The 56,781-nt window shown below is 69.1% G+C and carries 53 protein-coding genes (1 of these 53 only partly in view); 27 read left to right on the forward strand and 26 right to left on the reverse strand.

The genetic code is table 11. The features are described 5' to 3' along the window. The 5 genes from AAF430_19180 to AAF430_19200 all read left to right on the forward strand — a co-directional run. On the forward strand, positions 1-3,060 hold a 3,060-nt coding region (locus AAF430_19180), incomplete at its 5' end, for an AAA family ATPase (GenBank protein MEM7412360.1). Positions 3,061-3,202: 142 nt separating this feature from the next. Next, positions 3,203-5,638, forward strand: coding sequence for a hypothetical protein (locus AAF430_19185; GenBank protein ID MEM7412361.1), 2,436 nt, complete (start codon positions 3,203-3,205; stop codon positions 5,636-5,638). A 309-nt stretch (positions 5,639-5,947) separates the two neighbouring features. Beyond that, complete coding sequence (locus tag AAF430_19190) at positions 5,948-6,715, forward strand: class I SAM-dependent methyltransferase (protein ID MEM7412362.1); 768 nt, start codon at positions 5,948-5,950, stop codon at positions 6,713-6,715. A gap of 62 nt (positions 6,716-6,777) precedes the next feature. After that, positions 6,778-8,196, forward strand: a complete 1,419-nt coding sequence (locus AAF430_19195) for a coniferyl aldehyde dehydrogenase (GenBank protein MEM7412363.1) — start codon at positions 6,778-6,780, stop codon at positions 8,194-8,196. Positions 8,197-8,222: 26 nt separating this feature from the next. After that, a complete protein-coding gene (locus tag AAF430_19200; GenBank protein ID MEM7412364.1) occupies positions 8,223-8,924 on the forward strand; it encodes a DUF4336 domain-containing protein in 702 nt (233 codons plus the stop codon). Between the two features lie 27 nt (positions 8,925-8,951). Here the strand turns inward: AAF430_19200 and AAF430_19205 are convergent, their stop codons facing one another. From AAF430_19205 to AAF430_19220, 4 genes are read right to left on the reverse strand one after another with little or no spacing between them, the layout of a single operon-like run. Further along, entirely contained in the window at positions 8,952-9,524 is a 573-nt protein-coding gene (locus AAF430_19205; protein ID MEM7412365.1) for a VOC family protein, read from the reverse strand. 36 nt (positions 9,525-9,560) lie between these two features. Beyond that, a complete protein-coding gene (locus AAF430_19210) occupies positions 9,561-10,421 on the reverse strand; it encodes a fumarylacetoacetate hydrolase family protein (protein ID MEM7412366.1) in 861 nt (286 codons plus the stop codon). 15 nt (positions 10,422-10,436) lie between these two features. Continuing rightward, positions 10,437-12,113: an FAD-dependent monooxygenase gene (locus tag AAF430_19215; protein MEM7412367.1), complete on the reverse strand. Its 1,677-nt coding sequence runs from the start codon at positions 12,111-12,113 to the stop codon at positions 10,437-10,439. Then, on the reverse strand, positions 12,110-12,763 hold the full coding sequence (locus tag AAF430_19220) for a TetR/AcrR family transcriptional regulator (GenBank protein MEM7412368.1): 654 nt from the start codon (positions 12,761-12,763) through the stop codon (positions 12,110-12,112). The genes AAF430_19215 and AAF430_19220 overlap by 4 nt, the downstream gene beginning before the upstream one ends. Positions 12,764-12,864: 101 nt before the next feature. Between AAF430_19220 and AAF430_19225 the strand changes: the two genes are divergently transcribed. From AAF430_19225 to AAF430_19235, 3 genes are all read left to right on the forward strand, one after another. Next, positions 12,865-13,935 (forward strand): glutathione S-transferase family protein, encoded by a 1,071-nt coding sequence (locus tag AAF430_19225; protein ID MEM7412369.1) that lies wholly within the window; start codon positions 12,865-12,867, stop codon positions 13,933-13,935. A gap of 90 nt (positions 13,936-14,025) precedes the next feature. After that, entirely contained in the window at positions 14,026-14,691 is a 666-nt protein-coding gene (locus tag AAF430_19230) for a nitroreductase family protein (protein MEM7412370.1), read from the forward strand. Positions 14,692-14,834: 143 nt separating this feature from the next. After that, positions 14,835-15,731, forward strand: a complete 897-nt coding sequence (locus tag AAF430_19235) for a PEP-CTERM sorting domain-containing protein (GenBank protein MEM7412371.1) — start codon at positions 14,835-14,837, stop codon at positions 15,729-15,731. On the opposite strand, the gene AAF430_19240 is transcribed toward AAF430_19235, so the two are convergent. Next, positions 15,695-16,222 (reverse strand): hypothetical protein, encoded by a 528-nt coding sequence (locus tag AAF430_19240; GenBank protein MEM7412372.1) that lies wholly within the window; start codon positions 16,220-16,222, stop codon positions 15,695-15,697. The genes AAF430_19235 and AAF430_19240 overlap by 37 nt on opposite strands. A 169-nt stretch (positions 16,223-16,391) precedes the next feature. Here AAF430_19240 and fumC point away from each other — a divergent pair, with 169 nt between their 5' ends. Continuing rightward, the gene (fumC, locus tag AAF430_19245) at positions 16,392-17,780 is read left to right on the forward strand and encodes a class II fumarate hydratase (protein MEM7412373.1); all 1,389 of its coding nucleotides are present in this window, start codon (positions 16,392-16,394) and stop codon (positions 17,778-17,780) included. Between the two features lie 36 nt (positions 17,781-17,816). Here the strand turns inward: fumC and AAF430_19250 are convergent, their stop codons facing one another. After that, entirely contained in the window at positions 17,817-18,596 is a 780-nt protein-coding gene (locus tag AAF430_19250) for a glutathione S-transferase family protein (protein ID MEM7412374.1), read from the reverse strand. Positions 18,597-18,775: 179 nt separating this feature from the next. Between AAF430_19250 and AAF430_19255 the strand changes: the two genes are divergently transcribed. Then, a complete protein-coding gene (locus AAF430_19255; protein MEM7412375.1) occupies positions 18,776-19,114 on the forward strand; it encodes a hypothetical protein in 339 nt (112 codons plus the stop codon). On the opposite strand, the gene AAF430_19260 is transcribed toward AAF430_19255, so the two are convergent. Further along, positions 19,111-19,737 carry a TetR/AcrR family transcriptional regulator gene (locus AAF430_19260; GenBank protein ID MEM7412376.1) on the reverse strand — a complete coding sequence of 209 codons (627 nt, stop codon included), beginning with the start codon at positions 19,735-19,737 and terminating at the stop codon, positions 19,111-19,113. The genes AAF430_19255 and AAF430_19260 overlap by 4 nt on opposite strands. 70 nt (positions 19,738-19,807) lie before the next feature. Between AAF430_19260 and AAF430_19265 the strand changes: the two genes are divergently transcribed. The 8 genes from AAF430_19265 to AAF430_19300 all read left to right on the forward strand — a co-directional run bounded on the left by AAF430_19265 (position 19,808) and on the right by AAF430_19300 (position 26,426). Beyond that, positions 19,808-21,025: an amine dehydrogenase large subunit gene (locus AAF430_19265; protein MEM7412377.1), complete on the forward strand. Its 1,218-nt coding sequence runs from the start codon at positions 19,808-19,810 to the stop codon at positions 21,023-21,025. Beyond that, the gene (locus AAF430_19270) at positions 21,025-21,558 is read left to right on the forward strand and encodes a MauE/DoxX family redox-associated membrane protein (protein MEM7412378.1); all 534 of its coding nucleotides are present in this window, start codon (positions 21,025-21,027) and stop codon (positions 21,556-21,558) included. The genes AAF430_19265 and AAF430_19270 overlap by 1 nt, the downstream gene beginning before the upstream one ends. Next, on the forward strand, positions 21,555-22,172 hold the full coding sequence (locus tag AAF430_19275; protein ID MEM7412379.1) for a methylamine dehydrogenase: 618 nt from the start codon (positions 21,555-21,557) through the stop codon (positions 22,170-22,172). The genes AAF430_19270 and AAF430_19275 overlap by 4 nt, the downstream gene beginning before the upstream one ends. After that, the gene (locus AAF430_19280; protein MEM7412380.1) at positions 22,169-22,723 is read left to right on the forward strand and encodes a methylamine dehydrogenase light chain; all 555 of its coding nucleotides are present in this window, start codon (positions 22,169-22,171) and stop codon (positions 22,721-22,723) included. The genes AAF430_19275 and AAF430_19280 overlap by 4 nt, the downstream gene beginning before the upstream one ends. Then, on the forward strand, positions 22,720-23,127 hold the full coding sequence (locus AAF430_19285) for a hypothetical protein (protein ID MEM7412381.1): 408 nt from the start codon (positions 22,720-22,722) through the stop codon (positions 23,125-23,127). Before AAF430_19280 ends, AAF430_19285 begins: the two co-directional genes overlap by 4 nt. Positions 23,128-23,230: 103 nt before the next feature. Continuing rightward, positions 23,231-23,707, forward strand: a complete 477-nt coding sequence (locus tag AAF430_19290; GenBank protein ID MEM7412382.1) for a (2Fe-2S)-binding protein — start codon at positions 23,231-23,233, stop codon at positions 23,705-23,707. Further along, on the forward strand, positions 23,704-25,857 hold the full coding sequence (locus AAF430_19295) for a molybdopterin cofactor-binding domain-containing protein (GenBank protein ID MEM7412383.1): 2,154 nt from the start codon (positions 23,704-23,706) through the stop codon (positions 25,855-25,857). Before AAF430_19290 ends, AAF430_19295 begins: the two co-directional genes overlap by 4 nt. A gap of 53 nt (positions 25,858-25,910) precedes the next feature. Further along, positions 25,911-26,426, forward strand: a complete 516-nt coding sequence (locus AAF430_19300) for a TetR/AcrR family transcriptional regulator (GenBank protein ID MEM7412384.1) — start codon at positions 25,911-25,913, stop codon at positions 26,424-26,426. Positions 26,427-26,446: 20 nt separating this feature from the next. Here AAF430_19300 and AAF430_19305 read toward each other — a convergent pair whose 3' ends face one another. Together AAF430_19305 and AAF430_19310 are read right to left on the reverse strand one after the other, a co-directional pair. Then, the gene (locus tag AAF430_19305) at positions 26,447-27,139 is read right to left on the reverse strand and encodes a class I SAM-dependent methyltransferase (protein MEM7412385.1); all 693 of its coding nucleotides are present in this window, start codon (positions 27,137-27,139) and stop codon (positions 26,447-26,449) included. A 78-nt stretch (positions 27,140-27,217) separates the two neighbouring features. Beyond that, positions 27,218-28,123, reverse strand: a complete 906-nt coding sequence (locus tag AAF430_19310; GenBank protein MEM7412386.1) for a LysR family transcriptional regulator — start codon at positions 28,121-28,123, stop codon at positions 27,218-27,220. Between the two features lie 122 nt (positions 28,124-28,245). Here AAF430_19310 and AAF430_19315 point away from each other — a divergent pair, with 122 nt between their 5' ends. The 4 genes from AAF430_19315 (at position 28,246) to AAF430_19330 (ending at position 33,594) form a co-directional block, all read left to right on the forward strand. Beyond that, positions 28,246-28,653 (forward strand): VOC family protein, encoded by a 408-nt coding sequence (locus AAF430_19315; GenBank protein ID MEM7412387.1) that lies wholly within the window; start codon positions 28,246-28,248, stop codon positions 28,651-28,653. 9 nt (positions 28,654-28,662) lie between these two features. Continuing rightward, entirely contained in the window at positions 28,663-30,282 is a 1,620-nt protein-coding gene (locus tag AAF430_19320; protein ID MEM7412388.1) for a pyridoxamine 5'-phosphate oxidase family protein, read from the forward strand. A 175-nt stretch (positions 30,283-30,457) separates the two neighbouring features. After that, positions 30,458-31,678 (forward strand): acetyl-CoA C-acetyltransferase, encoded by a 1,221-nt coding sequence (locus AAF430_19325; GenBank protein MEM7412389.1) that lies wholly within the window; start codon positions 30,458-30,460, stop codon positions 31,676-31,678. Between the two features lie 203 nt (positions 31,679-31,881). After that, entirely contained in the window at positions 31,882-33,594 is a 1,713-nt protein-coding gene (locus AAF430_19330; protein ID MEM7412390.1) for an ATP-binding protein, read from the forward strand. On the opposite strand, the gene AAF430_19335 is transcribed toward AAF430_19330, so the two are convergent. The 10 genes from AAF430_19335 to AAF430_19380 all read right to left on the reverse strand — a co-directional run bounded on the left by AAF430_19335 (position 33,521) and on the right by AAF430_19380 (position 42,305). Next, a complete protein-coding gene (locus tag AAF430_19335) occupies positions 33,521-33,952 on the reverse strand; it encodes a hypothetical protein (GenBank protein ID MEM7412391.1) in 432 nt (143 codons plus the stop codon). The genes AAF430_19330 and AAF430_19335 overlap by 74 nt on opposite strands. Positions 33,953-34,046: 94 nt before the next feature. Continuing rightward, positions 34,047-34,895, reverse strand: a complete 849-nt coding sequence (locus AAF430_19340; protein ID MEM7412392.1) for a TauD/TfdA family dioxygenase — start codon at positions 34,893-34,895, stop codon at positions 34,047-34,049. After that, positions 34,892-35,530, reverse strand: coding sequence for a TetR/AcrR family transcriptional regulator (locus AAF430_19345; GenBank protein ID MEM7412393.1), 639 nt, complete (start codon positions 35,528-35,530; stop codon positions 34,892-34,894). Before AAF430_19345 ends, AAF430_19340 begins: the two co-directional genes overlap by 4 nt. A gap of 123 nt (positions 35,531-35,653) precedes the next feature. Further along, the gene (locus tag AAF430_19350) at positions 35,654-36,823 is read right to left on the reverse strand and encodes an acyl-CoA dehydrogenase family protein (protein MEM7412394.1); all 1,170 of its coding nucleotides are present in this window, start codon (positions 36,821-36,823) and stop codon (positions 35,654-35,656) included. Between the two features lie 14 nt (positions 36,824-36,837). Next, complete coding sequence (locus AAF430_19355) at positions 36,838-38,043, reverse strand: acyl-CoA dehydrogenase family protein (GenBank protein ID MEM7412395.1); 1,206 nt, start codon at positions 38,041-38,043, stop codon at positions 36,838-36,840. A 70-nt stretch (positions 38,044-38,113) separates the two neighbouring features. After that, positions 38,114-39,166 carry an LLM class flavin-dependent oxidoreductase gene (locus AAF430_19360; GenBank protein MEM7412396.1) on the reverse strand — a complete coding sequence of 351 codons (1,053 nt, stop codon included), beginning with the start codon at positions 39,164-39,166 and terminating at the stop codon, positions 38,114-38,116. A gap of 24 nt (positions 39,167-39,190) precedes the next feature. Beyond that, positions 39,191-40,429 (reverse strand): CoA transferase, encoded by a 1,239-nt coding sequence (locus AAF430_19365; protein MEM7412397.1) that lies wholly within the window; start codon positions 40,427-40,429, stop codon positions 39,191-39,193. Between the two features lie 106 nt (positions 40,430-40,535). Then, on the reverse strand, positions 40,536-41,222 hold the full coding sequence (locus AAF430_19370) for a hypothetical protein (GenBank protein ID MEM7412398.1): 687 nt from the start codon (positions 41,220-41,222) through the stop codon (positions 40,536-40,538). Between the two features lie 25 nt (positions 41,223-41,247). Then, entirely contained in the window at positions 41,248-41,667 is a 420-nt protein-coding gene (locus AAF430_19375; GenBank protein ID MEM7412399.1) for a DUF1330 domain-containing protein, read from the reverse strand. Next, complete coding sequence (locus tag AAF430_19380; GenBank protein MEM7412400.1) at positions 41,664-42,305, reverse strand: TetR/AcrR family transcriptional regulator; 642 nt, start codon at positions 42,303-42,305, stop codon at positions 41,664-41,666. The genes AAF430_19375 and AAF430_19380 overlap by 4 nt, the downstream gene beginning before the upstream one ends. A gap of 229 nt (positions 42,306-42,534) precedes the next feature. Between AAF430_19380 and AAF430_19385 the strand changes: the two genes are divergently transcribed. Further along, positions 42,535-43,944 carry a DsbA family protein gene (locus AAF430_19385; protein MEM7412401.1) on the forward strand — a complete coding sequence of 470 codons (1,410 nt, stop codon included), beginning with the start codon at positions 42,535-42,537 and terminating at the stop codon, positions 43,942-43,944. Between the two features lie 107 nt (positions 43,945-44,051). On the opposite strand, the gene AAF430_19390 is transcribed toward AAF430_19385, so the two are convergent. Beyond that, complete coding sequence (locus tag AAF430_19390; GenBank protein MEM7412402.1) at positions 44,052-45,176, reverse strand: hypothetical protein; 1,125 nt, start codon at positions 45,174-45,176, stop codon at positions 44,052-44,054. Between the two features lie 212 nt (positions 45,177-45,388). Continuing rightward, positions 45,389-47,038: a sulfatase-like hydrolase/transferase gene (locus AAF430_19395; GenBank protein ID MEM7412403.1), complete on the reverse strand. Its 1,650-nt coding sequence runs from the start codon at positions 47,036-47,038 to the stop codon at positions 45,389-45,391. 97 nt (positions 47,039-47,135) lie between these two features. On the opposite strand from AAF430_19395, the gene AAF430_19400 reads away from it, so the two are divergent. Next, positions 47,136-47,741, forward strand: a complete 606-nt coding sequence (locus tag AAF430_19400) for a TetR family transcriptional regulator (GenBank protein ID MEM7412404.1) — start codon at positions 47,136-47,138, stop codon at positions 47,739-47,741. 305 nt (positions 47,742-48,046) lie between these two features. On the opposite strand, the gene AAF430_19405 is transcribed toward AAF430_19400, so the two are convergent. From AAF430_19405 to AAF430_19420, 4 genes are read right to left on the reverse strand one after another with little or no spacing between them, the layout of a single operon-like run. Next, positions 48,047-49,531 carry a GMC family oxidoreductase gene (locus AAF430_19405; GenBank protein MEM7412405.1) on the reverse strand — a complete coding sequence of 495 codons (1,485 nt, stop codon included), beginning with the start codon at positions 49,529-49,531 and terminating at the stop codon, positions 48,047-48,049. 35 nt (positions 49,532-49,566) lie between these two features. Continuing rightward, the gene (locus tag AAF430_19410) at positions 49,567-50,046 is read right to left on the reverse strand and encodes a nitroreductase/quinone reductase family protein (protein MEM7412406.1); all 480 of its coding nucleotides are present in this window, start codon (positions 50,044-50,046) and stop codon (positions 49,567-49,569) included. Between the two features lie 24 nt (positions 50,047-50,070). Then, positions 50,071-50,799 (reverse strand): hypothetical protein, encoded by a 729-nt coding sequence (locus AAF430_19415; GenBank protein ID MEM7412407.1) that lies wholly within the window; start codon positions 50,797-50,799, stop codon positions 50,071-50,073. A gap of 42 nt (positions 50,800-50,841) precedes the next feature. Continuing rightward, positions 50,842-51,249 (reverse strand): hypothetical protein, encoded by a 408-nt coding sequence (locus AAF430_19420; GenBank protein MEM7412408.1) that lies wholly within the window; start codon positions 51,247-51,249, stop codon positions 50,842-50,844. 95 nt (positions 51,250-51,344) lie between these two features. On the opposite strand from AAF430_19420, the gene AAF430_19425 reads away from it, so the two are divergent. Beyond that, positions 51,345-52,019 carry a TetR family transcriptional regulator gene (locus AAF430_19425; protein MEM7412409.1) on the forward strand — a complete coding sequence of 225 codons (675 nt, stop codon included), beginning with the start codon at positions 51,345-51,347 and terminating at the stop codon, positions 52,017-52,019. A 165-nt stretch (positions 52,020-52,184) separates the two neighbouring features. After that, entirely contained in the window at positions 52,185-53,831 is a 1,647-nt protein-coding gene (locus AAF430_19430) for an NAD(P)/FAD-dependent oxidoreductase (GenBank protein ID MEM7412410.1), read from the forward strand. An 18-nt stretch (positions 53,832-53,849) separates the two neighbouring features. Here AAF430_19430 and AAF430_19435 read toward each other — a convergent pair whose 3' ends face one another. Continuing rightward, positions 53,850-54,833 (reverse strand): aldo/keto reductase, encoded by a 984-nt coding sequence (locus tag AAF430_19435; protein ID MEM7412411.1) that lies wholly within the window; start codon positions 54,831-54,833, stop codon positions 53,850-53,852. A 165-nt stretch (positions 54,834-54,998) separates the two neighbouring features. Here AAF430_19435 and AAF430_19440 point away from each other — a divergent pair, with 165 nt between their 5' ends. Further along, a protein-coding gene (locus tag AAF430_19440) for an NAD(P)/FAD-dependent oxidoreductase (GenBank protein MEM7412412.1) crosses the window boundary here: on the forward strand, positions 54,999-56,781 show its 5' portion. The gene runs 29 nt beyond the window's last position; only the first 1,783 of its 1,812 coding nucleotides appear in the window; the start codon lies at positions 54,999-55,001; its stop codon lies off the right edge, out of view.

Consider the following 56,781-nt stretch of genomic DNA (forward strand, 5'->3'; position numbering starts at 1 on the left):
GGGGGCCTCTGCCTGATCGAGGGAGATCCCGGGATCGGGAAGACACGCCTCGCCCGGGAGCTCGCCGAGAGCCCGGAGGCGAGCGCGCTCCGGGTGGCCTGGGGGCGGGGCTGGGAGGCGGGCCGCGCGCCTTCCTACTTCCTGTGGACCCAGGTCCTGCGCCAGCTCCTACGCGGCCGGACTCCCGCGACGCCACTGCCGTCAGTGCTCGAGCCCCTGGTCGGCGAGACGGACGTGTCGGTTCAGGCGTCCGAACTCGACCGCGGCGACGACGATGCCCGGTTTCGCCTGCAGGATGCCCTCGCGTCGTGGCTGCTCCGCGAAGCCGAGGCTCAGCCGATCCTCCTGGTGCTCGACGATCTCCATGCGGTGGGTGTCGCCTCGGTGCAGCTGCTCCAGTTCGTCGCGCGCCAACTTCCCGGGATGCGCGTCCTGGTGGTGGGTACGCGCCGCCCGATCCTGCGTCAGGGCGACGACGCCGTGGCCGAGGCATTGGCGAAGCTGGGGCGCGAGGCGACGCGGCTCCCGCTGGCGGGGCTCCCGCCCGAGCAGTCCCGGGCCCTCGTCGCGGCGCGCCTCGGGGATGCGCCGAGCGACGCGTGGTGCGACGCCCTGCACCGCATCAGCCGGGGCAATCCACTCTTGCTCGAGGAACTGACCGCGCGCCTTCCCGCGACTGCCGACGAGGTGAGCGGCCCGGACGCGTTTCCCTACGCCGCCGGTGAAGCCGGGGTCGCCCTGCGCGAGAGCGTCCGCGAGCGGCTCGCCGGGCTCGCTGAGGAGACGCGCCGGGTCGTGCGCGCGGCCGCCGTGGTCGGCACGGACTTCGATGTGCCGTTGCTGGCCGCCATGGTCGAGATCGACTCCGGGCGCGCCGCGCGTGCGGTCGACGAAGCGTTGAGCAGCCATCTGCTGGTTCCATCGCAAGCGTCGGGAGCCGGGTTCGCGTTCGCGCACGATCTCTTCCGCGAGAACGTCTACGACGCCCTCGAACTCGAGGAGCGGGCGCGTCTCCATGAGCTGGCGGGAATCGCCTTTCAATCGGGCGCTCCCAGCGCGGGACACCGTCACGAGATCGAGGCAGCGCGCCATTGGGTCGCGGCTGTGCGTCCCTGGCTGCCCTCGGCTGCGAACCCGATGGCCCACGCGACGGCCCACGGCGCACCCGATCGTGAGCGAATGGGGCGTGCGCGCGACCAGGCGAACCGCGCCGCAGAGCTCACGTTTGCCCAGAATGCCTACGAGGATGCCTGCGAGCTGTACCGGCACGCGTGCCGCATCGGGGAAGCGCTCGGCGACGACGAAGGGGGCGTCATCGAGAGCCTGATCGGGCTGGCGAGAGCGGAGCGCGACGCGGGAGATCTGAACGGCGCGCGTCGCAGCATGGCGGACGCGCTCACGCGGGCACGCGCCGCGGGGGCGCCGGAACTCTTTGCCCGGGCCGCGATCACCGGGGCGTCCGTGCTCTCCGAGTCGGGGAGCGAGGCGCGAGAGCGGATCGCACTGCTGGAGGAAGCACTGGCCGGGCTGCCGGAGGTCGACAGCGGAATCCGGGCCCTCACGCTGGGACGCCTCGCCGAGGCCTGCTACTTCGCCGGCAACCGCGAACGCGTCGAGGAGCTCGGCAATGCAGCCGTGGAGATGGCCCGGCGTCTCGGCGACCGCGCCGTCCTGGCGAACACCCTGGCGTCGCTGCCCTTCACGCTGTGGGGGCCCGACACCGTGGACGCGCGGCTCTCGGCGTCCCGGGAGGCGATCCAGCTCGCCGGGGAGCTGGACCGGGGCAAGGACCTTCTGAGTGCGCGAATGTGGCGGTCGGCAGCGCTGCTGGAGATTGGAGACCTGGCGGCGGTCGACGAGCAGGTCGAGGTCTTCGCGCGAGAGGCGGAGCGCTTCGGGTTGCCGAAGTTTCTGTGGCACGCGGAGATGACGCGCGGCATGCGGGCGCTCATGTCCGGTCGCCTGTCGGAGGTCGCGGGCCACGGCGAACGCGCGATGCAGTACGCCGGTCGGACGGACCAGGCCGAAGCCGCCATCCAGTTCCTCGGCTCCCAGCAGTTCGCGCTGCGACGCGAGCGCGGCGACCTCGCCGAGCTCGAGCCGTTCATCCGCCGCAACGTCGCCGAACTCGAGGGCAGGCCGATCTGGCAAGGGGCGCTGTCCTTGCTCTACGCAGAGACCGACCGTCCCGACGCGGCGCGCAAGCTGCTCGACACGTTCGCGCCCGACTTCTCGGACCTACCGCGGGACGGCAACTGGCTCGCTTCGTGTGCGGCCGTGGCGACGGCCTGCTTCGAGACCGAGCACGCGACGCGTTCGCGCGTACTCTACGCCCAGCTCGAACCCTATGCGGACCGCAACGCGGTGATCGGAAACGGCGCCGTGTTCCTCGGGCCGGTCGCCCGATTCCTGGGCATGCTGGCCTCGGCCGCGGGAGAACCGGCTGCTGCGGACGCGCATTTCGCGGCTGCGCGGATCCCGCTGGAAGCGGCCGGAGCCACGCAGCTCGTCACGCGGATGCGGTTCGAGTGGGCGCTCTCCCGCGCGCGTCGCGACGGTGGGTCCGTCGACCTGCGCTCCGAGCTCGCGGCGATCGAGGAGGTGGCGCGGGCCTGCGACATGCACCGCGTGGCGGCGCGAACGAACGCCCTCAGCGCGGACCTCTCGGGCCGGTCGGAAGGGGGGGCGCCGCCCGACCTCGACCGCGCCGCGTTCTCCGCCGCGTTGCGCAAGGCGATGCGCGTCGTGGATCGACCGGATCTCCTGAAGGAGAACCCGTTGACGCGTCTGGCCCAGGCCCGAGAGGGGCCGGGCGCCTCCACGGACCAGGCCGCTGCGGCGCTGGGGGATCTCATCCGCGCCGAGTGCGAGACCTTTCGCGGCTCGGCCCATGACGAGATCTATTTCCGCGTCCTCGAGCGGACCTACTTCGGGCGCCCGACGAAGCAGCAGGAAGCGGCCGCCGACCTGGCGCTCTCGTATGCGACGTATCGTCGCCACCACGCCGAGGCCCTGCGCCGGCTCGGCGAGCGACTCTGGGCCCGGCTGGGCGAAGCCTGACCCAGCGCCACTGCCTCGCGGGCTGCTTCCGGGGGGGCCCCGGCAGCGTGAGCAGATTCTGAGCACCGATCGAGCGCTTTCCGTCTCCGCGGCTGCCTAGGTTCGCGTCCTCACCGGACCCGATCCTGGCCAGGAGAACCCCTTGCTGCGCTCCATTCGACTCTCCGTTCGCTCGCGCCCGCGCGTCCTGGCCACCCTGGGCCTCGCCCTCACGCTCGTCTGGGTCGCGGCGTCTCCCGTGCTCGCCCTCGACCTGTTCGTCAACGGCACGGGTGATGCCGGGGACAACAGCCAGGGAGACGGGGAGTGCTGGACGGGCGGGTTCGTCTCGTCCGGCATGTTCCTCGTGCGTGAGTGCACGCTCCGCGCCGCGATCGAGGAAGCGAACGCGCTGGCCGGGGCCGACACGGTCCGGTTCACGGGCCTGCTCCCCGTGGATCCCTCGAATACGACCGTCATCCAGCTGGTCGCGCCGCTGCCCCCCATCACCGAAACCCTCACCATTGACGGGACCTCGGCACCGACCTACGACACGGCGAACCCGGGGGCCGTTCCCGTGATCATGCTGAACGGGAGCCTGCTCGCCGGCGCCAACGACTACGGGCTCCTGTTCTTCGAAAACGCCGACGCGAGCCAGATCCTGGCACTCGGGATCGTGCGCTTTCCGGGCGACGGGATCCGCCTGAGCGGCGCGGACCTCGTGCGGATCGACGCCTGCCACATCGGTCTCTTGCGCGGCGTCTTCTCCGCGGGGAATGGCGGCTTCGGCATCCACGTCCTCGCGAGCTCGCTCCAGGCCACGGTCGGCCAGGCCTTCGACCCGGCGGCGGGCTTCGAGGGGCGGGGCAACGTCATCGCGAGCAACGGCAGCGGCGGCGTCCGGCTGCTCGGCCCCGACGCGCTGCTGGCTGGCAACAAGATCGGCACGGATCGCTTCGGGAACGCCGTGGTGACGGCGGGTGGGGCTCATGGCAACAGCTTCTGGGGAGTCGAAGTCGTCGGCGGCGCGGCACACGGCGTGCGGGTCGGCGGGCTCGACACCCTGACCGGTGGCACCGAGGTGACCGCGGGCAACGTGATCGCCGGAAACGCGTCGGGAGGCGTTCAGGTCGACGGCACCATGACGAACGTCGAAATCATGGCCAATCACATCGGCATCGGAGCCGACGGGTTCACCGCGCTCCCGAACGTCGCGGGACCCGGAGTGCTCGTGTTCGCAGACGGAGTCGACATCGGTGCGGTAGGGGCTGGCTCGAACCTGATTTCGGGTCACGGGATGTCGGGGATCGAGCTCGGCGAACCGTCGTCGCTGGGGCCTTTCGACACGCGCATCGTCGGCAATCGGATCGGCACCAACGCGCCGGCCGACGGCCTGGTGGCGAACGCGATGTCCGGGATCCTGGGCAACGCCGACCAACGCACCGAGATCCGCGACAACATCATCGGCGGCGGCGACCGCGCCATCGATCTCCGGAGCTTCGACAACCAGATCGTCTCGAACTTCATCGGGACCAACGCGCTGGGGGACGACCTGGGCGCGTCGACGGGGATCGCCGTCGACGGAAACGCGAACGAGATCGGCGGCCCGGGGGGGCTGGGCAACGTCATCGGGCACAACGCGTTCGGGATCCGGCTCTTGCCGACGGCCACGTCCGCCATCGTCGCCGGCAACTTCGTGGGAACCGACGCCGCCGGGAGCGATCTCGGGAACTCGGTCGGCGTGCTGCTGCAGGGGGCCGCCCATGTCGTCGGTGGCACGCTCTCGGGCGATGAGAACGTGATCGGTCACAACTCGCTTCATGGGCTCGTTGTGGGCGAGCAGGCCGACAGCGCCGAGGTCGTCGGCAACTACATCGGCACCGACGCCTCCGGGGCCGACCTCGGGAACGACGGGGACGGAATCCTCCTCAGCGCGGCCTTGAGAACGACGCTGGGTTCCGACGTCGGGACGCCCGAGGTGGAGCTGCCGGACCGCGGCAACGTGATCGCGTTCAATGGTCGCGCGGGGATTCGCGCGGAAGAGTCGCAGGTGGGTTCCCCAGACCCCACCCAGAACGCCTGGCGCGGCAACGTCTTGTACTCGAACCGCCGATTGCCTGTCGACATCGGCGTCGAGGGCGCCAACGTGAACGATCCGGGCGACTTCGATCAAGGTGCGAACCGCCTGCAGAACACGCCGGAGCTCGACGCCGCTGCCTCCAGCTACGACGCCGGCACCGACACGATCGAGGTCCGGTACCGGGTCGACACGGATGTGTTCGAGGCGTCCTATCCGCTGACCGTCGACTTCTACCAGCTCGCTCCGGACGGCGAGGAGCCCTTCGCGTGGCTCGGAAGCCACCTCTACCTCTTCGGTTCGGCGGGCACGGACGTGACGACGTCGTTCACGCCCGCAATCGTCGTGCCCGGTAGCTTTCTCGTGAAGGCGATCGCCACCGACAACGCGGGCAACTCGAGCGAAGTAGGAAACCGCATCCTGCTGCCGGAGCCGAGCGCGCTGCCCGCCCTGGCGGCGGCCACCGCGCTCCTCGTGAGCCTCGGACGCAGGGGAGGGCGGGGCGCTCGCTCACTTTCGTGATCGGCGATTCGGGCGTCCCGCTCGACGTCGGTCCGGAAGCGCGCGCTTCTCGTGGCGTGGGTCTCCGCGCCGCGGGCGTGACGGCCTCACCCGCCGAGCCCCCTTGGGGAAGGCCCGGCGCGAGCCGGCGTGGCAGGACCGGATTGCGATCGGGGCGATGGGTCCGGGGTGGGTCGCGCGGGTCGTTGCGGGGCGAGCGCGCGGACCGCCGCTTCTCGCTCCGAGGGCTGATCCGTGCGCGGAGTGGGTTGGCTACATTGGGCCCGCCGCGTCCCATGCCGGGTCGCGCGCGCCGCCCCATAGGTAGGAATGACGAAGAAGACCGACGATCCGAACGCGCCGCTGCCGCCGCACAGCACGCTCACCGCCTACTACGCCGCCGACGAAGAGCGCAGCGCCTACGTGCGCGACGTCTTCGACCGCTCGGCCGAGCACTACGACACGATCGAGCGGATCTTCGGCAACGGCGGCCTCGTCTACCGGCGCTGGGCGATGAAGATCAACGGCATGAAGCCCGGGATGAAGGTGCTCGACGTGGCGATCGGGACGGCCGCGGTGGCCTCCAACGCCGCCAAGATCGTCGGCCCCACGGGCCAGGTGTTCGGCGTCGATCCGAACCGCGCGATGATGCGCGAGGCCGCGAAGAAGTTCGACGGGCCCCTCACCCAGGGTGTGGCCCAGGCACTTCCCTTCGCCGACAACACCTTCGACTTCGTGACGATGGGGCTCGCGCTCCGGCACGTGTCGGATCTGAAGGCTGCGTTCTCCGAGTACTACCGCGTGCTCAAGCCGGGCGGGAAGCTCTGGATCCTCGAGGGCCACATCGCCACCTCGAAGATCGGCTACGCACTCACCTGGCTGATGTGGGCGAAGATCGTGCCGGGCCTCACGCTGCTCTTCACCCGGAGCTCCGATGCCAAAGAGTTCATGGACTACTACTGGGATACAGTCGACCAGTGTGTTCCGCCCGAGGGAATCGTCGCGGCGCTCGACGCGGTCGGGTTCCAGCACGCGCGCACCAACGTCACCATGCCGGGCGCCTTCTGCGAGTACAAGGGGCAGAAGGCCGCCGTCTAGGCCTTTCATTCACAACGCCGGAAGTCGCGCCGCTGCGCGCGGATCCGGAGCGAGGTAGGACGATGTCAGTCGAAGAGACCCTGCGGGCGAAGCTCGAAACCATGCGCGCCGCCCAGCGTGCGAGCGGCATCCCGACCGCCGCCGTCCGGAAGGAGCGCCTGCAGAAGTGCGTGGACCTCCTGGTCGACAACCAGGACGCGATCGTGAAGGCCCTCGACGCGGACTACGCCGGGCGTCCCGAGCCGCTGACGCTGATGTCCGAAGTGATGATGCCGATCAATCACTTGAAGGACGCCCTCAAGAAACTCGACACCTGGATGAAGCCCGAGCGGCGAAAGGTGCAGTTCCCCCTCGGACTCTTCGGTGCGCGCGCTGAGCTGCGCTACCAGCCGAAGGGCGTGGTGGGCATCATGTCCCCCTGGAACTTCCCGATCGCCATGATCGTGAACCCGCTGACCACCGCGCTCGCGGCGGGCAACCGGGTGATGATCAAACCCTCCGAGTTCAACCCGGCAACGGCGGAGCTCCTGGCCGAGATCTTCCCGAAGTACTTCGCCGAGGACGAGATCGCGGTCATCACCGGCGGTCCCGAGGTCGGCGCGGCCTTCTCGGCGCTGCCGCTCAATCACATCCTGTTCACGGGAGCGACCACGATCGGCCGCAAAGTGATGGAGGCGGCGAGCGCCAACCTGACCCCGGTGACGCTCGAGCTCGGCGGCAAGTCGCCGACGATCGTGAGTCGCTCGGCCGACATCGTCGCGACGGCGGAGCGCATCGCGTTCGGGAAGTGCAACAACGCGGGGCAGGTCTGCCTGTCGCCGGACTACGTCTTCGTGCCCCGGGAGTCGGTCGACACCTTCGTCGAGACCTGCCGCGAGAGCTTCCGCGCCCAGTACCCGACGGTCCTCGGGAACCCGGACTACACCGCGGTGATCAACGACCGCCACTACGCCCGGATCCGCATGTATCTCGAAGAGATCCGGGAGTCCGGCGCGCGCCTCGAGAACCTGGGAACCGAGGAGCCGAAGGAAGGCGACCGCCGGATTCCGATCCACATCGTGGTCGACCCGGGCGAAGAGCTCGCAGTGATGAACGACGAGATCTTCGGTCCGGTCATGATCGTGAAGAGCTACGACCGGGTCGAAGACTGCATCGACTACATCAACGACCGGCCGACGCCGCTGGGCCTCTACTATTTCGGGAAGGATCACGCCGAGCAGGAGCAGGTGCTGAACCAGACGCTCTCGGGCGGCGTGACGATCAACGACGTCATCATGCACGTCTCCTGCGTCGACCTGCCCTTCGGCGGGGTGGGCGACAGCGGCCTCGGGAACTACCACGGCCGCGAGGGCTTCAAGACCTTCAGCCACGCCCGCGGCGTGTTCACCGATGGGAAGCTGAACCTTGCGAAGCTCGCCGGCCTGATGCCGCCCTACACCGAGAAGACGAAGCAGCGGCTCGGCAGCCAGATCAAGAAGTAGCTTCGGCGGGGCGGAGGGGAAGTCGCATGCGCACGAGCCCGCTCCAACCCTTCGGCGACGGCCTCTGGATCTGCGACGGTCCGCGCGTTCGGTTGCTGACCATCCCTTTCGCGACGCGCATGACCGTGGTCGAGACGACCCCGGGGTCGCTCTGGGTGCATTCGCCGTTCGATCCGACCCCTGGGGTCGGGGAGGCGGTCGACGCGCTGGGCACCGTGCGCTGGATCGTGGCCCCGAACAAGATCCACAGCCTCGGCGTCGTTCCGTGGAAGGAGCGCTACCCGGAAGCCGAGGTGTGGGTGTCTCCCGGGTTTCGCGACCGGCACCCGAAGCTCCCCGCCGATCACGTGATTGGCACGGGGGAAACGCCGGCCTGGGCCGATGCGATCGAAGCGCACGTCTTCCAGGGGAACGTCATTCTCGACGAGGTCGTGTTCTTTCACGCGCGCTCGAAGGCCCTGATCCTGACGGATCTCATCCAGCGTCACGATCCCGCGCTGGAGTCCTGGTTCTGGCGGCTCGTGAAGGGCTGGGTGGGTGTGCTCGGCGATTCGGGTGGGACCGCCCGGGACCTACGCAGCACCTTCCGCGATCGCGACGCGGCGCGGGTCAGCGCGGAGGCACTCCTCCGCTGGGACTTCGACCGCGTCGTGATTTCCCACGGCAGCTGCATCACCCAAGACACGCGCGCCACCGTCGAGCGGGCGTTCGCGTGGGCGTTGGCCTAGCTACGCCGGCCTCAGCGAGCCCGGGATCTATCCCAGATAGGCCTTCGGCGGCGGACTCGTGCGCGGCTCGACCTGGTCCGGCCAGCGCGTGAGGACGTCGTCGCTCTCGCCGGCTCTGTGTCGCGCCAGGAGCGCGTCCGGGTCGAAATCGATCCCGACTGGATTGATCGCGAAACGGCCGTCGGTCAGGAAGGCGTCGGTCTCTTCGCGAGAGGCGAAGTTGTCGATCTGGAGCTCGACGACGTTCTCGTCGGGATCCTTGTAGTAGAGCGACGTCGTCGCGCCGTGGTTCACCGGCCAGACCGGCTCGATTCCCTCCTGCTTCAGGCGCTCGTAGGTGGCGAGGAGGTCGGAAAGGTTCGCGTAGGTGAAGGCGATGTGGTCCACGCCGGGCATCGCACGCGTGTGCTCGGGGAGGTGGGGCATGTTGAGGAACGCGAGCCGGTGGTGCTCGTCGTCGTAGTAGAGGAACGTCACCATCTCGCTCGAGTGGGTGATCTCCGCTCCGACGACACAGCGGTACCAGTCGATCAGCTCCCGGTAGCGCTTCGTTCGAAACACCACGTGGGCGAGCTTCGCGGGCCGGATGACATCGCTCATGAGAACTCCTGAAGGGTGAGCGCCAAAGCGCGGTGCTCAGTCGGCGGTGACCACGTTGCTGCGGAGGGTCCCGATCTTGTCGGCGGTGAGTTCGACCACGTCGCCCGGCTTCAAGAACACGCCGCGCGCTGCGCCGACCCCCGCCGGCGATCCGGTCAGGATCACATCACCCGGCTCGAGCCGCATGAACCGGGTGATCTCGGCGATGCAGCGCGCCACCGAGTGCACGAACTCGGTCGTGCGCGCGTCTTGTCGGATCTCTCCGTTGACGCGCGTGACGAGGTGAACGTCGAGCGGTTCGGGAAACTCGTCGGCCGTCACCAGGGAGGGCCCGAGCGGTTTGAACCCATCGATCCCCTTCGCCTGGCTCAGCTCGAACGTGGGCGAGGACATCGCGGTTCGCTGGACGTCCCGAGCCGAGACGTCGTTTCCCAAGGTGTAACCCGCGACGTGGGAGAGGGCGTCGGCCTCTTCGATCTGGAACCCGGCGCGACCGACGACGGCGGTGAGCTCGATCTCGTAGTCCACCCTGTCGGGCGCGACCTTCGGCAGAACGATCGGGTCCTCGGGCCCGACGACCGCGGTTCCCGGCGCCAGGAAGAACACTGGATGGTCCGGTACCTGGACGCCGAGACGCGCGAGGTTCTCCCGGGTCTCCTCCACGTGACTCGCGTAGTTGATCCCGATCCCGATCACCTTCCCGGGGGCGGGGACCGGGGCCCGCAACCGAACCTCGGAGCGATCGACCGTCTCGCGCACGGGCGCGGTGCGGGCCTCCTCGAGCATCGGGTCGGTTCCGAGCCGTGCACCGAGATCCGCTTCGGGTACGTCCAGGACCTCGAGGCGGCCGTTCTCGGCCTCGCGAGCAATCCCCCGGTCGGTGGAATAGAACTTCATGACGCCTCCGTTCGTTCAGGCCGTGTCGCCGCCGAGCAGGCTGCGAAGGGCGACCGCAAGCGCCCGCTCGGGATCGTCGGGTGCGGCTCGCGTCCGCCATGCCACGTGACCATCGGGACGCACCAGGACGGCTCCGTCCTCGACGCCATAGAGCGACGGGAACGCGTCGTTCGGATCTTCGATGTCCTCTCCGACGATCTCGACAGCGATCGGCAAGGGGGCGGCCTGCGCCGCGTCGCGCCACGCGTCCGCGCACTCGGGGCTGGCGACCAAGGTCCAACGGCCTTCGAAGAGGTCGAGGCTCGACATCACGCGTCGGTCCTGGATCAGGCCGAAGTGGGGTGCGCGTGCACCCGGCCGCGCGTTCGGGACGTACTCGCGGTCCGGATCGGCGCGCAGTGGGGCGTCCGTGCCGTCGGCGAGGATCGCTCCCGTTTCGTAGTGGAAACCCAGATCGCGGCCGATCGCGCCGAAGTGGCCGGCCTCGCGCTCGGCGAGCGCTTGAATCTCCGCCGACAGGGCTTCGAACGTCACGTCTCCATCCGCGAGTCTCTGGGCCTGGTGGGCGGCCCCGCTCCCGATGACGCTGGCGAGGCCGGCCGCGTTCCGCACACTCCAATCGCAATTGCCCTGGCCCACCGGTTTGCGCTCACTCTCGTAGCTGTCGATGAGTGGCGCGCCGGCCTGGTCGGCGATGACCAGCGCGAGCTTCCAGGCCAGGTTGTGCGCATCCTGCACACCGGTATTCATGCCGAAGCCGCCGGTGGGCGGGAAACGATGCGCAGCGTCTCCCGCGAGCAGGACCCGACCCTCCCGATAGCGTGTCGCGACCTGCGCCGTCATCGTCCACGGCCGGACCGAGCGGATCTCGACGGGGACGTCGCGTCCGATCGCGCGGCGTAGGATCTCGGTGCAACGCGCTTCCGTGTAGCTCTCGAGAGAGACGCGCTGGTCGTCCCAGGCAGCGTGGAAGACCCAGCGTTGGCTGCCGTCCAATGCGATGAAGGTGCCCGGAACTTCCGTGTCGATCGTCCAGTAGAGGATGGCGGGTCGCTCTGCGGCCAGCGCGTCGAGGTCGGCGTGGAAGTAGATGCCGACCACGTGGGCGAGCGCCTCCGGCCCTTCCATCGGGATGCCGATGAGCCGGCGCGTGGTGCTGCCCGCGCCGTCGCAACCCACCACCCAAGCGGCGCGAACCTCCCGCTCGCCCTCGGCCGTGCGCACGCGGGCCGACACGCCGTCGTCGTCGGGTTCCAGCGACACGAGTTCGGAGCCGAACTCGACCCGCCCCGGGCCCTTCCGGGCGAGCGCGGACAGACGCGGTTCGATTCGGTCCTGGGCGCACGACACGGGAGGGGACGGGCTCAGCGCCGCGAGGGAGGGGAGGGCTTCGCGCTTGGGAACCAGCGAGAGGCGCGCGAACTCGTCGCCACTCATCGATCGCACCCAGCGCACATGGCCGCCGCGTTCCAGCGGCAGGGCGGCCGCACGGATCTCTTCGTCGATGCCCAGCGCGCGAAAGATCTCCATCGAGCGCTGGTTCACGACGTGGGCCTGGGGGTGATCGCAGGTCGAAGGGTTGCGCTCGACGAGCAGGGAGTCGACGCCGAATCGGGACAGCAGGATCGAAAGCACGAGGCCGGTCGGCCCGGCGCCGATGATCAGGACCGGGGTGTGGATCGGTTCGCTCATCGTTTCGCCTCGCGCTCGGTCGTGGTCTCGGGCAGGAAGAGCGCGACAACGGCGTCCGCGTGGGCTTCGATCGCGTCTTTGTCGAAGGGATCCTGTCCCGAGAAGCGTTCGTACTCGCCCGCGACCGAATAGGGGACCGACGAAGCTCCGATCACCATGTACTGCAGCAGCGTCGGCGGCGCGGGAAGCCGGAGGCCTTCCGACTCGAGGGCCTGCCACTGGGCGGTGAGTGCCTCGAGCAGGGGCCGGAGATGGCGCTCTTGCAGCCACCGGGAGCGGGCGCTCGGGTGAATGCCCTCCTGCACCATCAAGCGCAAGAGTTCGGGATGGGCGGCCGCAAAGCGGACCAGATCCCGAATCACCAGGCGGAGTCGCGTGCGTTCGTCGACGTCGGCGAGGCTGGCCACACGCGCTTCGTACTGGTCGCGAAGCGGGACGAAGACGTGGTCTGCCGCCGCGCGCCAGAGTGCTTCCTTCGTCGCGAAGTGATGACGGACCGCCGACTGGGCGACCCCGGCGCGCCCCGCCATGGAGCGCGTCGACGCACCTTCGAAGCCCTTCTCGGAGAACTCGTGCAACGCGGCCTCGACGAGCCGCGTGCGCGTCTCGATCCCGCGCTGATAGGGCCTGCGCTGCGCTCGCTTCGGCATGTTTGCCAATATGACTCAATCGAGCAGATTTGGATACCTAAAATAGTTCGAACGAGTTACTTTGTTGATCCCAGAGAGCCCACCAGGGCAGGGGAGGCGAGATGGACCCGACCGAGTTCGAAGCCCTGGTCGTCGGAGCGAACGCCGAGATCGAACGGCCCTATCAGGACATCGCGGCGCCCGGCGGGCCGACGCCATCCGCGCGCCCGCGCTTCGAGCTCTACCACGCGGCCCCTTCCCTCTGTTCCCACAAGGTGCGCTTCGCCCTTGCCGAGAAGGGGCTGCCGTTTCGATCCCACGCACTCCGCATCGTGCCCGCCGGGCGGGCGATCCCGCACAACTATCGGCCGGGCTACGTCCGCTTGCGTTTGGCGGGCGCACCCGGGTCCAACTACGTCTCGGGCTTCACGGGGCGTTCCTCCGTCGACACCGAGGGCTTCGATCCGGCGGTGGTGCCCACGCTCGTCGATCACGAAGCGACCCGCGTGATCGTCGATTCAGCGCTCATCTGCGACTACCTGGATCGCGAGGCGGGGACGGGCCCTGCGCTGCGGCCAGCGTCCGCCTCCGACGCCATCGACGAACAGATCGCCATCGTCGACCGCGCGCCCCACGTGGCTTTGCTCTACGGCGCGAATCCAGCGGGAGACCATCGTCCTGGCCTGATCGCGAGAGCGATTCGCGGCGTGCACGCCCGCAAAGAGGTCGCCTTGCGCAGGGCGATGGAGAAGCTCTCCGACGACGACACCGATCTGCGGGCCGCGTACGAGAGCAAGATTGCCAAGGAGCGGGCCGCCGCCCGCTTCGTTGCGTCTCCGACGTCGATGGGCACGATCGTCGGACAGATGCAGGAAGGGGTGGAGGCGCTCGAGAGGTCGCTCGAGAAGCACGGCGGGGACTGGGCCTGCGGCGGCGAGCTCACGCTCGCCGATATCGCCTGGGGACCGAGCCTGTTCCGGATGCGCTGGATCGGCATCGGCCATCTCTTCGCGCCGGACGGCGCCTGTCCGCGTGTTGCCGCCTATGCTGAACGCCTCTTCGCGCGGCCGGCGTTCCGTGCGATGGTCGTCGAGTGGCCCGGGGCCCACACCCCATCGCGCCACGTCCCCGAGATGAACACGCTCGGCTTCAAGGCGCGCGCGATCTGGCACGTGCTCCGTCACGGCCCCTAGGCCGCACGCCGATCCACCGTGCGGCCCCGCCCCGGGATGCACCATGATGGGTGTTCGCACCTCCCGCGAGTCTCAACGAGGAGAGCGCCTGTGCATGACGGTTTGCCTGCCAACGACCCCGGTCTGTTCGAGTGCATGTACAACATGCGCGCCATGCGTCGACTGAAGCCCGACCCGGTGCCCCGTGAGATGATCGACCAGCTGGTCGAAGCGGCGACGCGAGCTCCCAGCGGCCAGAACACCCAGCGCTGGGCGTTCCTGGTCATCACCGAGGCGGAGGGGCGCACCTTCTTCGGGGAGCGCTATCGGCACTGGTTCCGCACGCTGCTGGGCGACCGGATCTCGGAGCTCGAGGCCGACACGAAGGCCGCGCGCCAGATGGGTGCGGCCTTGTATCTGGCCGACCACATGACCGAGGTGCCGCTGCTGATCATTGCCTGCGGCAAGCGTGATTGGCCGTTCGCGGTTCCCGAAGCCGAGCGCGTCGGCCTCGCACCGCCGTCCTACGGTTCCATCTATCCAGCGGTGCAGAACCTCCTGCTGGCGTGTCGCGGACTCGGCCTGGGCGCGAGTCTGACCACCGTCCACCAGATGTTCGAAGGGGAGCTGCGCGCCCACTTCGGCATCCCCGACGACTACGGGATCGTGGCGTCGGTTCCGATCGGGTTCCCGCGCGGGAACTTCGGCCCGGTCACCCGTGAACCCGTTGCGACGAAGATGCACCTCGAGCGTTGGGGTGTGCACCCCGAGCGTTGAGCTTCGGGCGGCCCTCCCGCCGACGCCCCGGAATCCGGCCGCAAGCGCCACCGCGCAGAGTATGCTGACCGTCCCTGGGGAGGGGCGCGCGATCGAAGCCGACCGCGGCACGCGGCCTTCTGCCCGAAAACAGAGAGGGCCCCATGCAGCTGCTGCCGATCGTTGCACTCGCGCTGACCATCTTCTCGGTTCCCCAGTTCGCCGTGGCCGCGACCGTGAGTCTCGCCGCCGGCACCGGGGCGATGAGCTGGGACACCACCACGAGTGTCACCTCGCCGCTCCAGAACACGGCAGTCACCCACCCGCTCTTCCCCGGGAATCGCCACACCCACGAAGGCTGGTTCCTGTACGTGCAGGAGTTCGGGATCCTGACCGAGCTCACGAACTTCAGTTCGGTCAGCGACGGCGTGAGCCAGGACGTGATCTCGGCCACCTCGATCGTGCTCGGTGAGACGTTCAACCTCGAGCTGAGCTATGGGCTGAGTGCCGTCGGACCGGACGGCTTGCCCCAGCTCGATTGGAGCGGCTCGATTTCGCGGATGTCGCCGGCCTCGCCCCTTCAGCTGTTGACGGTGCGCCTCTTCAACGTCTTCGACTACGACATCGGGACGGCGCCGGGCTCGGATTCGGCGATCGCAATGCAGACGACGGGTCCCGACACGACGGTAATCGAGATCGATGGCCTCGACGGGATCAGCGGCGGGCGTGGTGTCTACGGACTCACGGGATACACCGCGGATACGCGAGCGAACGTGCTCGACCAGGTGATCCTCAACAACGTGTTGAACAACAGCGCTGCCCCCGGCAACTACGACGTCGCGGGCGCCTTCCAGTGGACCTACGTGCTCTGCAAAGACCCTTCGCTCCCCGAGTGCCAGGGCACCGGAAACGGCAGTGGCCAGATGGGCGGCTTCGGGAACTTCGGTGCCGTTCCGGAACCCTCGACGGCAGCGCTGGTGGTGCTGGGACTGGGCGGCATGGCGCGTCGTCGCCGGCCCACACCTCAGCGTGTGCGCTGGAGCCAGGATCGCGCGGTGTAGCTCCGTTCCGCGCGGCCTTCGCGCGCAGACGCCGACCAGATCGACCACGACAGGGCATCGTCTCGCAGGGCGTACGACAGCTGCACCGTTTCCCGCGTGGTCGCTCGAGCGGCCACCTGTGCGGTCCAGGCGTTTCCCGCGAAGTCGAGCGCGAGACTGTCCAGCGCTCCCTCCGACGCGCTTCCGGTGAGCCCGAGCGGAGGACGCTGCGGCGAGATCGCTCGAAAGCGCAGCTCGTTGCCCGGCGCGCAGAAGACATGCGCGACTTCGAGCCGGAAGTCCCGCGCGGCTTCGTCGCCGTCGAGCCAGCGGAGCCGCGTGCGAATGCAGAGGGCACCGCTCGGTTCTGCCAAGATGGTGCGGTCATCGGCATAGGACCGGGTTCCCTCGTCGGGGACGCTCCAGTCGCCGCTGCCCGTCCAGGATCCGACGAGCGCCTGCAGTCGCTCGTGGAGGTCGCCGGAGGTCGGGTGTCCGTCGGAGGAGGGCATGCGGTCTCGCTCGATCTCGAGGCGTCCGAGTCTTGTTCCCAGGCCTGGCGTCATATACGTTTTTTGAAATTGAATGTCAATTTCAAATCTGGGTCGGCATCGGCCGAACCCCCGACCGCTCGGCGGAACCCCTGCCGTGTCACTCCGAAGGGAAGGATCGAGAATCAGCATGGACGTCCGAATCGAACGCGACAGCATGGGAGAACTTCAGGTTCCCGCCGATCGCTATTGGGGAGCGCAGACCCAGCGTTCGCTCCAGAACTTCAAGATCGGCAGCGAGCGCATGCCGCGCCCCCTGATTCGTGCGCTCGGCCTGGTCAAGCAATCGGCCGCCGAAGTGAACGCCCGGTTGGGTGGCATTCCGGGCGACATCGCGAAGTCGATCCAGGCGGCGGCGCAGGAAGTGATCGACGGAGCGCTCGACGACCATTTCCCGTTGGTCGTCTGGCAGACCGGGAGCGGCACCCAGACCAACATGAACACCAACGAGGTGATCGCGAACCGCGCGATCGAGTCCCTCGGCGGCGAGTTGGGCTCGAAGACCCCGGTCCACCCCAACGACCACGTCAATCACGCGCAGTCGACGAACGACGCGTATCCGACGGCGATCCACGTCGCCGCTGCCGAAGAAGTGCGGAATCGTCTCCTGCCCGCGCTCGCACAACTCCGCGACACGTTCGAGAAGAAGAGTCGGGCCTTCGCCGAGATCGTGAAGATCGGGCGCACTCACCTCCAGGACGCGACACCGCTCACGCTCGGCCAGGAGTTCTCGGGGTACGCGGCCCAACTCGCGATCTGCGAGCGTGCCCTCAGCAGCGCGCTCGAAGAGGTGTACCCGCTCGCGATCGGTGGCACCGCGGTGGGGACCGGGCTCAACACCAAAGCCGGCTACGCGGAGGGCATGGCCGAGGCGCTCGCTCAGCGCACGGGTCTGCCGTTCGTGTCCGCTGAGAACAAGTTCGCCCAGATGGCCGGCAAGGAAGGGCTCGTCCACCTGCACGGCGCGCTCAACGCCGCCGCGACGGCACTCACCAAGATCGCCAACGACGTCCGCTGGCTGGCGAGCGGTCCGCGCTGTGGGATCGGCGAGATCCTGATTCCCGAGAACGAGCCCGGCTCCTCGATCATGCCGGGCAAGGTCAACCCGACCCAGAGCGAGGCGCTCACGATGGTGGCGACCCGCGTGATCGGGAACGGGACGACGGTCTCGATGGCGGGCGCCTCCGGGAACTTCGAGCTGAACGTCTACATGCCCGTCATTGCGTACGCGACGCTGCAGTCGATCGACTTGCTTGCCAGCGCGACCGTGTCCTTCGACGAGAACTGCGCCGTGGGCATCGAGGCCAATCGCGAGAAGATCGACGAGAACCTCCACCGTTCACTCATGCTCGTCACGGCGCTCAACCCCCACATCGGCTACGACAATGCGGCCGATGTCGCCAAGACGGCCTACAAGCAGGGGAAGACTCTGCGCGAAGTCGCGGTCGAGAAGGGCTATCTCTCGGGCGAGGACTTCGATCGCTTCGTCGTGCCGGCCAACATGACGGGGCCGAAGTAGGGGATACGTGGGCGGCGACGGGGTCCGCGCGGTCGGCTATCCGGCACTGCCGGAAGTGTGGCGACCCAGTGTCGCTTCGAACTCCGGACGTTGGGACAGCCGCAACCCGGGATAGAAGGCTTTCGCGTAGGAGGGCCGTGCGCGGGTACGCTCGAGCCACGACGCGAAGCCGGGCCGCTCGCTCCAAAGACCGTTCATGCCGAGGTCGTCCATGCGGTCGGCGAGCGGCAGCAGGCAGCAATCGGCCACGCCGAAGCTCTCGCCGGTGAGCCAGGGGCGCGTCTCGAGCAGGCCCTCCAGGCGGTCGATCGTCTGCTGGAGCTGGCGCGTCGACTCCTCGACGTCGGCCGCTTCGAAGCCCGCGCCCGAGTTCATCTTCCGATAGAAGCCGGAGCGCAGGGGCCGCTTGCGGGCTCCAGCGTCGAACTGCTCCTGGCTGGCGAACGCCGAGATCACGGGCAGGAACACGTGATGGAAGGAAGGGAAGCGAATCGCGACCGTCGGGACCTCTTCGAAGTAGCGCAGCAGCGCTCGCACCTTGGCGCGGGGCGCGGGCGTCTCGGGCAGCAGGCGCGGTTCGGGAAAGACCTCGTCGAGGTACTCCATGATGCACGAGGAATCGGTGATCGCTTCGCCCTCGTGGAGGAGGGTCGGGACCACGCCGTTCGGGTTGAGCTCCAGGTAGTCCGGCGACAGGTGGTCCTCGGTGGCGAAGTTCATTTCGTGGGATTCGAAATCGAGGTCCTTCTCGGCGAGGACGAGCCGCACCTTCTGGCTGCACGTCGAGTAGGGGGAGTGGTAGAGCGCGAGCGTCATGCATCCCTCGAGGCCTGGGTGATGGAATCGCGGCAGCATAGTGCCGTCGCTCGGGCCCAGCGACGGGCGCATCTTCGGGGGCAACTCGCTACGGTACGCGCACCGGGCAGGGTGAGGCCCGGTCACGGGTGAGCGAGCGCGCTGCTCCTCCCTGGAACACCGAGAGGCACACGCGCTCCATGGGCGACGACCCGACGATCGATCCGAAACTGCTCCGCGGCCTGGTGGGGGCCACGGAACCCGAGGCCGAGGAGCCGACGGCGTTCGCGAAGCACGTCGCCGAGGTGCTCACGCGCGCCCTCGGGCAGCTGCGCGCCAGCGGGGTGATCGAGGTCGAGGACGCGAACTACGCCGGTCTCACCGAAGAGGTCATTGCGGTCGCCCTCGAGGCCAGCACGCCGAACAAGATGTCGCGGAAGATCGTGCGCACGCTGATCCGCAGCGATCTCGTCGAAGAGGTGTACGGCTCCGACGACGAGATCGCGGGCGCGTTGATGCCGTTCTTCGAGGAGCTCTAGGCCGCGGGTCCGCCGCGGGCTGCGGGAGCCACGATCCCCTCGGCCGCGGAACACACCGCGTCGAGGTAGGGCTTCAAGGGCCCGACGCTCCGTTGCATGGCGGCGCCGTCCATCATCGCGTTGAGCAAGCGCGCCCGCTCGGCGTAGACCGGCAGCGGTTGGCCCGGGTCGGCGCGTTCGAGGGCGCGCTCGAGGTGGGCATAGAAGGCCGCGTAGTACTCGCGGTAGGCCTTGCGCAGGACCGGGTTGTGGTGCGAGAGGAAGCCCAGGGTCATGTGCACGACCCCCGAGCGTCCCCGCCAACGCCGCACGAACAGGGCGACGAGCTCGCGGACCAGGAGCTCCGTCTCGAGACCCCGCTCGACGAGCGCGCCTAGGGTGTCCAGGTCGGACTTCGCCTCGGCGCGCAGGATCTCGAGTAGCAGCGACTCGCGGTTGGGGAAGTAGTACTGGAGGTTGCCGAGCTGGATCCCGGCGACCGCGGCCACGCGGCGGAGGGCGAGGGCGTCGTAGCCGTCTTCGATCAGGATCCGACGCGCCTCCGACACGATCCGGGCCCGGGTCGCGGCTCCCTTCGGGCGTCGGGCGATCGCTTTCTGGCGTCGGAGTGCCGCAGAACCCACTTCCCCAAAATCGGTCATTGACATAAATGGGGCAAAGGCTCTACCGTGCGCCCAACGAGGAGGGCCCGCTATGAGGAAGCGACTCGCCACCCTGTCGGTGTTCGTCCTGATGGGTGCACTCGCTCCGCGCGTCGGCACGTCCCTCGAGCCCGAAGCCGTCGGTCAGGTGGCCACGCTTCCGCCGGTGGGCGACCACTGGGTCTGGGTGCCCGACCGGGTGCTCGAGCACAGCGTGCTCTTCGACGGCGACGACGGATCGGTGCTGGCGGCGCTGGCGAGCCCCGGTGCGCTCACCCCGAAGCTCCCGCTCTTCGCTCGCTCCCGGGGCGAGTTCTATTCGGTCGACGTCGACTACGCGCGCGGCACCCGGGGCAAACGCACCGACTACGTCACGATCTACGACGCCGAGAGCCTGCAGGTGGTCGGCGAGGTGGTGCTCCCGCATCCCACCTCGGCGAGCAACACCAGCCTCCACCACGCGACACTCCTGGATGGGGATCGCTTCCTGGTCGTCTTCAGCCAGTTTCCCGAGACCGTCGCCACCGTCGTCGATCTCGAAGCGCGCAGCGTGAGGGCAGCGGTGCCGATCGCCGGCTGCGCAGGGCTCTATGCCGTCGGGGCGCAGCGCTTCGCCACCCTCTGCGGCGATGGCACCACCCTGTCGGTGACACTCTCGCCCGACGGCACGGCGAGCGGCACGGCCCGAAGCCCGCGCTTCTTCGACGTGATCGAAGATCCCGTGTCCATGGCCGGCGTGCGTCTCGGCGCGAAGTGGTTGTTCGTGAGCTTCGCCGGCCAGGTGCACGCCATCGACTACGCCGACGCGACTCCGGCGCCGGCCGACCCCTGGCCCTTGGCGAGCGCGGGCGAGCGCAGCACGGGCTGGCGACCGGGTGGGCTCCAGCCCTTCGCGCTTCACCGCAGCACCCAGCGGCTCTTCGTGTTGATGCACCAGGGAGAACCGGGCACCCACAAGGATGCGGGAGCCGAGATCTGGACCTTCGACGTCGCCGAGCAGGCGCGAGTGGGACAGATCGAGGTGCCGAACCTCGCGGTCGATTTCCTGGGGCCACTGCTCGAACTCGAGGGCTTCGGCTTGAGCCTGCTCGGCTGGGTGGTCCCGAACCCGGGCGCGCACTCGCTGGCCGTGTCCCAGGATGCCGAGCCGCTCCTCTTCACGCGCAATGGCGAGCTCGGCGCCGTCGCCGTGCTCGACGCCACGACCGGCGAACACCTCCGCTCGGTGGGTGAGCTCGGCATCTCCGGCCCGACGCTGGGGGTGCCGTGATGGACCCGGTCCTCACGACCCTCGCTCGGCTCGGCCTGGCGCTGCTCTTCGTGAGCGCGGCGCGTCACAAGTGGCGCGATCGTGTGCGCTTCCAGGGCATCCTGGCCGACTACCGGTTGCTCCCGGATGCCCTCGTTCCCGCCGCAGCGCTCGCGCTCCCGGCGCTCGAGGTCGCATTGGCGGTCGGGCTCGGTCTCCCGGCGACCGGCGCTGCCGCTGCCGTGGTCGCACTCGGTGTCCTGCTCGTCTACAGCCTGGCCATCGCGGTCAACCTCGCGCGCGGCCGCCGCGACATCGACTGCGGCTGCGGAGGGCCCGGGCAGACCCTGCACCCGTGGCTCCTCGTGCGGAACGGGGCGCTCGGGTTGGTCTGCCTGGCGGCCTGGCTTCCGGCTGCGTCGCGTCCGCTCTCGGCCTTCGACGCCGCGACCGTCGGGCTCGGCCTGGCCGCGCTCGCCTTGCTGTGGCTGACCGCAGCCCAACTCGCCTCCACGTCCGAGCCCGGCTGGAGATCCAGGAGGTTGTCTCGATGATTCCCGCACTCGTCGTCTCCCAGGTGGTGCTGCTGCTCCTCGTGGTCGCGCTCGCGGGCGTCGTCTTCGCGCTGGCACGCCAGCTCGGGGTGCTGCACGAGCGCGTCGCGCCGGCAGGCGCGCTGGCCCTGTCGGGCGGGCCCCGCGTCGGTGAGGCGGCGCCGCAGGTCGCGGCTTCGTCGCTCGCCGGCACGCTGGCCCACATCGGCTCGCCGAGCGGAGAGGGAGTCTCGCAGCTGCTGTTCTTCCTGTCGCCGCGCTGCCCGGTGTGCAAGACGCTGCTGCCGACGGTCCAGCGCCTGGCCCGCTCCCACGGCGTGCGGCTGCTCTGCGCGAGCGACGGGGCCGAGGACGACCACGCAGCCCTGGCACGCGAGTACGGTCTGGCGCTCGAGGACTACTTCGTGTCGACCGACGTCGGTCTCCGCTACGGGATCGCGAAGCTCCCCTACGCGGTGTTGCTCGACGGCGAGGGCATCGTGCGGGCCCAGGGCATCGTGAACACGCGCGAGCACGTCGAGAGTCTCTTCGAGGCCGAAGCGCTGGGCGTCGCCTCGATCCAGGACTATCTGGCCGCCTCGAACGAAGTGCGCGCCGAAGGAGCCCGGGCATGAGTCGCTTCGACGAACGCTTCGAGGGGTTCACCCGGGTGTTGGCGCGGCGCACGAGTCGGCGATCCGTGCTCGGACGTCTCGCGACGCTCCTGGTCGGCGCCTCGGCGGTGCCGCTCCTGCCGGTGAGCCGCGCCTCAGCGCAGACGCCGAACCCGCGCGTTCCCGCGCCGAAGGAGACGCTGACGGGCGACGCGGGCGACCCCACGAAGTGCGACTACTGGCGCCACTGCGCGATCGACGGGTTCCTGTGCGCGTGCTGCGGCGGGAGTGCCACCACGTGTCCGCCGGGAACCGAGATGTCCGCGGTCACCTGGATCGGGACCTGTCGGAACCCGGAGGACGGCAAGGACTACATCATTTCCTACAACGACTGTTGCGGGAAGGGGTTCTGCGGGCGCTGTGGCTGCAACCGCAACGAGGGCGATCGGCCCGAGTACCACTGGTACCGCAGCAACGACATCAACTGGTGCGTCGGCACCGAGAGTCAGGCCTACCACTGCTCCGTGGCGATCGTCGCCGGGCAGGCCACCGAGGCCCAGCCCGAGCAATGAGGCCGGGACGGATCGCGTGGCTCATCGCGTTCGCGAGTCTCGCCGCGGTGGGGGTGGGCGCCGAGGTGCCGGTCCGCGAGAGCTACGTGTTGCACTGCTCGGGCTGTCACCTTCCCGACGGAGGCGGTGTCGCTGGGACGGTGCCGTCCCTGCGCGAGATCGGTCCGCTGTTGAACGCGGAGGGCGGGCGGGAGTATCTGACGCGTGTTCCGGGCGTCGCCCAGGCGCCGCTGGCGAGCGACGAGCTCGCGGCGCTCCTCAACTTCGTCCTGGTCGAGTTCGCCGGTGCCGAGGGGTTCGCTGCGTTCACGGCGCAAGAGGTCGAGGCGGGCCGAGCCGAACCGCTGCGCGACCCGCTGTCGGCGCGGCCCGCCGTGCCTGGGGCGAGGGGCTCCGATGAGTGAGCCGATCTCGACCTTCGCCGAGGATGCGCTCGGGCATGGCGATACCACCGGGTTCGGTTACGTTACGCATCTGTAACGAAACTGCCGCGCCCGGGAGCCCCTGATGCGAGTGAATCAGCGAACCGTCGACGTCCCCGAGGCCTGGACGGGCGCGAGCCTGCTCAGCTTCCTGCGGGATCATCTGGGGCTGACCGGCACGAAGTTCGGTTGCGGCAAGGGGCTGTGCGGTGCCTGCACCGTCCACCTGGACGGCACGGCCGTGCGGTCCTGTCTCACACCGGTCTCCGCCGTGGGTGACGCCGCGGTCACCACGATCGAGGGGTTGGGCGGGGAGCGGGCGACCCACCCGGTGCAGCGCGCCTGGCACGAGCTCGCCGTCCCCCAATGCGGGTACTGCCAAGCGGGACAGATGATGAGCGCGGCTGCGCTGCTCACGCGGGACGGCGCTCCCAGCGAAGAGAGCATCACCCAGGCGATGGAGGGCAACCTGTGTCGCTGCGGAACGTATCCGCGCATCCGCAAGGCGATCCACCGCGCCGCCGCGATCGAACGCGGTGAAGCGCCGCAGGGTGCGGAATGACGGCGCCGCTCTCGCGCCGTGAGTTCCTCAAGGCCGCGGGTTGGACCGCGGGGGGCGTCACGATCTTGTCGGGCTGCAGCCTGATCCCCGTGCTCCCGTCCTTCGACGGACCGTCGGCTGGCTCGGAGCTCAGCTGGGTACAGCTCTGGCGCGATGGGCGGGTGCGCTTCTTCTGCCCGCGTGCCGAGATGGGGCAGGGCATCGCCACCGGCCTCTCCCAGGTCGTGGCCGAGGAACTCGGGCTCGAGCTGGGCGACATCGACTGTCGTTACCCGCGCACCGACGAGATCCAGAAGGTCGCGATGACCGTGGCGAGCCAGAGCATCGAGGAGTACTTCGAGCCGACGGCGCGCGCCGCCGCGACGCTGCGCACCGAGCTGGAGCGACGCGCCGCCCGACGCCTCGGCGTGGCGCCCAGCGCCCTGTTGCTCGAGAGGGGCCGGTTCTCCGCGGCCGGTGCGCGTGTCGCGTTCGCCGAGCTCTTGTCCGCCGACGAGGATGCGCTGCTTCCGGCGGCCGAGCAGGGCCGCGTTCCGCTGCTCAGCCAGCGGGCCGCGAGCCAGCGTCGGGTCGTGGGGCGCGATGCGCCGCTCGTCCACGCCGAGCGACTGCTCAGCGGACGCGAGGTCTACAGCCGCGACGTCCGGCTGCCGGAAATGGCCTTCGGTGCGGTCGCGCGTCCTCCCCAGATCGGCGCCGCGCTCGAGGGATTCGATGCCGACGCCGCGCGCGGCGGGGCCGGGGTGATCGCCGTGGTCGAGGGCCCGGCGAACGCGGTGGGGGTCGTCGCGGAGACGCCGATGGCAGCGACCGAAGGCATCGCAGCGCTGGCGTGTCGCTGGCGCGCGCTCACGCCCGAGGAAGTGGCGGAAGTCGATCGTGCCGTCGATGTCGATGCGCTGTCCGTGTCCGGGGACCTCGACCACACGCCGGAGGACGAGGGCTCCCTCTCCGTCGGTCGCGAGCGCGCCACGGCCGAGATCGACGTGCGCTACGACACGCCGCTCACGGCCCACGCATCGATGGAGCCTCGCTCGGGGGTGGCGCGGGTGACGGAGGAGGGCTGCGAGGTCTGGACGGGGAGCCAGGATCCCTGGTTCGTCCAGGGACACGTGGCCCGCGCCCTCGGACTCGACGTCGAGCGCGTGGTCGTGCACAACCACCGGATCGGCGGCGCCTTCGGCGGTCGCCTGCTGTGCCAGGCGAGTGTCGAGGCCGCCTGGTTGGCACGAGGAGCCGGGCGGCCGGTGAAGGTGCAGTGGACGCGCGAAGAAGAAACGGCGTGGAACTACGCCGGGCCTGGCTTCTCGCATCGCATCCAGGCGGGCGTCGATGCCGACGGTGAGATCGCCTACTGGCATCACCGGATGGCGGGAGGGCCCATCCTCATTTCGTCGGCGCTGATTCCCGACCACCTGCACTGGGCGGGCGACCTGGCGCCCGATCCGGGCACCCGACGCGGGACGGATCTGCCCTATCGCGTCGCGAACCGCCGCGTCGATTTCGCCGACGTCCGCGCTCCGATGCCCACGGGAGCGTGGCGTGGCCTCGGAGCGGCACCGAACACGTTTGCCGTCGAGTGTGCCCTCGACGAGTTGATCTCGGCCGGCGATCTCGACCCGTTCTCCTTCCGACAGCGCCATGCACTCGATCCCCGTTTGGCGAGCGTGCTCGAACGGCTACGCGCGTTCGCGGGCTGGGACGCGGCGCAGGAACGCGGCGCGACGCTGGGCATGGCCGCCGCGGCGTACAAGCACGTGACCTTCGTGGCGGTCGCCGCGCAGGTGTCCGTCGCAGACGGAGCGCCTCGCGTCGAGAAGCTCTGGTGCGTGCACGACTGCGGTACGGTCATCGCGCCCGACCGCGTTCGGGCCCAGATCGAGGGGAACCTCGTGTGGGGCGTAGGCATGGCGTTTCGTGAGGCGCTGGTGCTCGAAGCCGGGCGGGTCGCCACCACGAACTTCGACGGCTATCGGGTCGCGCGCATGTCCGACGTACCGCCGATGGAAATCGAGCTGGTCTCCACGGATGCTGCGCCGAGCGGCGCTGGCGAGGCGGCGTTCGCCCCGGCGGCGGCGGCGATCGTGAACGCGCTGGCACGCGCCGAGCGGCGGCGTTCGCGGAGGTTGCCCTGGCGGGCGTCCGCGTAGGGTCGGCGGTCGCTCGCGGCGGCCGGCCGCGAAGCCAGGAGGCGTCAGAGGCGATCCAGCGCGCGACCCTCGAGCTGCTCTGCGAGGAGGGGTTCGGTCAGACGCGGATCGATGCGGTCGCCGAGCGCGCGGGTGTCTCGCGCCCCACGATCTATCGCCGCTACGCCGATCGCGAAGCGTTGATCGAGGCGGCGGTCCTGGCGTGCTTCGAGGCAGACGTGCCCGTCGTGGCCGAGAGCGAGGACGCGCTCGCCGACCTGCACGCGCTCCTCGACAACACCATCGAGATGCTCGAGCGCACACCGATCGGGCCGGTCTTCCGCGCGATGATTCCGCACCTGCCGCGCCATCCCCGGTTGGGCCGGGTGGCGAACGCGCTCGGTCGCCAGCGGCGCACGCGACTCGCGCGGGCGCTCGAGCGCGCGATCGCGGCGGAGCAGGTGGCGCCTCCGCGTTCGGTCGACGCCGTGCTGGATGGACTGATCGGAGCGATCTACTTCCGCTACTTCATCACCGGAAGACGACTCGACCGGCGCTACGTGCGGAAGCTTCTGGACGGGCTCCTCTAGGACGCTGGCGTCGCGACGGCTCAGGCCCGGGCGAGCCAGCCCCGCCAGCCCATGCCCAGGTAGAAGAGTTCCCGGTCTCGAAAACCGGCTTCGTCGATCAGGGATTCGTCCCGCTCCGGCGTGACGAGGCCCGCGTTCGCGTCCAGAGCGGCTCGCGCGTTGGCGACGACCTCGGCGTCGACCCCCGAGGCGCGCGCGAACGCGGCGTAGCGGTCGAGCCGCCGTTCGAAGTCATCGCTCGCCCGGTCGAGACACTGGTCGACGAGAACGAAGGGGGCACCCGGTCGGAGGCGGCTGCGGGTGCCGCGAAGGATGGCGCTCTTCGTCCCATCGTCGGGAAGCAGGCCGAGCACGAGGACGCACGTGGCCGCGTCGAAGGGGCCGGGTGGTGCGTCTTCGACGGTTCCTTCGAGAAGCTCCACGCGCTCGGCGAGCTCAGCGCCGATGACCTCCTGCGCGAGGGCGAGCATCCGGGGCGCGGGATCCACACCGAGGAAGCGAAAACCGGGCTCCTGCTGCGCGAGGGCGCGGGTTTCCAGACCTCCGCCCGCACCGACGACGAGCACGTGGGCATCGGCCGGTGCGCGCTCGCGAAGCAGGACGCCGATCATCTGCAGCACACCGCTGTGTCCCGGCATGAAGGCGGGCGGGCCGTTCTCGAGGTAGCCCCGTACGAACGAGTCGTCCCCGAAATGGACTTGGAAGTCGGCCATGATTCCTCCCGGTGAGAGTGCGTTCGCTCGGAGGGTGCCAGAGCCGTGGGCCGAGTTCCGCGATGCAACACGTTCGCGTCAGAGGACCCCCAGCTGCTCCCGGAGGTCGGCCTTCATCCAATCGAGGAACGCGCGCAGCCGCGGGGTGAGCAAGCGGGCATGCGCATAGGCCAGCTGGACCGGAAGCGGCGGAAGCTCGAAGTCTTCGAGCACGACCTGGAGCTGGCCGCAGCGCAGCTCTGGCTCGACCTGGTAGGTGAGGAACTGGCCGTATCCGAGACCGGCCGTGCACCCGGCCACGGCGGCTGCCACCTGGTTGGTCGAGAAGCTGCCCGACACCGCGACGTCGATCGCCCCGGACCCGTCGCGCTCGCGGAAGTGCCAGATCTGACTCGGCGTGATGCCCGAGAACTGGACGCACGGCAGCTCTGCGAGTGCCTCGGGCCGCTCGGGCATGCCGGTTCGCGCGAGCAGCTCGGGACTCGCACACACGACGCGTCGCATGTCCCCGACGGGGATCGCGATCATCGTGGAATCGGCCAGGCGTGCGATGCGGACGGCGGCGTCGATCCCCTCGTCGACCAGGTCGACGACGCGGTCGAGGAGGATGCACTCGATCTGGACGGCGGAGTGCTGCTGCAGGAAGCGGGCAACCGCGGGCGCCACATGGCGCTGCCCGAAGAGAACCGGCGCGGTGATGCGCAACGGGCCCTGGGGTTCGCCGCGCACGTCCCCGACCAGCGCCTCGGCCTCATCGATGTCGGCGAGAATCCGCCGGCAGCGTTCGAGATAGACCCGCCCCTCTTCGGTCAGGGACATCCTGCGCGTCGTGCGCCGCAGCAGCGTGGCTCCGAGCTCCTGCTCCAGGTTGGAGAGGACCCTCACCATGGTGGGCAACGAGCGACCCCGGGCGTCGGCAGCGGCGGTGAGGCTGCCTCGATCGACGATCTCCACGAAGGACCGCATGGCCATGAGCTTGTCCATCGCCGAAGATTACTCTGAAAAATGGAGTAGTGATATCGGTTGGAGCCCATTTATCAGCTCGATGAAAAGAGAAATCCTCTCCTCGAACCCGGGCCATCCGGCCCCACTCCAGGAGGGATCCCATGAGCCAGCTGCCCCGAACCGCCGGTGTCCATCACGCCGGCCTCACGGTTCCCGATCTGGCAGCCGCTGCCGCCTTCTTCGAGAAGGCTCTCGGCTTCGAGCGGGTCGGCGAGGTCCCGGACTACCCGGCCGTCTTCGTGAGCGATGGCGCGGTGATGATCACCCTGTGGCAGGCCGAGAACGGGGCCGACGCGACCCCCTTCGATCGAAAACGGGGGATCGGGCTCCACCACCTGGCGTTGCGCGTCGACCCGAGCGCGCTCGACGGGCTGCACACGGATCTCGCCGCGCGGGAAGACGTGGCCGTGGAGTTCGCACCCGAGTCCCTCGGGACCGGCCCGACCCGCCACATGATGTGCCGCATCCCCGGTGGCATTCGCCTCGAGCTGATCGCTCCCGCAGGTTAGGAGAGCGCCATGACGGAAGTGTCTCCGTTCCACGCGGGCGAGCAGCAGATCCAGACGCAGCTCGGTGTCAGCGACATCGACCACTGGGCGCGCAAGGTGGTTCGGCCCTATCTACCCGAAGAGCACCGCGCGTTTCACGCGGCCCAGCCCTTCCTGGTGGCGGCGGCGCGCGATCGGCGCGGTCGCCCCTGGGCGACGCTCCTCGCGGGAGAGCCGGGCTTCGTGGCTTCGCCCGACGACCGGTCGCTGGCGATCGACGCCCGGCCCCCGCGTGGGGATGCCCTCGAAGACGCTCTGGTTCCCGGCGCGGATCTGGGCCTGCTGGGCATCGAGTTCGCGACCCGACGGCGGAATCGGCTGAACGGGCGCATCGCCGAGGCCGCACAGGCGCTCGTGTTCCGCGTGGATCAGAGCTTCGGCAACTGTCCCCAGTACATTCACGAGCGAAACTGGCAGCGGGTGTGCGAGGCCCCCGGCGACCCGCGACGAACGGACCGGCTCTCTCCGTCGCAGCAGCGCTGGATCCGGGAAGCGGACACGTTCTTCATTGCCAGCGGCTACCGCGGCGAGGGCGAGAGTCCGAGCTTCGGGATGGATGCGTCCCATCGCGGCGGCGAGCCCGGTTTCGTCGTCGTCGAAGACCCGACGTGTCTCGTGTTCCCCGACTACGCAGGCAACAACCACTTCAACACGCTCGGCAACCTGCTCCTCGATCCGCGCGCGGGTTTCCTGTTCGTCGACTTCACGTCGGGCAGCTTGCTGCAGATCACGGGACACACCCGGATCGACTGGGATTCGGACGACCTGGCACGGTTTCCGGGGGCGCGGCGGCTCGTCGCGCTCGACGTCGAAGAGGTCGTGGAACTGCCCCGCGCGATCCCCCTGCGCTTCGAGGCCAGCGCCGAAGCGGTTCGTTCGGTTCGCGTGGTCGAGAAGCGACGCGAGAGCGAGGACGTGACGTCGCTCGTCCTGGCCGCGCGCGATGGCGGGCCGCTGCCCCGCTTCGACGCGGGGCAACATCTGCCCGTCGAGCTCGAGGTGCCGGACACCACGGAATCCGTCCGTCGCACCTACTCGTTGTCGGGGGACCCGGCCGACCCGCACTATCGGATCACGGTCAAACGCGAGCCCCAGGGGCTGGCGTCGCGCTTCCTCCACGACCGGGTCGAGGAGGGCGACATCCTCTCCGTGCGAAAGCCCGCCGGCGACTTCCGGGTCGGCTGCACCGAGTGCCCGGTGGTGTTGGTGAGCGCCGGCGTCGGCGTGACGCCGATGGTCTCGATGCTCCAGGCACTGGCCAGCGAAGCCTCCGAGCGTCCCGTCTGGTTCGTTCATGGCGCGCGCGATGGAGACCACCACCCGCTGGCCGACGAGGTGCGCGACGTCGCGGCGCGGGCGATCGGCATCCGCGTCCACACGGCCTACAGCCGGCCTCGCCCGGAGGACACGGCACACGACAGCGTCGGGCGCGTCGATGCGGCGTTGCTCGCGCGTCTCGTCGATCGCCCGGACGCGCACTATTTCCTGTGCGGGCCGGTGGGCTTCCTCGCCGGGCTCCAGAGCGAGCTCGAGGCGCGGGGCGTTCCACGGGAGCACATCCACGCGGAGACGTTCGGCCCGGTCGGGTAGGGGGCGCGGGCGGCGCTCGGGCCCTCTCCCCGCCTCCAGATCGAGCGATGGCGCCGAGGACGGTATGCTGCGGCTCCGACCCCGCGCTCGGCGGGGCGCCGTTCGTCACCCCGTCCGCGGCACTCGAAGGGGTCCCGCCCCCCGAGTCCGCCATGCCCACCGAGGAGCCTCTGCCATGTCCGACGCATTCATCATCGACGCCTGCCGCACTCCCCGTGGCGTGGGGAAGCAGGGCAAGGGTGCGCTCGCGCATCTCCACCCCCAGCATCTCGGTTCGACCGTGCTGAGTGCCCTGCGGGAGCGCAATGGCCTCGACACCGCCGACGTCGACGACGTGGTGTGGGGGACGAGCTCACAGGTCTCCGAGCAGTCGGGGGACATCGGTCGCATGTCGGCGCTCGATGCCGGCTACGACGTCCAGGCCAGCGGGGTCACCCTGGACCGCTTCTGCGGCTCGGGTATCACCGCCTCCAACATCGCCGCGACGGCGGTGATGTCGGGGATGGAAGACCTGGTCATCGCGGGCGGCACCGAGATGATGTCGCTCCCCAAGAAGGGGATGATGCCGATGGGTGCCGGGAACAAGCACCTGCAGGAGATTCACCCGCAGTCCCACCAGGGCGTGTGCGCCGATGCGATCGCGACCCTCGAGGACATTCCGCGCGACGACCTCGACGCCCTGGCGGCCGAGTCCCAGCGCCGCGCGGCAGTTGCGATCGAAGAGGGGCGCTTCGACAAGAGCCTGGTCCCGGTGCACAACCTCGACGGCAGCGTGGCCCTCGACCGCGAGGAGTTCCCGCGCCCGGGCACGACCACCGAGTCGCTGGCGAAGCTCCCGCCGAGCTTCCCGGCGATCGCGGACTACCGGCATCAGGAAAACCCGACCTTCCGCGAACTCATCAACATGAAGTATCCGGATCTCGACATCCAGCACGTCCATCACGCAGGGAACTCGTCCGGCGTGGTCGATGGCTCGGCGGCGATCCTGTTCGCGAGCGAGCAGTACGCGAAGGACCACGGGCTGAAGCCGCGGGCCCGGGTCGTGGCGACGGGCAACATGGGCGACTGCCCGACCTTGATGCTCAACGCTCCGGTTCCGTCCACGAAGAAGATCCTGAAGCGGGCGGGCATGACCCTCGGCGACATCGACCTGATCGAGGTGAACGAGGCCTTCGCCGTCGTGGCCGAGAAGTTCCAGCGTGATCTCGATCTGGACCGCGACAAGGTGAACGTCAACGGCGGCGCGATGGCGCTCGGCCACCCGATCGGCGCGACCGGCGCGATCCTGATCGGCACGCTGCTCGATGAGCTCGAGCGACGCGACCAGCAGGTCGGGCTCGCCACGATGTGCGCGGGCGGTGGCATGGCCCCGGCCATCATCATCGAACGGGTCTAGTCGGCGCTCTCGGCCGGGGTCCGGATTCGGACCCCGGCTCCGGTACAGCCCGGCTATCCTGCGGGTGTCGGCGCGTAGGCGCGCCCCACGGATCGGATCCCGACCCGCCGGTCGCCCCGGCGGGAGGGCGAGGTTCCAGGCTGGCCGTCGAACGACATCCCGATCCCCTGCGCGGTCCCCTCGACCGGGTCGCCGCTATCGGTGTGCCGGTCGCAGCGGCGGGGACCGCCGTCCTGTTCGCCGTGCTCGCCGCGGGCCAGGAGTGGATCGGCGACCCCCGGCGTACCTGGGGAATGGAGGTGTCTCCGGGTTTCGTTGCGCTGTGGAGCGCGGTCGTGTGGTTGGCCGTCCGCGGGCGTCCGGTTTCGCATCGGATGGCCCATCCACTCTTGTTCTCGCTGTGTCTCGCGATCTCGCTGCACCACGGCTTCCATCAGTTCACGCTCGCGAAACCCGCATTGACGACGAATGCGGCGCTGACTGCGCTGGCATGCGCTTACTTCTTTACCGCGCGTGCGTGGTTCCTGGCGGCAATGGCGGTGTGTGTCCTGGGCTGGTTGCCCGGCGCAGCCTCGGGGGGACCCTTCGCCCCGGAGTGGAGGCATTGGACGGCGACCCTCGTGAGTGGCGTCCTGCTCGCCATCGCGAGTTTCGAAGCCAAGCGTCGCGCCTTGATTCGGGTCGAGTCTCTGCGGATGCTGGCGGAGAAGCGCGAGGTCGAGGCCGAACGCGCGCTCGCCCAGGCCGAGGCGGCGAACGCGGATCGCCTCGACATGGAGCAGGCCATGCACGAGGCCCAGCGTCGCGAGTCGCTGGGCCTGTTGGCCGGCGGGATCGCGCACGACTTCAACAACCTGTTGACCGTGATCGGCGGGAACGTCGAGCTGACCCGACTCGAGCCGGGGCTCCCCGCGTCCGTGCGGGAAAGCCTCGAGACGATCCGTTCGGCATCGGACCGCGCGGCCCAGCTCACGCGGCAGCTGCTGGTCTACTCCGGTCGTGCGAAGCCCATGATTACGGCAGTGGATCTCGGCGCCCGCATCGACGGCACTGTGGGCTTGTTCCGGTCCTTGCTCGGCCCGAACCTCGTCGTGGATCTGGCGGGGCCCACGCGACCGATCACGGTGCAAGCCGATGCGGCCTTGCTCGATCAGGTCCTGATCAACCTGATGCAGAACGCGATCGAGGCCTGCGCGGACGATGGAGGCAGGATCTGCGTCGGTTGGGGCCGGGAAGACGCCGAGAGCCCGGGCGTGCCGCGGGATCGCGTATTCATCGAGGTCTCCGACTCGGGCTGCGGCATGGACGAGTCGACACGACGCCGCATGTTCGAGCCCTTCTTCACCACGAAGAAGGAGGGCACGGGCCTCGGTCTCGCGGCCGTGAAGGGCATCGCCGAGGGCCACGGTGCGCGGATTCGGGTCGAGACGTCACCTGGAACCGGGACGCGGGTCCGTTTCGTCATGCCGGCCGGCGAGCGCAGTGGCTCCGAGTTGCTTCCCGACACGCCCCCCGCACCGCCCGTCGCGGGTCCGGTCCTGGTCGTCGACGATCAGGACGAGGTCCGCCGCGTTGCTCGCGGCTTCCTTTGCGCGGCCGGCTACGCGGTGCGCGAAGCGGCGGGAGACGAGGATGCCCTGGAGGCGTTGATCGGCGAGGGTGGGGCCGCCGGTGCCGCGGTCGTCGACCTCACGCTGCCGGGAGCATCGGGGTACGAGGTCGCCGCGGCGCTGCGACGGCGCGTTCCGGATCTGCCCATCGTGATCATGAGCGGCTTCGACCGGGAGGACGCGCATCCGTCTCCCGCCACGCGGGACGCCTTCCCCTACGTCCAGAAGCCCTTCAGCCAGTCCCAGCTGCTGGACGCACTCGGTCGGGCCGTGGACGACGTGGGCGGCGCTTCGGCGGACGCCTGAGTCTCGGCTTCACACCAGGCCTCGCATGCCCCTGCGGAGCTAGGCGCTCGGGCCGATCTTGTCGATCCGGCAGCGAATCTGCTTGTGGTGCGGGCAGCCCGTGAACGGGTCGCGGTCCTGGGCGTCGCTCAGGACGTTGATCGACACCCCCGACATGGCGAGCTCGCCGTCGCGGTCGCCATCCTGCGGGGTACTTCGGGATGGAGTAGGCCTTGTTGCAGACGTAGCCCGTCGTGCGCGCATGCCGATCGTCGGGACGGATCTTCGCGATCTTCCCTGCCTCGACGTCGAAGAGCAGTCCGCAGTTGTGGCCGCAGAGGTTGCACGCACCGGAGATCCCGGTGGCATCCAGGGGCAGGGGGGTGGCCGAGACGGATCGGTCGACGACGGTGGTCTGGGTCATGTCGAACTCCTGGCGCGGGTGAGCGCGCGCGGTGCTTGGCGGGCCGCTGCTAGAGCGCGGCGCCCACGGTGGTGCGGTGGAGCAGCCGATCGTGGCCCTCATAGCCGCCGGTGGCGCGGTGCAGAACGCTGCGATTGTCCCAGATGACCAGCATGCCGGGCTCCCACCGGTGTCGGTAGAGGAACTCTTCGCGGGTCTGCCAAGCGTGGAGCTCCTTCAACAGCGCCGTGGATTCTTCGGGGGCGACGCCTTCGAAGCCGATGATGTACGCCAGCGGAGCCCCGAAGATCCCGAGGCGGCCGGTCTCCGGGTGGGCGCGGACGAGCGGATGGGATCGCTCTTCGAGCGCTTCGTCCGAGGGCCGGATGTCCATGCTGCGTCCACCCGCCTGGTCGCCATCGCCGTAGATGCCGTCCTTCGCGTAGCCGAGCTTCGCCGAGTGGATCGCGATCTTGCCTTCGCAGCGCGCGCGCAGGGCATCGGGCATGTGCTCGAGCGCGAGATGCTGATTCGCGTAGAGCGTGTCGCCGCCCTCGGGCGGGATCGTGATGCCGAGCAGACAGGTGCCGATCGGCGGGTGTTCCTGGAAGCTCCAATCGGTGTGCCAGACCTCGGCGAAGATCTCGGTCTTCTCGTCGGCGTCGCGCTGGATCGCGGCGATGTGTTCCCGTCCAGGGATTGGTGCAAAGAAGGGATCGCGACCGAAAGGGCCGAAGTAGAGCGTGAAACGCTCGAGATCGTCGTCGCTCATCTGCTGCTTCGGGAAGACGAGCACGTGGTGTTCGAGCCAGGCCGCGCGCAGCGATGCGACGGTTTCCGGCGTGAGCGGGCGCGAGAGATCGACGCCCTCGACGATGGCGCCGCAGGCTTGTCCCGTCGGGGTGACGGTCGACGTCATGGGGTCCTCCTGGCGAACTCGGTGCGGATCATTCGCTCGATCGAGCGCCGCTGGGTCTCGACGAACGTGTTCTCGGGCGGCAGCAAGGCGCTGACCATCGCGGCCCCTTGCAGCGTGCTGATCAAGGCGTTCACCGCGCCGGCGTAGTTCTCGTGCTCCCGGGCGGTGTCGGGGAAGAGTTCCTTCGCGCCCTCGATGATCTCCGACCGGTGGTGCTCGATGATCGGAACCACCCGAAGCGCGAGGTCCGGATCGGTGCGCGCCGCGAGATACAGCTCGAAGGCGGCTTGCAGCTGGGGAGACGTGAACACGTCCCACAGATGGCGAAACACGGCGCCGGCCGCGTCCGTCCGTGCGTCGCGATCCCTGGCGAACGCCGTCGCGAAGTGCGCGCGAGCGTCGGCGAGGACCTGGAAGAGGGCCGCTTCGAGCAGGTCGAGCTTCGACGGGAAGTGCTTGTAGAGGGCGCCCTGGCTGACCGCCGCGGCGTCGGCGATGGCGGTGGTCGTGGCTCCGGCGTACCCGGACTGGGCGAGCACATCGATGCAGGCGCCGAGGAGACGAGCGCGCGTACGCTGGCTGCGGGCCTGGACCGGTCTCCGGGCGGCGGCGGGGGAGGTGTCGAGCGCTTCCATGCCCGCATCCTACGCCTTCCAAAAGAAAGTAACAAGTCGCTTTCTTTTGGAAGGCCAGAATTACCGGGCGAGAGCAGGGGGCCTCCCGCGGCCGCGCCGCGGGGGTTCGCGGCGGACCCGGGTCTACCCGATCGGCCCCATCATCACGCTCGCCAGCCTCTTGCGCTGATGCACGCCATCTCCGTAGAGCGCCTGATTGTGCAGGCTGCGCTTGAAGAAGATGTGCACGTCGCACTCCCAGGTGAAGCCGATACCGCCGTGGAGCTGCACCGACCGATCGGAGATGAACGCACCGGCGTCCGAGGCGGCGCTCTTCGCCATCCGCGCCGCCGTCTCGGCGTCGTCGGCGCCGCGGTCGATCTCACAAGCCGCGTGGTAGAGCAGCGAACGCGCCCGGTCGATCTCCACCATCGCGTTCACCAGCGGGTGTTTGACCGCCTGGAAGAAACCGATCTGGCGCTCGAACTGCTTGCGCTGCTTCGCGTACTCCACGGTCGTCTGGAGCTGCCACTCGCTGGTGCCGCAGAGGTCGGCGGAGACCAGCACGAGCAGCGCCGGCCACGCGCGCTGGAGCGCGGGCAGGGCCGAGCGCGAGATGATGGCGTCGGGGCCGACTCGCACGTTCGCGAAGCGCAGCGTGGCCTGATCGCGCGTCAGGTCGTGGATGTGATCGGCGCGGATCTCGAGGCCCGTGGCGTCCGGGGCGACCTTGCAGAGCACCACGTCGTCCCCGAGTCGGGCCGTCGCGAGAAGGCAATCGGCCTTGAGCGCGTCCTGAACGAAACACGCGGTGCCGTCGAGGACAAGATCGTCGCCCTCGTCTCGTGCCGAGAGAGCCGGTGCGCCCGGGTCCCAGGCGCCGCGTTCGCCCGTGATCGCGAGCGTCGCCGTCGCGCCCTCCGCAATGCGTGTGAGCTGTGCCTTCGCGACGTCGCTACCCGCCTCGCGGAGGACCCAGCTCGCGGCCAACGTGGATACGAGTGGGGAGGGGAGGGCGTGGCGCCCGACCTCTTCGACGACTCCCGCGATGCCCACGAGAGAGACACCTGCGCCGCCGTCTTCGCTGTCCACCGCCAGCCCAGTCCAGCCGAGCTCGACGATCTCCTTCCACAGACCGGCATCCCAGCGCGGGGCCTGGCCCTCGTCGTAGATGGGCTCGGGCGCCTCTGCGACCAGGCCGCGCAGGGTCTCGACGGGGAGGCGTTCGTCCAGGAACTGGCGCGCCATGTCGCGTAGCAGCGTCTCGTCTTCTCCGAAGCCGAAGTTCCTCGGGGCAGCGTTCTTCGTGGCCATGGGGTCCCTTTCGCCTACTTCGACTTCGGCAGGCCGAGCACGCGCTCGCCCAGGATGTTCCGCTGGATCTCGTTGGTGCCGGCCGCGATCGTGTGCCCGTAGGAGTTCATGTAGGCGAGAGGCCAGTAGCCCTCACTCGGCGCCTTCTCGTCCAGCTTGTAGAGCGTCGAGTGGGCGCCGGCGATCTCGACGCCGAGCCGCGCGTTGTCCTGGACGAACTCGCTCGAGGTCAGCTTCTGTTGGAGGGGGAGGCGCATCGGGTGGTCGCAGAGCGCCGGAACCCGGGCGCGACGACCGTTCTGCTTCATGCCCTCGGCGACGATCGCGCGCTGCATGATCGCGTCGCGGGTCACCGGGTCGTCCGCGGCGCACTCGCCGTCGCGCCAGGTATCGCGCGCCAGGTCGATCAGGCGCTGGGTCGGATGGGGACCGTCGCCACCGCCGCTCCCCGCGCTCTCCGCGGCGCCGCGCTCGTAGGTGAGGGTGGTCATCGCCACCGTCCAGCCCTTGCCGACTTCGTCGAGGCGGTAGGCATCGGGCACGCGCGCGTCTTCGAAGAGCACCTCGTTGAAGCCCGCCTCGCCCGTGATCTTGACGAGCGGTCGGACGGTGACGCCCGCGTGTCCCTCGATCGGGCAGAGGAAATAGGTGAGACCGTCGTATTTGTGGTCCTTGCTCGTGCGGGTGATCAGGATCATCCACTTCGCGAAGTGGCCGAGGCTCGTCCAGACCTTGTGGCCGTTGACGATCCAGTCGTCGCCGTCGCGAACGGCGCTGGTCTGTTGGTTGGCCATGTCCGAGCCCGCACCCGGCTCGGAGAAGCCCTGGCACCAGATCTCGTCACCGGACAGGCAGCCCGGGACGAACTTCTTCTTCTGTTGGTCCGTGCCATGCACGAGGATCGTCGGTGCCGCCATGTTGAGTCCGACGATGTTGATCAGGAACGGGACGCGGGCGCGGCCCATCTCCAGGTTGGCGATGCGCTGGAAGCCCTCGTGTCCACCTCCGCCGTACTCCGTGGGATAGTCGGCGCCGACCAGGCCCGCGTCGTAGCACTTGCGCTGCCAGGCCTGGAGGTAGTCGCGCTGCCCCGTCGTCATCACCTCGATCGGGGTGATCGGCAGGCGCTCGGGCGCGGGCGGCGGCGCGTTCTCGGCCAGCCAGCGCCGGGCGTACTCCTGGAATTCCTGCTGCTCGGGGGTGAGGACGGCGGCGCTCACGGGAACCTCCTTCTGGGAATTGGGCAGGGTAGGGCATGCGCAGGGACCCGACGAAGCCGCAGCCGCGCGGTCATGCGGCGCCCGCGTCTTCGAGGACCATCTCCGTCGCGCGGCCGAGCACGTCGAGGCGCCCAGTCCCATCTCGCGCGATCGGGTGGAGCATCAAGAGGTCGATGCCGACCTCGGCGTAGCGCCGCAGACGAGTGCGCACCGCCGCTTCGTCGCCGAGGATCGCGGTCTGCATCACCATCGCGTCGGGGACCGCCGCGACGGCCTCGGGCCGCTTCTGCTGCAGCCAGAGGTCGCGTACCTCGCGGCACGCGTCTTCGAATCCACCCCGCGCGTAGGCGTCGTTGTAGAAGTTCATGGTAGGCGAGCCCATGGCCGACAGCTGGAAGGCCAACTGGTTCTTCAGCACGGGAAAGAGCTTCTCCGGATCGCCCGTGATCGCGATCGGTGCGTCGACGCAGAGGGTGAGGTCGTCGAGGCGGCGCCCCGCCTTCTCGGCGCCCTTCCGCAGATAGGCGAAGTGGGCGTCGGCGGCGTCCGGCGTAAACGAGGTGCCGAGCCAGCCGTCCGCGATGGCGCCGGTCATCTCGAGCGCGCGCGGCGCAAGGGTCGCGAGAAAGATCGGGATCCGTGCGGGCGGCTGGGAGATGCGCAGTGCCTTCCCCGGTCCGCCCGGGAGCGGAAGCTTCACCGTCTTCCCGTCGTAGGCGAGCTTCTCGCCGGTGCACGCGAGTCGGATGATCTCGACGATCTCGCGCATGCGCGTCGCGGGTCGGTCGAACGACTGGCCATGCAGTCCCTCGACGACCTGGGGCCCCGAGTTGCCGAGCCCGAGCAGGAAACGACCGTTCGTCACCGTGTCCATCGAGAGCGCGGTCATGGCGGTGGCTGCGGGAGTGCGCGCGCAGAGCTGCATGATGCCGGTGCCGAGCTTCAGTCGTTCGGTCCGCGCCGCGAGGAACGCGATCGGGGCGATCGCATCCATGCCCCAGGCCTCGGCACTCCAGGCGGAGTCGACCCCGAACTTCTCGGCTTCGGTGGCGAGTTCGAGCATCGCCTCGAACTGCTCGCGGCCGCCGGTGGTCGGGCCGCCCACACGAATCGCGGTCTTCATCGGCACGGCCTCTGGTTGCGGATGTCAGCCGTCATCTTCCGATCCCCCTTGCTGTGCGAAGAGCCCGCGCAGCTGCTCTGCATGGGATCGGTCGCGTTCTTCGAGCGCTTCGATCTCCGCAGCCGGGACGCCGATGCCTTCGAGCACGCTGCGGGTATCGGCACCGATCAAGGGCGCCGGGCGCGACGGGAAAACGCCGGATCGGACGTCCTGCCCCTCGAACTCGACGGCGGGTCGCGCCATGCGCAGGGGGCCAGCGGTCGGATGTTTCGATTCGGCCAGTGACCGTCGGTGGAGCACCTGTTCGTCCTCGTGAACGTCGTCGAGGGAGTTCACGCGTGCGACCGGGATTCCCATCGCATCGAGGGTCTCGCAGACCTCGGCGGTGGTCACATCGGCGAGCAGGGCGTTGATGGCCGACCGGAACGCGTCGCGCCGCGCAAGGCGGGCGGGCAGCGTCGCGAAGCGCGGGTCCTTGTGAAGCTCGCTGCCCCGCCAGACGCAGAAGAGTTCGAAGAGCTCGTCGGCGAGAAGGATCACCTGAATCGGGCCGTCTTTCGCTTCGAAGATCTGGAAGTAGTCCGCAAGGTCGGTCGGGTCCTGAGCGTCGCCGCCGAGGAAGGTGCGCGCCCACATGACGTCGGGCCAGTTGAACTGCAGTGCGGCATCCAGCATCGAGACGGGCAGGTGTTGACCCCGGCCCGTCTTCTCCCGTTGAAGCAAGGCCGCGGTCACGGCCTGTGCGGCGGTGAGTCCGGTCACCTTGTCGTACAAGATCATGCGGATGAGCTCGGGGGCCTCCTCGCCCTGCAAGGCGGCCGCGCCGCTCGTCGCCTGGATGAGCGGGTCGAAGACACGGCGGTTCTGATAGGGGCCATCGGGCCCGTAACCCGTCATCGACGCATACACGAGGCGCGGGTTGCGAGTCGACAAGGTGTCCCAGCCGAGCCCGAGCGCCTCCATCTTCCCGGGGCGATAGTTCTCCACCAGCGCGTCGGCGGTGTCCACGAGCGACAGGAAGATCTCCCTCTGCCGCTCGTCCTTCAGGTCCAGGCTCACCGACCGCTTGTTGCGATTCAGCACGGCGAACATCGCCGAGATGTCGCCGCGGCGGTTTCCCAGATAGCGCGCCGGGTCGCCGACGCGGGGCGGCTCGATCTTGATGACCTCTGCGCCTTGGTCGGCCAGCAACATGGCGGCCATCGGCCCGGCGACGGTCGTAGTCAGTTCGAGGACACGGGTACCAGCGAGCGGTCCGGGCATCAGGCGTCCCTTTCTGAGCTCGGGGAGGGGGCGATGGCCCGCCTCGCGCCCGAGGGATCGTTGCCGCCCAGTGTCGACGAGAGCGCTCCTCGGGTCGAGCCGGTTCTCAGAAGACCCGGAACCGTCGACCGCGCGGCTCGGGCACGATCGCGCGCTCGGGCAGCGTGCAGATCCGCTTCATCCGCGTCTTGCTGCCGTCGACGTACTCCCAGATCAGCTGGTCTCCTTCGAGATACCGCCGCACGACGACGGGTCCCCAGCCGAGGACGTGGAAGTCGAGGACGCCGTCGTTCCAGACCATGCTGGCGGAGGTGCGGGGGCAGAACTCGCGCTCGCCGATCGTGAACAGGACCGCGCCTTCCGTGTCGTTGGTGGTCTCGCCGCCGCTGCTGTTCGGCCCGGAGTCGTGAATGATGCCCGACGACGTGACGACGACGCGGCGACCGCACTGCTCGACGCGCTCGATGTGGCCCACATGGCCGCCTTCCACGCCTTCCCACAAGCCGCGAATGTCGGACGCTGCAGTCGGAAGCGGCTCGGTGCACGCGGCCAGGATCGGCAGGGGGAAGTGATCGTACGCGCAGCCCGGGGTGTTGCCCTTGGGAATCTCGGCGGCGCTCTTCCCGCTCCCGTCGAGCTGGGGCAGGTCGCAGTAGTCGATCTGGCTGCCATCGCCGGCCAGGGTGGCGGGGTCGGTCGCCACCGGAGGTCGGCTCGAAAGGAACACCAGCCAGAACGCCACGAGGAAGAGGCCTCCGACGCCGAGGGCGACGCCCAGCAGGAGGCGTTTCATCGCGGGGCTCCGGGCGAGAGGCTCATCACGCTCCGGCCGATCCTTGGATCCGAATGTTGAGCTGACCCGCCAGCCCGGCGTCGCGGTGGACGTGGACTTCCTGGTACTCGGGCGACTGCATCATCTGCTGGAACGCTTCGTTCGACGGGTACTCGACCAACGCGATCATGTCCCACAGCTCCTCGACCTCGCCGAGCATCAAGCCGGTGACCACCCCGCCGTAGATCTGTCGGCCGCCGTGCTTCTCGACCAGCTTCACGACTTCGGCGGCGTAGGCCATGTACGCCTCGGTGCCCGAGAGAGTGGTCTCGCGGCCGTCGGCGTACTCCGCCTTCTCCTTGAACTTGAGCATGTTGACCATCACGAACGCGCCGCTCGGCGCGCCCGGACCGAAGAACTCTTGCAGGCGCTCCATGCTCGGCACGACCTGGTTCTCGACGTTCATGAGCGGATCCTTTCTCTGGCGTTTGGGGAATCGAGGGTGGCAAGCAGCGCCCGCGCCGCGCGGCGCAGGGTCGCTTCGGCACGCGAGCGCGAGAGGCGTTGCGCGGAGCGCAGTCGATCCCAGGCCTCGGACGACGTGACGAGATCGAGCGCTTCGAGCGCGTCGGACGGGGCGTCGCGCAGCTCGGGGAACCAGGCGAGCAGCCGCTTGCGCGTCTGCTGCACGAGGGCGCGTTGCTGCGAGGCGAGAAACTCGGACCGGTGCACCTTGCGTTGGGTCGCGCGCAGGTACGGAGCCACGCGCTCGAACAAGGCCGCGCGCTCGGCCACCATGCCGTCGACGCGTTCCGCGAGCGGGGCGTCAGCGGGGGGAGGATCGCCGAGCAGGGGCGCGAGTTCCCGGTGGATTCGCTCGTTCACCGTCGCGTAGAGCGCGTCCATGTCCGAGAAGAGTCGGAAAACGGTCCGGATGCCCAGCCCGGCACGCTCGGCGACGCTGCGCGCCGAGGGCGAGACATCCCCTTCACCGATCAACTCGAAGAGGGCATCCGCGATGCGTTGGCGACTCTGTACGGAACGCAGGCGGCGCCCGTCCGTCGAAGCGTCGCCGCTCGCGGAAGCTTGGGTGGCGCGACTCACGTCGGCTGCCTCACCGACGGCTTCGCCCGGCGTGGGGCGAGTGCCGCGACAGAGCGCGGTTTCGGTCGCTCGACGCGGTCGCTGCACGCAGATGTGAAGCAGAGTCGGCTCGGTGAGGAGGGCACGGGGGTCCTTGCTGCGGTCGAATCGATTGTGTCACAATCTATGCCATAAGATTTCGAGCGCAAGCGATGCGCGATCGATCGGTGGAGCGAGAGCAGCCAGGACCATGTCTCAGAAGTTCGAAGACCAGGGCGGCTTCGCCACCTCGAACCCGCCCGCTCCCGTGCGCTGGATCAGCTCGAAGGTGATGAGCTGGCTAATCTCGCAGTCCGTAGTCGACGGACGGCGGCGCCGCGCCGAGCGCGCGCGCAAGCGACGCGGCGAACCGCACCGCATCGAGTACTTTCACCAGGTCGAGGACGCCTACAGCCACCTCGCGGCCCAGCTGCTGCGGCCACTCCTGGAGCGCTACGACGTCGAGCTGGTGCCCCACCTCGTGACGGTCGAGCGCGACGCCAACCTTCCCGAGCCCGAGCTGTTGCCGAAGCTCGCGCGTCACGAGGCGGCGAAGCTCGCGCCCTACTATGGGCTGCGTTTCGCGGCGGATGCGGGCGCGCCGGGTGCGGAACGTGTCCAGCAGGCGCGCGCGATCCTCGCCGAGGTGGCCCCGAGTGAGTTCCCGGAGGCGGCGGTCGCCGTGGGCGACGCGCTCTGGCAGGGGAGCGAATCCGAACTGGCGGCCCTCGCCCAGCGCTGGGGCGCCGCCGACGTGAACGGGGTCGCGCGCGCGCTGGAGCAGGGCGGCGAGCGGCGCGCGGCGGCCGGACACTACTCGGGCGGGATGTTCCTGCACAACGGCGAGTGGTACTGGGGCGCCGACCGGATGTACCTCCTCGAAGAGCGACTGGCAGCGTTGGGCGCTCGCCGGCCCGGGGTCTCCGGTGACGTGTGTGCCCGTCCGGAGATCGCGCTCGGACCCCTGCGCGATGACGGCTCTCTCACCCTCGAGATCTACCCCTCGCTTCGCAGCCCGTATACGGCCGTCATCTTCGATGCCGCGGTCGAGCTGGTTCGCGAGACCGGCGTGCGAAGCGTGACGCGACCCGTGCTGCCCATGGTCATGCGCGGTGTGCCGGCTACGCGGCAGAAGGGCGTCTACATCTTCACCGACGCGGCTCGTGAAGCGGCGGCGCTCGGTCGAGACTTCGGCCCCGTCTACGATCCGATCGGTGACCCGGTCCGACGCGCCTACTCGCTCTGGCCGTGGGCCTGCGCCCAAGGACGCGGCGACGCGCTCCTGCAGAGCTTCTTGCAGCGCGCCTTCTACGAGGGCGTGAACACGGGGAGCGACAAGGGCCTGCGCCGGGTGGTCGAGGCAGCCGGCCTTCCGTGGTCCGAGGCGGAACCGATCGTCGGCAACGACGATTGGGAAGCAGAGATCGAGGCGAACCGGCTCGCCATGCTCGAGATGGGCTGTTGGGGCGTGCCGAGCTTCCGGCTGTTGGATCGGGCCGGCAACGAAGTGCTCGCGGTCTGGGGGCAGGATCGCCTCTGGCTCGTGGCCCTCGAGATTCAGCGACTCCTCGCGGCCGGCGGAGTCGACGACACGAAGCCGGCGGCCTCGACGCGCGCGTAGAGCCGCTCGAACGAGTCAGCCGTCGCTGCCCAGGAATGGAAGAGGCCCGGGCAGCGCAGCCGCCCGGGCCTCGGTTGGATCCTCGCGTGAGGAAGCGTGTCCGCTCCCTACTTGCGGCGTCGCGCCGCCAGATGGATCGCGATCACGCCGAGGACGCCCACCGCGAGCAGGGCCGTCGGGCCGGGCTCGGGCAGGAACTCGAAGCGCGTCGTGCTCGTACCGCCGAAGTACAGATTGGCGGAACCGCCCAGGAACGGGATCAGGTTCGCCGCGAACGGCGTCACGAGCAGCAGGGTGCCCATACTCGAGGACGGGCCCGTGCGGTTGTCGCCACCCGTCTGGCTGCGGATCGTGATGAACTGACCGCCGTTGTCCTCGGCCTTCACCATGCCCGTCGTGAAACGGGCCTGCCAGAGGCGCAGGGTGACCGGTGCCACGCCCATCGTCGCCAGGTTCGTGAAGAGCCCGGACTGGGTCACGAGCTGGGTGTTCACCGGGTCGTTGTGCCCGACCTTGCGCGGACCGGAGAGCCAGTAGCCCGAGATCACGACGCCGGGCGCCGCATTCACGGCCAGGTTCACGCGGCCCCCGCCCGAGGCGCGCCAGCCACCACCGAAGGTGTTGACGCCGGCAGTGCCCATGATCGTCTGCATCGGCGTTCCGAGAACCGTCGGGACCATGAACGTGAAGTTGCCGCCACCGCCGCCCGCGCGGAGGTGATGCGACTCGAGCCCCATGGTCGTGACCATGAAGTTCATCTTGCCCATCGCCGTCGTCGTGGTCGTGACCGCGTTGTCGGCCGGAGCCGTCAGCCGGGCGAAACCCGTGCGGCCCGCGAGGATCGCCGGCAGGAACGCCGTCGGGAACGCGAGGAAGCAGGTGCTCGACGCGTACTGCGGCAGACCGTTGACGCCCGCGTTACCGGGGCGAGCCATGATCGTCATGTTCCCCGTCGTGGGACCCGGATCCCCGTACTGGAACGGGCGAACCGCCATCAGCGAACGCGGCGCGACCGTGCCGACCTCCGCGAAGCCGTGGCCCGGGAGCGACGCATTCAGGTGCGGCTGCAACCCCATGTTGCAACCGGGGATTCCATTCGGAGACACATCGACGGTGGCCGGGTTGCCGCCGTCGCCGATGCCAGCGGTGGAGGTGGAGTCGAACTCGACGATCACCGCGGCCGCCGGAAGTGCTGCCGCGATCAGTAAGGTGGAAGCGAGCAAGAGGCTCACTCTCGCCACGGATCTCCGGATCTTCATATGGGTTCTCCTATCAGGGTCGTTGGATTCACGATCCCGTGTCGCACCTCGACACGGTCGTCTTCGCGAGCACTCCGTTGGCTGAGGGGGCCGCAGGGGCGTTCGCTGGCTTGCGCACGTTCTGGCACATGACCTCCAATGGTGTCGGAGGAGCGCTGGGGTGTCCCCGGCCCCTCCTCCGGCTCCTAGTTGGACCAGTAGATGTATTCGTCGCCCTCGGCGTCGGGGTGGGTCAGATCCTTGTCGATGTTGACCGGCATCGAGAGCTGACTCGCCCAGGCCGGCGGGGCCTGCTCGGCGTTGTGTGCCGCGAGCGCCGCTTCGAGCTCGGCCAGCTTCTCAGGCCGCCTCACCGAGAGGTCGCGCTGCTCGTTGGGGTCCTGAGCCAGGTCGAAGAGCCAGCGGCGGCCCGGCGGATCGCTGACGTTCAGCTTCCAACCGTCGACGATCGCCGACTGGGAGGCGCCGCTACGCCAGAAGAGGGCCCGGTGGGGGACGCCCTCGGCCTCGCCCGTGGCGTAGGGGACCAGGTCGACGCCGTCGACCTGGCGGTCGCGCGGCAACGGCGCGCCTCCGGCGGCGGCCGCCGTCGCGTACATGTCGAAGTGGTGCACGGGCGCGTCGATCTCGGTGCCCGGGGCGATCCGGGCCGGCCACTTCGCGAAGAAGGGCACGTGGATCCCGCCCTCGAAGAGCGTGATCTTCCAGCCCCGGTAGGGGGCATTGACGTCGGGCAGCCCGATGTAGCCCGCTCCGCCGTTGTCCGACGTGAAGAGCACCAGCGTGTTCTCGGTCTGGCCGGTTCGCTCGAGGGCGTCCAGCACCTGACCGACGCCGCGATCGAGGCTTCGGATCATCGCCGCGTAGACCCGCTCGCGGTGGAGCTCGATATGGGAGAGGGCCTCGTAGTCTTCGCGCGTCGCCTGCAGAGGCGTGTGCGGCGCCCAATGGGCGAGATACAGGAAGAAGGGCCGCTCCTGGTTGGCCTCGATCACCTCGACGGCCTGCTCGGTGTAGTAGTCGGTCAGGTAGCCGCCCGGCTCGAAGGCCTCGCCTCCGTTGAAGGAGGCCGCGAAGCGCATGGCCGCCCACAGGAACCGGTCGATCGGGTCGAAGTCTTGTTTCGCGTTGACGACTCCGGGGTGATCCTCCGGGAGGTAGAGGCCGCTCGCCATGTAGAGGCTCTCGTGGAAGCCCTGGTCGTGGGGGGCCATCCCGTTCGCGGTACCGAGGTGCCACTTGCCGATGTGGACGTTGTGGTAGCCCTGCTCGGCGAGCAGCTCCGCGATCGAGATCTCCGAGGCGGGCATGCCCATGTCCTCGAAGTCCAGCACCTCGGCGTTCTCGTGGATGACACGCTCACGAATCCGTCCTTCGGCGGGCGACAGGCGGGGCACGAGCTGCATCATGCCCGGCGGCGTCGGCGTGAACTCGAAGCCGAAGCGCGTGCCGTAGCGGCCCGACATGATTGCGGCGCGCGACGGCGCACACGTGCCGTTTGCCGCGTAGCCATTCGTGAAGTTCACGCCCGCCGCCGCGATCGAATCGATGTGTGGCGTGGGGACCGTCCCGCCGGCGACGCCGCCCCCACCGAAGGTGAGATCGTTCCAACCCAGGTCGTCGGCCAGGATCAATACGATGTTCGGCGGACGCTCCGCCTTGGGGCGCCCGGTCGGGTCGGCGCCCGTCGACCAGGCGACGTCCTGGTGAGGGCCGACCGGCGTGCGCACGGCCATCAGCAGTTTCACTGCCGAAAGCGCGATCTCGAGCCGGAACGGGAAGAGGGCGGCGCCCGCGAGGAACAGGGCACCCAACACCAGCGCGACGCGTTTCATCGGTCTCCCACTCCCTCGGGATCGGACGGGATTGCCTCGGGATCGGACGGAATCGGATCCTTGGCCAACCCGGCGCTCTGCTCTATCGTCACTCGGAGTGACAATACACGATTCCGGGCGCGAGGTGAAGGACGGTCGCCATGCCCGCTCGCAGCGCACGCGCGCGGCGGTGGCCGAGGCGATGCTGGATTGCCTGCAGGCCGGCCTGCTCCGCCCGTCGGCCGCGGAAGTCGCGGAACGCGCGGGCGTCTCGAAGCGCGCGGTCTTTCGACACTTCGACAACATGGAGGCCCTCCTCCAGGAGATCGCGACGCTCCAGACCGCCCGCGTGATCGCCCAGCTGCCCCGGGTCGCGACCGACGGCCCGCTCGACGTCCGGATCGCGTCGCTGGTTCGAAACTCGGCCGAGCGAAACGAGATCATCGCGCCGGTGCGTCGCGCCGCCCTGCTCATGGAGCCCTTCTCCGAGGTGATTCAGCACGGCCACAAAGAGGTCCGAGACCAGGTTCGCCGGCAGGTGCGGGTGGTGTTCGCCGACGAACTCGCTGCGCTCGAGGAGGCCGATCGCCGCGCGCGGGTCGCCACCCTGCGCGCGTTGCTCTCGTTCCACTACTGGGACGAGCTGCGGCGTCGCGAACGGCTGTCGAGCGGTGCAGCGCGGCGCCTGCTCGAGGACGCGATCCGGACCTTGCTGCAGCCGTAGCGCACCGCGGGTGTATCCGGGTTGACATCTTCCCGTCCACGAACCGCCTAGGCTGCAACCTGGGTCAGGGAATCACGGTTTCCGCAATGCGGCGGCTTCAGGGCTCCATACCTCGGGTGGAGAGGGCCGGCGAGTATGCGGGAGGCCCGTGGCTCTGCCGACGGGTCGTTGTTTCGACGGGACGGGCGACGTGTGGGGCGCCACCTACGCGTGCGAGGCATCGCGGTTCTAGGACGAGCGCGCGCAGCCGTCGCAGCCCGTTCCGTCGAGCAACATCGGTTGGGTCGACTTGCCGGCGGGTCGCCTCAGGCGGACGCCGCCTCGGCGACCATCTTGCGCGCCACCCGCTCGGCGATCATCACGCAGCCCAGATAGGTGTTGCCCGACGGGATCGTCGGCATCACGGAGGCGTCGCAGACGCGCAGGCCTGGGATGCCGTGCACCCGGCAGTCCGCGTCGAGGACCGTGCCCATCGGGCACGTGCTGGTCATGTGGGCGTAGCTGATCGTGAGTTGCTCGAGCGCCGTCGCGACGGCGTCGGGCGCGCGCAGGTCGTGCGGCACGACGGGTTCGCAGCCAAGGCTGCGCGCGGCGCTGGACTGCTCCCAGGCCGCGATCCGCGCGAAGGCATGCCCCAGTCGCGCGGGCGTGTCCTCGGGGAGGGGAGGGGCTTCCACGGCAGGGCCCGCTTCGAGGGACTCGCCCAGTCGCACGCTGCCGCGGTTGCTCGAGCGCATCGAGAAGACGGCCAGCATGAAGGTGGTGTCATCCTCGCCCGGCGGCGGCGCGATCGGGAAGGCGTGGTAGTCGACGTCCTTTCCGTTCGAGGCGCCCACCATCACCGCCTGGGCCGGGCCTCCGACACCGCCGCGTGGGCCCGGGTGCCGGTACAGGATCCCGGGGCCGAGGTGGTCGCTCATCGTGCGGCCGACGGGCAGGTCGGCGCGCACCGCGAGGCCGTGGTCGGCCAGGTGATCGGCGGGGCCGATGCCCGATTGCAGCAAGAGAAAGGGCGTGAACAGCGCACCGGCGGCCAGCACGACTTCGTCGGCTTCGAGGGTCTCGCCGGTCGCGAGGGTGACGCCTCCCACGCGGACTCCGTCGAAGACGAGGGCGCGGACCTCGGCCTGTGTGCGCAGCGTGAAGTTGTCCCGCGCGCGCACCTTCTCGTCGAGGTAGGCGAGGCTGGTCGTCACGCGCCGCGCGTTCTCGTCGATCGTCACGGGGAAGAACCCGATCCCGGGCAGCTGCGCCGGATCCTGGATGTCGGCGACCGCCGGCTCGCCAACCTCGAGCATGCCTTCGTAGTACGCACGCTGGGCGTGGCCGAGTTCGTCCATGCGCCAGCGCCGAACGGGCAGAGGGCCCGCGTCGCCGTGGATGGGCGAGGCGCCGAAGTCGAGGTCGCGCTCGGCGGCGATGAAGGTGCTCTCCACGTCTGCCCAGCCCCAGCCTTCGAGGCCCGCCGCCTCCCACGCGTCGTAGTCGGGCGGCAGTCCGCGCAGCGTGGCCAGGCCATTGATTGCAGAACAGCCACCGAGGAGGCGTCCTTGTTGCATCGGAATCGCCCCGGTCTCCGTGGCCATCACGGTCAACGCGATCGGCGCGGCTCCCTGCCAGAGGTTGGGGGCCTCGGCTGGCGTGAGAATGGCGTCGTCGTAGGCATCGTGGTCGGGCCCGGCTTCGAGCAGGGTGACCGAGAGCGACGGTGTCTCGCTCAGTCGCGCGGCCAGGACGGCACCGGCGGTCCCGCCGCCAACGATGATGATCCGCTTCGCTTCGGAATCCATGGGTTCCTCGTCGCCGCCCGATGGGCGGCTGGGCACTACGCCGCGGAGGCGTCGCTCCTGGGATCCAAGCGGTAGACCTGGATGTTGCGTTCGGTCTTGGCGCGATACTTCGCGTAGTTCGGAATGTTGAGGCAGAGCCGCTCCCAGACGACTTCCTTCGCGTCATCGGAAAGTCGCGCCGCGTACACGGGGGTGGCCTGGTCGCCCAGATGCATCACGGCCTCGGGATTGGCCTGCAGGTTGTAGGACCACGCGGGATGGTGTTCACCGCCGAAGTTGCTGGCGACCACGTAGACGGCGCCGTCGACCTCGGTGTAGGCGAGCTGGGCGTCGCGTTGCTCGCCCGACTTGCGGCCGCGGGTGGTCAGGACCAACTGGGGGACCACCACCGGTCCCGACGTGGTGAGCCGCCCCCCCGTCTTCTTGTAGATCCAGGGGTCGAACCGAGCGGCGACCGCCTTCGACAGCCAGACGCCGATGGGGGTGGTCGCGAGCCACAACTGAAAGTGTTTCATGCTCGCCATGGGGCTCCGTTGCTGTCAGGCGGGCTCGTTCGCGAGCCCGACGTTCTGGAAGCGGGCGTTGACTTCGCGCACGGCCGGCACCGCTTTCCACAGCCACGCGCCGAAGACCAGGGCCACGAGCCAGGTCGGTAGGAAGAACGCGGCGGCAACCCACGCCGCCGCGAAGCCAAGGAGGCGCAACGCCGCGACACGGATGCGCTGGTTGGGCGTGCTCCCCTCGGAGCGCTGCTCGAAGGGGACGGGTCGCAGGAACCAGCCGTTCGCCAGCAGCAGCATCACGAACAGCGGCCACGGCGCCGGCGTGGCGTCGAGCTCGGGGTCGGCATCCAGCGGCGCGTCGGTCGTGTCCCCGTCCTCCCCCGCCGTTCGAACGCGTCGCCAGACGTAGGCCGGGGTGGGGCGCGCGATCGCGCCGCCGATGTTCTGGCGGCTCGGCCGGGAGCGCCAGCGGTAGAGCACGCGACCCTCGCGGGAGAGCACCAGTACGCCGGGCTGGAAATAGCCCTTGGGGTGGGAGACCCAGTCGGCGGCGATCCACGCACTCCCCTCGCGTTCGTCGCCCCAATCGGCGGTGAAGAGCGAGAGCCAACCGCGCTGCGCGCACGCGCCCGCGATCTCCTGATGCGGGTCGCCGACGTGCACGAGACCCGTCTCCCAGTCGTCCTGGGCGTTGCGCGCAAGCGTCTGGGGTTCGCTCGTGACGGCGTAGACTTCGCCGCCGGCCGCGCGGATCTCGTCGAGCACGCCTTCCTTCACGTAGCCGCGCAACTCGCGGCGACAGGGCGGTCACCAGAAGCCGCGGTAGAAGAGCACCACCGTGAACGCGTGCTGGGGCACGGTCTTCTCGAGCCAATCGGACCGCACGCCCGCCGGCGGATCGAGGAGGGGCGCCGGGGAGCCGTCTTCGGGGGCCGCGTCGTCCAGATTTGCCGGGTCGTCCAGATGCGCCACGTCGAAACCCGCGGGCGCAGACGAGATCGAGAAGCGTTCGCGCAGACAGACGTCCTGGCCGTCCTCTTCTCCGCACAGGATCAGCTGGAACTCCCGCACCGTGTCGTCGCTCGCGGGGACCGTGTCCGGGTCGAGGATCCCGGTGAGCTTGAACTCGCTGCCGCGTTCGCGCGAGAACGAGGCCCGGGCGGCTTCGGCCGCATCGGCGAGATGCGGCGGGATCGTCTCTTCGATTCGGGGCATCACGGGACCTCGCATCGATTTTCCGTTGCCTGTGCTAGATTAGGTCGCGCTACCTAATTCGTCAACCGGTTCCGTTCGATTCCACGGGGGGGCGCATGAGCGAGCGCGAGAGCACGCCGGATCGCATCCTGGAGGCTGGCCGCCGGCTCTTCAACGACCAGGGCTATGCCGCGACGACCCTCACGGAGATCGCCGCCGAGGTCGGGATCTCCCAGGGCAACCTCACCTACCACTTCCCCACGAAGCAGGATCTCGCGCTGCGGCTCGAGGCCCAGACCCGTGCCCGCTTTCACGCGCGCCGCGCCGAGGCACGCCCGGGCGACGTCGCCGACGACTACGTCGCCCACCTCCTGTTCGGGATGAACACCATCTGGGACAGTCGCTTCATTCTCCGAGATCGCGCCCAGTACCTCGATGCTGCACAGCTCGAACCCGATCCGGACCTCGCGGCCGATTTCGATGATCTCTTTGCGCTGCTCGCGCGTACCGAGAAGGAAGGGCTGTTTCGGCGAGACCTCGGCGTCGACCTGCGAGTCCTGGTGCGTTCGCTGTGGATCGTGAGCCGCTACTGGATGGATCACCTGCGCGAGGCGGAGGGGCTGCAGCAGATCGGCTGGGAGGATCAGGAGCGGGGCATTCAGCACCATTTCGCGGTGCTCCTGCCCTGTCTGACCGCCCCTGCGCGGCGCCGCTTCGAGGCCGCGCTGCATCGGGCCGTCGATGCGCCGGCGTCGGCGATGCGCGCTCGGGACGCGGCGGCGCATGGCTAAGCGCGGGAAAGCGCGGGAGAATGGGCTCGGGCGTCGACCGGCCCCGGACGCGGGCTGGGGCGGGCGCCCGATCCCGTGGAGGACAGGGGCCGTCGGGCACGGCATCCTCCCCGGGCTTCGTGACGGGTTCCGCGGCAATTCTGGCGATCTCCACAGGAGTAGACGATGACCGACAAGTCCCAATCGACAGAACACTACGACGTGGTCGTGATCGGCGCGGGTGTCAGCGGCATGTACGCCCTGCATCACCTGCGCGAGATGGGACTCTCGGTGCGGGTCTACGACGGGGCGAAGGACATCGGCGGTACCTGGTGGTACAACCGCTACCCGGGAGCGCGCGTCGACGGTCCAGGCAGTCCCTGGTACTGCTACACGTTCTCCGACGAGCTGATGAAGGAATGGGATTGGGCCGAGACCCAGTCCGAGCAGTCGGATGTGCTCGCGTATCTCGCGCACGTCGCCGATCGGTTCGACCTGCGGCGCGACATCCAGTTCGAGACCTGGGTGCAGGACGCGCGCTACGACGAGGCTTCCCAGCGCTGGACGGTCGAGACCAGCACCGGCGTGCGGGCCTCGGCTCCGTACCTGATCTGCGCGGTCGGAGCGCTCTCGACTGCGAACATGCCGGACATTCCGGGCATCAAGGACTTCGCTGGCGAGTGCTACCACACGGGTCAGTGGCCCCACGAGCCGGTCTCGTTCGAGGGTAAGCGGGTGGCCGTGATCGGCACGGGCTCGTCGGGAATCCAGTCGATCCCCGAGATCGCCAAGACGGCCGATCACCTGACGGTGCTGCAGCGCACCGCCCAGTTCGCCTTCCCCTGCGGAAATCGTCCCATCACACCTGAGGAGCTGACCGAGGCGAGGAAGGCATGGGACGGGGTGCGCGAGAAGATGTACGCGCACAACGGAGGCTTCCCCCACGATCCCAACCCGGACCGTTCGGCCATGGACGACACGCCCGAGGCGCGCGAAGCCCTGTACGAGAAGCTCTGGGAGCGCGGGGGCTTCCAGTTCTTCCTGAATCTCTACAACGACATCGCGACCAACGAAGAGTCGAACAAGACGCTCTCCGACTTCGTGCGGAAGAAGATCGCCGAACGGGTGAACGATCCTGAGACCGCACGAAAGCTGATGCCCGATCACTTCGTGATGACGAAGCGGCCGATCCTGGATGACGGGTACTTCGAGACCTACAACCGCGACAACGTCGACCTCGTCGACCTCCGCGAAGACCCGATCGAGCGCTTCACCCCGACCAGCGTCGTGACCCGCTCGGGAGAACACCCGATCGACATGCTCGTTTTGGCGACCGGGTACGACGCGATCAGCGGCTCCATGCTGCGACTGAACCCGAAGGGCCGCGGCGGCGTGAGCCTGAAGGAGCGCTGGGGTGACGCCTTCCACAACTATCTCGGCATGACGATCGCCGGCTTCCCGAACCTGTTCATGATCCACGGTCCCGGGTCGCCGGGCGTGTTCTACAACATGCCGCTGGGCGCCGAGCGCCAGATGAACTGGATCGGCACGCTCATGCAGCACCTCGAGAAGCAGGGCGCCGGGTCGGTCGAGCCGACCACCGAGAGCGAAGACGCCTGGGGAAGCGAAGTGTCGGGGATCGCCAATGCGACGCTCTTCCCGCGCACCGACTCGTGGTGGACGGGTGCCAACGTCGAAGGCAAGCCGAAGGGCTTCTCCGCCTACCTCGGTGGGTCGATCTACTACCTGCGGATCGCCGACATCGCCTCGAAGGAATACGCCGGTTTCGTGTTCGAGCCCGCCCAGACCGCAGAGGACGCTCAGGCGTCCTGAGCGTCGGGGTCGCGCCGGCTAGGCGCGGGGCGGCACCACCGCATCGATCCGGGCGATCTCCTCGGGCGCGAGCGCGGGTCCGTTGGCGGCGTCGATGCACTGCTGGAGTTCGGCCCGGTTCTTGACGCCGAGCACGAGCGTGTCGACGCCCTCCATGGCCAGCGCATAGCGGTGGGCCAGCACCGCCGGGTCGGCCCCCAGCTCCTTCGCCAACGCGCGATACCCCGCGGCGCGATCGAAGTCGCGCTGCTCGGCAGACTCGTCACCGACATCGCGATCGATGGCGTTCGCCAGCGAGCCGCTCGCGACCGCGCGGATCCCCATGACTCCGACCGAACTCTCCTGGGCCGCGCGAATCGACGCGCGCGGGTCCGGCGCCTGGTGGGCGATGTGCATGCTGCCCGGCGAGTCGAGCAGGTTCGTGATGCACTGCACCGCGTCCGGCCCCGGGGTCGCCCGAATCGCAGCGAGCTCCGCCGGCAAGCCGCCCGCCGCCGTGATGCCCCAGCCACCGATGCGGCCGCTCGCCTTCCACTTCTCGAAGACCGGCACCACGTGGTCGCAGTAGACGGACCATTCGGTCGAGATCGCCGGGAGCAGGGCGGGCATGGTCACGTCGTTCCAGCCGTCCGGGATCACGCGCCCGTGGAGGAAGAAGAGATCGACGCGATCGCGCTTCAAGCGTGCGAGGCTCTTCTCGAGGGAGTGCTCGAGCCGGGATTCGATCTCGTCGGGGGGCTTCTGGCCGAGCATGCACTTCGTGGTGACGCGCAGATCGTCGGGATCGCCATCGCCGAAGGCGAGCCCCATCACCGTCTCGGCTTCCCCCTCGATCCCGTAGATCGGGGCCATGTCGAACAGCCGGATGCCGGCGTCATAGGCGGCGCGCACCGTGGCGATCGCCTCGTCGCGCGATGTGGATCCCCAGACCTGGCCGATTCCGCCGCCGCCCAGGGTCAGCTGGCTGACTTCGAACAGGCGTCCAAAGGGGCGCGTTTCCAACGGCTTCCTCCGATCTACAGGTGACGAGGGGACGCGACGGCGGTCCCGAGCCGCGCGGTGCCGTGACCCTACGAGCGCGGGTATGGTTTGGCAACCGAGTCGTCAGTACGCCTGCGGCGTTCCCCCGGCTCGCAAGGTTCGACTTCGAGAAAGCGAGGCCCCCGCGTGAGCGAGACGACTCCGATCGACAAGGAAGCGCTTCGCGCGAAGTACCGCGCCGAGCGCGACAAGCGCCTGCGCCCTGACGGGAACGAACAGTACCTGCAGCTCGCGGGTACCTCGCTCGCCCACTACCTCGACGATCCCTACACGCCGGTCGCAGCGCGCGAGCCGCTCGCAGACCACGTGCAGGTCGCGATCATCGGTGGTGGATTCGCGGGTCTGGTGACCGGTGCGCGCCTTCGGGAAGCCGGCATCGAGCAGGTGCGGATCCTCGAGAAGGGCGGCGACTTCGGTGGCACTTGGTACTGGAACCGCTACCCAGGCGCCCAGTGCGACACGGCTTCCTTCGTCTACATGCCGCTGCTCGAGGAGACCGGCCACGTCCCGACCGAGAAGTACGCCCACGGGCCCGAGATCCTGGAGCACAGTCGGCGCATCGGTCGGCACTTCGGCCTCTACGAGGACGCGCTCTTTCACACCGAGGTCACCGATCTCGCCTGGGATACGGCGCGCTCGGCGTGGGTCGTCCGAACAAACCGCGGCGACGCGTTCACGGCTCAGTTCATCGCGATGGGGACGGGCCCGCTCCACGTGCCGAAGCTGCCCGGCCTCGAAGGCATCGACCGCTTCGAGGGGCATTCCTTCCACACGAGCCGCTGGGACTACGAATACACCGGTGGCGACGCCGACGGCGCGCTGATGACGGGCCTGGCCGACAAGCGGGTCGGTGTCATCGGCACCGGCGCGACCGCCGTGCAGTGCGTTCCGCACCTCGCCCGCGCGTGTCGCGAGCTCACCGTGTTCCAGCGCACGCCTTCTTCGGTCGACGTCCGCGGCAACCACCCCACCGACATGAGCTGGTTCGAGCGCGACGTCCGCGAACCCGGCTGGCAGCAGAAGTGGCTCGAGAACTTCACCGCGAACCAGACCCTGGCCATGGGTGGCACGGTCGAGGATCTCGTCCAGGACGGCTGGACCGAGCTGGCCCGGCGGGTGCGCGCGAAGATCCTCGCACTGCCGCCCGAGAAGATGACGCCCGAACACATGCTCGCGGCCTTCGAGGATTCCGACGACGAGAAGATGGAGGAGATCCGCGCCCGGGTGGACGCGATCGTGGAAGACCCGGAGACCGCGCAGGGGCTGAAGGCGTGGTACCGACAGATGTGCAAGCGCCCCTGCTTCCACGACGCGTATCTGCAGGCCTACAACGAGCCGTCCACGAAGCTCGTCGATACGGATGGGCAGGGGGTGGAGCGCGTCACGAAGAAGGGTGTCGTCGTGGCCGGCCGCGAGTACGAGCTGGATTGCATCGTCTACGCGTCGGGCTTCGAGGTCGGCACCGAGATCATCCGGCGCACGGGCTTCGATCTCACCGGGCGCGACGGCCGCACCCTGTCGAAGGAATGGGAGTCGGGGATGCGGACGCTCCACGGCATCCACGTTCACGGGTTCCCGAACGTCTTCCTCGTGCAGCCGACCCAGGGGGCGAACCTGATCTCGAACGTGCCCCACAATCTGAACGAGTCGGGGCGCACGATCGCGGCGATCCTGCGGCACGCGATCGACCACGACCATCGCGAGGTCGAGGTGACTCAGGACGCGCAAGACCGCTGGATCGAGCTCCTGCTCTCGGGAGCCGGCGGCATGATCGGAGCGTCGCCCGAGTGCACGCCCGGCTACTACAACAACGAAGGACAGCCCGACACCGAGCTCGCGCGACTCTTCGCAGGCCACCCGGCGGGTCCCGTGGCCTATTTCAATTACATCAAGGAGTGGCGCGAATCGG

The sequence above is a fragment of the Myxococcota bacterium genome (assembly GCA_039030075.1).
GTDB lineage: Bacteria > Myxococcota_A > UBA9160 > UBA9160 > SMWR01 > JAHEJV01.

Excerpts from the sequence above, each read along its gene's own strand:
- AAF430_19190 (MEM7412362.1), top strand. The coding sequence starts at position 5,948 with ATGACGAAGAAGACCGACGATCCGAACGCGCCGCTGCCGCCGCACAGC.
- AAF430_19195 (MEM7412363.1), top strand. The coding sequence starts at position 6,778 with ATGTCAGTCGAAGAGACCCTGCGGGCGAAGCTCGAAACCATGCGCGCC.
- AAF430_19200 (MEM7412364.1), top strand. The coding sequence starts at position 8,223 with ATGCGCACGAGCCCGCTCCAACCCTTCGGCGACGGCCTCTGGATCTGC.
- AAF430_19205 (MEM7412365.1), bottom strand. The coding sequence starts at position 9,524 with ATGAGCGATGTCATCCGGCCCGCGAAGCTCGCCCACGTGGTGTTTCGA.
- AAF430_19210 (MEM7412366.1), bottom strand. The coding sequence starts at position 10,421 with ATGAAGTTCTATTCCACCGACCGGGGGATTGCTCGCGAGGCCGAGAAC.
- AAF430_19215 (MEM7412367.1), bottom strand. The coding sequence starts at position 12,113 with ATGAGCGAACCGATCCACACCCCGGTCCTGATCATCGGCGCCGGGCCG.
- AAF430_19220 (MEM7412368.1), bottom strand. The coding sequence starts at position 12,763 with ATGCCGAAGCGAGCGCAGCGCAGGCCCTATCAGCGCGGGATCGAGACG.
- AAF430_19225 (MEM7412369.1), top strand. The coding sequence starts at position 12,865 with ATGGACCCGACCGAGTTCGAAGCCCTGGTCGTCGGAGCGAACGCCGAG.
- AAF430_19235 (MEM7412371.1), top strand. The coding sequence starts at position 14,835 with ATGCAGCTGCTGCCGATCGTTGCACTCGCGCTGACCATCTTCTCGGTT.
- AAF430_19240 (MEM7412372.1), bottom strand. The coding sequence starts at position 16,222 with ATGCCCTCCTCCGACGGACACCCGACCTCCGGCGACCTCCACGAGCGA.
- fumC (MEM7412373.1), top strand. The coding sequence starts at position 16,392 with ATGGACGTCCGAATCGAACGCGACAGCATGGGAGAACTTCAGGTTCCC.
- AAF430_19250 (MEM7412374.1), bottom strand. The coding sequence starts at position 18,596 with ATGACGCTCGCGCTCTACCACTCCCCCTACTCGACGTGCAGCCAGAAG.
- AAF430_19255 (MEM7412375.1), top strand. The coding sequence starts at position 18,776 with ATGGGCGACGACCCGACGATCGATCCGAAACTGCTCCGCGGCCTGGTG.
- AAF430_19265 (MEM7412377.1), top strand. The coding sequence starts at position 19,808 with ATGAGGAAGCGACTCGCCACCCTGTCGGTGTTCGTCCTGATGGGTGCA.
- AAF430_19270 (MEM7412378.1), top strand. The coding sequence starts at position 21,025 with ATGGACCCGGTCCTCACGACCCTCGCTCGGCTCGGCCTGGCGCTGCTC.
- AAF430_19275 (MEM7412379.1), top strand. The coding sequence starts at position 21,555 with ATGATTCCCGCACTCGTCGTCTCCCAGGTGGTGCTGCTGCTCCTCGTG.
- AAF430_19280 (MEM7412380.1), top strand. The coding sequence starts at position 22,169 with ATGAGTCGCTTCGACGAACGCTTCGAGGGGTTCACCCGGGTGTTGGCG.
- AAF430_19285 (MEM7412381.1), top strand. The coding sequence starts at position 22,720 with ATGAGGCCGGGACGGATCGCGTGGCTCATCGCGTTCGCGAGTCTCGCC.
- AAF430_19290 (MEM7412382.1), top strand. The coding sequence starts at position 23,231 with ATGCGAGTGAATCAGCGAACCGTCGACGTCCCCGAGGCCTGGACGGGC.
- AAF430_19295 (MEM7412383.1), top strand. The coding sequence starts at position 23,704 with ATGACGGCGCCGCTCTCGCGCCGTGAGTTCCTCAAGGCCGCGGGTTGG.
- AAF430_19305 (MEM7412385.1), bottom strand. The coding sequence starts at position 27,139 with ATGGCCGACTTCCAAGTCCATTTCGGGGACGACTCGTTCGTACGGGGC.
- AAF430_19310 (MEM7412386.1), bottom strand. The coding sequence starts at position 28,123 with ATGGACAAGCTCATGGCCATGCGGTCCTTCGTGGAGATCGTCGATCGA.
- AAF430_19315 (MEM7412387.1), top strand. The coding sequence starts at position 28,246 with ATGAGCCAGCTGCCCCGAACCGCCGGTGTCCATCACGCCGGCCTCACG.
- AAF430_19320 (MEM7412388.1), top strand. The coding sequence starts at position 28,663 with ATGACGGAAGTGTCTCCGTTCCACGCGGGCGAGCAGCAGATCCAGACG.
- AAF430_19325 (MEM7412389.1), top strand. The coding sequence starts at position 30,458 with ATGTCCGACGCATTCATCATCGACGCCTGCCGCACTCCCCGTGGCGTG.
- AAF430_19340 (MEM7412392.1), bottom strand. The coding sequence starts at position 34,895 with ATGACGTCGACCGTCACCCCGACGGGACAAGCCTGCGGCGCCATCGTC.
- AAF430_19345 (MEM7412393.1), bottom strand. The coding sequence starts at position 35,530 with ATGGAAGCGCTCGACACCTCCCCCGCCGCCGCCCGGAGACCGGTCCAG.
- AAF430_19350 (MEM7412394.1), bottom strand. The coding sequence starts at position 36,823 with ATGGCCACGAAGAACGCTGCCCCGAGGAACTTCGGCTTCGGAGAAGAC.
- AAF430_19360 (MEM7412396.1), bottom strand. The coding sequence starts at position 39,166 with ATGAAGACCGCGATTCGTGTGGGCGGCCCGACCACCGGCGGCCGCGAG.
- AAF430_19365 (MEM7412397.1), bottom strand. The coding sequence starts at position 40,429 with ATGCCCGGACCGCTCGCTGGTACCCGTGTCCTCGAACTGACTACGACC.
- AAF430_19370 (MEM7412398.1), bottom strand. The coding sequence starts at position 41,222 with ATGAAACGCCTCCTGCTGGGCGTCGCCCTCGGCGTCGGAGGCCTCTTC.
- AAF430_19375 (MEM7412399.1), bottom strand. The coding sequence starts at position 41,667 with ATGAACGTCGAGAACCAGGTCGTGCCGAGCATGGAGCGCCTGCAAGAG.
- AAF430_19385 (MEM7412401.1), top strand. The coding sequence starts at position 42,535 with ATGTCTCAGAAGTTCGAAGACCAGGGCGGCTTCGCCACCTCGAACCCG.
- AAF430_19395 (MEM7412403.1), bottom strand. The coding sequence starts at position 47,038 with ATGAAACGCGTCGCGCTGGTGTTGGGTGCCCTGTTCCTCGCGGGCGCC.
- AAF430_19405 (MEM7412405.1), bottom strand. The coding sequence starts at position 49,531 with ATGGATTCCGAAGCGAAGCGGATCATCATCGTTGGCGGCGGGACCGCC.
- AAF430_19410 (MEM7412406.1), bottom strand. The coding sequence starts at position 50,046 with ATGAAACACTTTCAGTTGTGGCTCGCGACCACCCCCATCGGCGTCTGG.
- AAF430_19420 (MEM7412408.1), bottom strand. The coding sequence starts at position 51,249 with ATGCCCCGAATCGAAGAGACGATCCCGCCGCATCTCGCCGATGCGGCC.
- AAF430_19425 (MEM7412409.1), top strand. The coding sequence starts at position 51,345 with ATGAGCGAGCGCGAGAGCACGCCGGATCGCATCCTGGAGGCTGGCCGC.
- AAF430_19430 (MEM7412410.1), top strand. The coding sequence starts at position 52,185 with ATGACCGACAAGTCCCAATCGACAGAACACTACGACGTGGTCGTGATC.